A 57,671-nucleotide genomic window follows, 5' to 3' on the forward strand; every position below is an offset into this window, starting at 1 on the left:
AACATTACAAATGGAACGCAAGAAATTGGAATAATCAATGCGACAAGTTTACGAGTAAGAAGTGCAGCAAATACAAGTAGCGCAGTTCTAGGAAACTTAAAAAATGGCGAAAAAGTAACAGTGTTAGGAAAAGCAAACGGCTGGGCAAAAATCAGCTACCAAGGAAAAGAAGGTTATGTATCGCTAGAATTTGTGAAATTAGAGGCAGGAAAGCAAGAAGAAAAGCCAGCGGAAAATATTACAAATGGAACACAAGAAGTAGGAACAATAAACGCAACAAGTTTACGAGTAAGAAGTGCGGCAAATACAAGTAGCGCAGTTCTAGGAAACTTAAAAAATGGCGAAAAAGTAACAGTGTTAGGAAAAGCAAATGGCTGGGCGAAAATTAGTTATCAAGGAAAAGAAGGCTATGTATCGTTAGAATTTGTGAAATTAGAAGCAGGAAAACAAGAAGAAAAGCCAGCGGAAAACATTACAAATGGAACGCAAGAAGTAGGAATGATCAATGCAACAAGTTTACGAGTAAGAAGTGCGGCAAATACAAGTAGCGCAGTTCTAGGAAACTTGAAAAATGGCGAGAAAGTAACAGTGTTAGGAAAAGCAAACGGCTGGGCGAAAATCAATTATCAAGGAAAAGAAGGTTATGTGTCGTTAGAATTTGTAAAATTAGAAGCAGGAAAACAAGAAGAAAAGCCAGCGGAAAACATTACAAATGGAACACAAGAAGTAGGAACAATTAACGCGACAAGCCTCCGAGTAAGAAGTGCGGCAAATACAAGTAGCGCAGTTCTAGGAAATTTGAAAAATGGCGAGAAAGTAACAGTGTTAGGAAAAGCAAACGGCTGGGCAAAAATTAACTACCAAGGAAAAGAAGGCTATATATCGCTAGAATTTGTGAAATTAGAAGCAGGAAAACAAGAAGAAAAGCCAGCGGAAAACATTACAAACGGAACGCAAGAAATTGGAATGATCAATGCGACAAGTTTACGAGTAAGAAGTGCGGCAAATACAAGTAGCGCAGTTCTAGGAAACTTAAAAAATGGTGAAAAAGTAACAGTATTAGGAAAAGCGAACGGTTGGGCAAAAATCAATTATCAAGGAAAAGAAGGCTATGTATCATTAGAATTTGTAACACTCGGTAAAGATTCAACTGATCCAACGAATCCAGAGCAAGTAACAGAAGAACGAGCTGTTGTAAATGCTTCCCTATTAAATGTTCGTAAAGGCCCATCAACAGGTGCGGCAGCTGTCGGTCATTTAAAGAATGGAGAGACTGTTACAATTATAGGGAAAGAAAATGGTTGGGCAAAAGTCCATTTTAATGGTGGTGAAGGTTACGTTTCATTACAATTTTTAAAGGTTAAACAAGGTTCAACCTCTTATGAAATTGTTACTTCATCACAAAAGGTTCAAAAGCCAAATGAAGTAGAAGCAACGCAAATTATGCAAAATTTGAAAGAAGATGCGTATATTAAAAGCGACGGTAAAGTTGTAAATATGAAGCAAGGTTTCGTTCGTGCAAATGGTGTTATTAATATTTATGATATTGCGACAGGGAAGAAGCTCACATATGTAAAAGGTGGGGCCGACTTGAAATTTGTGAAAGCTGCTGGTGATCGTATTCATGTCCAAATTGATGGTATGACAGGTTACGTGAATATAAATGATGTTACATTACATCCGGCAATGACTGGTGAGAAAACATCGTATTATGCAACTAAAAATGGCAAGTTATATCATTATGTATACAACCCTGCAAATGGTAAATATGCAACGTATCAAATTGGTAATGCTCCGAAACATTTAAAAGAAGGAGAGCGTTACGAAGCTTTCGATAAGAAGCAAATCGGCGGACAAGATAGTTATCAATACTTTGAATATATGCCACTCCGTGCAACATCTACTTATACAGGAGATGAAATTGATAACTTCTTAAGCAAATCTAATGCAAATAGTCCACTTATTGGATTAGGAAAATATTTTGTAAGTGCAGCAGAGAAGTATAAGATGAATGCAGGATACTTAGTGTCACATGCAATTTTAGAATCTGGCTGGGGAACGAGCCGTATTGCACAAGATAAGAAAAATTTATTTGGTTTTAGAGCAGTAGACTCAGATCCATATAATGGTGCAACTGGATTTAAAACATGGGAAGAAGGCATTGATTTTTGTGCTGCATATATAGATAAACATTACTTAACACCGGATGGAAATACATACAATGGTGGAAACTTAGGTGATAAGGCAGAAGGAATGAACGTCATGTATGCAAGTGATGAAAACTGGGGTCAGCAAATCGCCTCACTTATGCATAGAATTGATTCCATGAATGGAAGTAAAGACTTAAATAAATATCGACTTGGAACGTTGAGAACAGGTTCCCCAGTATTCAAAAACTTAGCTGAAGGCCAAACTGGAACGACATCCCGGAACATTATGGTAGCTATTAAGAAAACAATTAACACACCACAAGGATTATATTATGAAATCGTTTCAGATAATAAAGAATACAACAGTGTCTACGTAAAAGCTGGGTCTGTAAATCTTGTAAATTCTTATTAAAGGAAAGCATCATCATTTCAATGCAGAAGAATGAAATTCATAATGTTAGAGGAAGTGGCAGTGTGAAAAAATATATCGCATTTGATATTGGTGGTACACAGATTAAATATGGGATTGTTTCAGAACTTGGGATATTATCAAATCATAAAACTATATTAACAGAGGCTCATTTAGGCGGAGAACAAATCGTTCAAAAGCTTATTAGTTTGGCGGAGCAATTAATGAATGAACATGTTGTTTCTGGAATTGGTATTAGTACAGCTGGAATTGTAGATATTCATAAAGGAATCATAACTGGCGGCGTGGATCATATTCCACGCTATGCTGGTATTCCTATTATTGATAGATTACAAACAGTATTAAAAGTTCCTATATCCATTGAAAATGACGTCAATTGTGCTTCATTTGGAGAGCAGTGGCAAGGTGTTGGAAGGGATGAAAGTAATTTCATTATGCTTACCCTTGGAACGGGAATAGGGGGCGCAATTGTTATTAATAAGAAACTGTACAGAGGTCATTCATTTAGTGCTGGTGAATGGGGAAATATGTTGATTGAAGGGAAGCCATTTGAAGAAGTTGCCTCGATTTCAGGATTAATTTATCTTGTGCGGAAGTATAAAGGTAGCGGTAATTGGAATGGTGAAACAATTTTTGAATTATATGATCAGAAGGATAAAGAAGTTATACACGCCGTTCAAATATTTTTTAAACATTTAGCAATTGGAATTAGTAATCTGGCTTATATCTTTAATCCACAAGCAATTATTATTGGTGGGGGGATTACTGATAGAGGCAATCGATTTTTAGAAGAAGTAAAGGCAGAGGTACGAAAATATTTGAATCCTGAAATTTATAGTAATTGCGAGATTAAACTCGCGCAAAATCGTAATCATGCAGGAATGATTGGTTCTATTTACCACTTCTTACATCATCATAAATAAATTATATGAATGTTTTCATATAACTGAGAATTTATCCTTTTTCTCACTAGATAAATAATGCTACAATATAAGAGAAGAATACAATATTTTCCGATTCGGAAAATGCTTTGTAGAAAGGAAGAAACTTCATGCCTATTATTTTAGAAAAAGGACAAAAGATCGATTTAACGAAAGGACAACCGAGAGTAGCAAAACTGCAGGTTGGCTTAGGCTGGGATCCAATTGGGCAATCAGGTGGGTTTCTGTCTTCTTTATTTGGAAGTAAACCAAATGTAGATTGTGATGCATCTGTTGTTATGTTAGAAGGGGATCGTTTTTTAAACAAAAATGATCTAGTTTACTTCGGCAACAAACTTTCTACTTGTGGTAGTATTATTCATTCAGGAGATAATTTAACAGGTGAAGGCGCTGGTGACGACGAAACAATTTTCGTAGAATTACATAAAGTTCCGAGCCGTATTAATCGTTTAGTATTCGTTGTAAATATCTATGACTGTGTAAATCGTCGTCAGGATTTTGGGATGATTCGCAATGCATATATTCGTATTCAAAACCCGCAAACAGGTGAAGAATTAGCACGTTATAACTTGTCAGATAATTATGCTGGTAAAACGACTTTAATTGCAGGGGAAATGTATCGAAACGGAAACGAATGGAAGTTTTCAGCAGTTGGAGAAGGAACACAAGATAAAAACTTAAGTGAGATTGTATCACGTTACCAATAAGATAAATCGAGGAGGAATAGTATATGGCATCTATTTCATTGAAAAAAGGACAGAAGGTAGATTTAACAAAAACAAATCCAGGCCTTTCGAAAGTTCTTGTAGGACTTGGTTGGGATACAAATCGTTATGACGGACAAAACGATTTCGACTTAGATGTTAGTATCTTCTTAGTAGGTGCTAACGGTAAAGTTTCAGGAGCAGAGGATTTCGTCTTCTATAATAATCCAAAAGGTGCGAATGGTGCTGTAGAGCATTTAGGAGATAATCGAACTGGTGAAGGTGAAGGCGATGATGAATCTATTAAAGTAGATTTAAAAAATGTCCCATCACATATTGAACGTATTTGCTTCACTATTACAATTTATGATGGAGAAGGCCGTAGCCAAAACTTTGGACAAGTTTCTAACTCTTTCGTACGTATTCTAGATGAAGAAAAGAATGCAGAATTAATTCGTTACGACTTAGGAGAAGATTTCTCTATTGAAACTGCTGTAGTAGTAGGAGAGTTATACCGTCATGCAGGTGAATGGAAATTCAATGCAATCGGAAGTGGATTCCAAGGTGGATTAGCGTCTCTATGTAATAACTTTGGTTTAGATGTAGAGTAATAGATTTATATATCCATCGGTGAAACACATGTTTACCGATGGATATATTTTAAAAGATTAAAATATAGAGGTGAATATACATGGTTATTCAGTTACAAAAAGGACAGAAGATTGATTTAGGTAAGACAAGCCCAGGTTTAACAAAAGCAGTAATTGGTCTTGGATGGGATATTAAGTCTTATGATGGCGGAGCTGATTTCGATTTAGATGCATCTGCCTTTTTATTAGATGCGAACGGAAAATGTACGAAGGAAACTGACTTTATTTTCTATAATAATTTACAGTCTCCTTGTGGATCTGTTTTACATACAGGAGATAACCGTACAGGTGAAGGTGAAGGCGATGATGAACAACTTGTTGTGGATCTGAAAAAAGTTCCAGCAGATGTGCATAAAATTGCTATTACAGTTACTATTTATGATGCGGAAGGCCGTAATCAAAACTTTGGACAGGTTGCAAATGCATTCGTTCGTCTAGCAAATGAAGAAACGAATGAAGAAGTTCTTCGTTTTGATTTAGGAGAAGATTTCTCCATCGAAACAGCAGTTGTCTTTTGTGAATTATATCGTCATAATGGACAGTGGAAGTTTAATGCAGTAGGAAGCGGATTCCAAGGTGGATTAGGTGCGCTTGTAAGAGCCTATGGCTTGGATGCATAGAAAGGAAACGAACTTCGTTTCCTTTTTTTGACCTTTCTATAAATCTAGCAAAGAATAGGGGATAAAGGTAAGATGAGTATTTTGCAAGGAATCCTTGATACGTATGCTCAGTTTTTCGACTTGGACATGTGGATTAAAGTGTTGCAAGATCCAGTATCTTGGGGATTAATTGGTACACTTGTTGTACTTGAAGGGTTGTTATCTGCTGATAACGCACTTGTGTTAGCAGTAATGGTAAAACACCTTCCGGAAGAAAAACGTAAAAAAGCATTATTCTATGGACTTATTGGAGCTTATGTGTTCCGCTTTATTGCAATTGGAATCGGAATGTTCTTAATTAAATTGGCATGGGTAAAAGTGCTAGGTGCGCTTTACTTAGCTTGGCTTTCAATTAAATATTTCATTGATAAAAGAAAAGGAACTTCAGAAGAAGAGGAAGCTCATGGTGTGAACCAAAATAGTATTCTCTTCAGAATGTTCGGTGTTTTCTGGGGAACGGTTGCAATGGTTGAATTAATGGATATCGCTTTCTCTGTAGATAGTGTACTTGCTGCATTTGGTGTATCGAATGAAGTTTGGATTTTACTATTAGGTGGAATGCTCGGTATTTTAATGATGCGTGGTATTGCTGGTGTATTCTTAAAATTGTTAGAGCGTATTCCAGAATTGGAAACGACAGCTTACATTTTAATCTTAATTATTGCAGCAAAAATGCTATTGTCTGTCATTCATATTGAAGTAAGTCATACAGTGTTCTTTATTGTTTTAGTTGTAGCGTTTGGAGTAACATTTATAATTCACTACATGAAGAATTCTGGACAAGCTAAAGAAGAAGTTGCAGCTACTAAAAATGAACATAAATAATTGAAATGGGTTTGCTCGTTATGCGAGCGCCCATTTTTTATAACTAAAAATAGTTTATAATAGAAGAAAGACTTTAGAAAAAACGTAAATGTTTTTGGAGGTGAACTGTTGTGTTTTCACGTTTTACACTTCAACCATGTGCATTAAAAGATGAATCAGATTTAAAACAATTTGAAACGCTTTTAGAAAAACGCCCACAATATGAACTGACAGAGAATGAGATGAAATTTAGTTATTTAGCAAGTCGTATTCTTGGTGTTCCCAATGATGTAGATGAATATTTCAATGAGCTATTTGATTATAGTGAGGTGAAAGGGATCGAGGTTTTGCATGAACAAAATTTAAATAAGGTGATTGATCCCGAAAAACTGCGCCATATTCAAGAAGTTTTTGCATTACATCAAGAAGCGCCAAATGGACTTACAGTAAATAGGCTTGTAGCCCATTTGTCTGGAAAACAACTATTACCGCAAGTAGACAATCCTGATTTGCAGCATTATATACATACGACATTTATTTCTGTATTGAAATTGTATGAAAAACAGCATAATCAATCATTAAAAACAGAAGGGTTCCGTCGTTTCTTAATCGATATTATTAAATTAAGCGAAAATTACGTAGCGAAGTGGTTCTCTACGATTAATTATAAGAAACAAATGCCGCGTATTGTTTGGTATGGTGATGCAACGGAGAGTCGTATATATTTCTTATACTTTCTTATTATGCTCGGTTGCGATGTACTTTATTATCACCCAGAAGGAAAAGATGGATTTGAAAGTGTAGATGAGGAGGGAAGGACCTTTGTCGTATCTCATCCGAGCCGTATTTCACTGGAGCCATTTCCTAATCGACGTCGTGAACGCGTCGCGACAGTAGCTTATCAAGCTTCAAAGGAAATTGAACAAGTACTTCATCATGATAATTCATTATTATACAAACCGTGGCAATTCCGCTCGTATACACCAGTAGCGCGTACTCTCAAAACGACGTACGATGAACTCTTTTTAATTACGAAAGAAAAGGCATTTGTACGCCCAACATTCTTTGTTGAAAATAAGCATATTTATATTCCTTCTTTATTTGCAAAAATATCAGGTGTTTCAAAGAATGATAAAGAATATTTTCAACGATTAAAGGCTGTTACATCATTTGATAATAGTTTATTAATTAATACATTTCCGTTTACGAAAGAACAAAAAGCAAATTTCCAATATCATTATCGAGATGCATTAGATCGCGCAGGGAAGTTACATCCTGATTTAATTATGAACAGCCATTGGTGGCCACATAAACGTTTACCTGAAGGTTTACAACATGGTATTGCAGAGGCAATTATCCATACGTGTGAAAGTGAAATATGTAAACCAATCGCGAAAGAGACGAAACAAGATGTAGCACTGTATGTTTTCGCGCAACTCTCTCAAATACCACCGAACATTTTAGAGCAGCTTGAGAAATTTGATTATTCGCAAGAAGTGCCGAAAATTGTTATATTTAATAATGAGAAGAGCGGAGAATTAAGTCGTTCGGATGCTGTTTTATTACTATTTTTAAATCAAATTGGAGTAGATGTATTCCACTTTAATCCAACGGGGAGAAACGATATTGAACCGTATATTGAAGCAGGAGCATTTGATTCACATTGGCTTGAAGAAGTTAATTTCGATCTTGAGTTTCATGGTTCATCAGCCTATAAAAATTTATCACAAACAATAAAAGGACTATTTCGTCCGTTTTTATAAGGAAAGGGAGAATGTCATATGAATAACCCAGTTGTATTAGATTCGAAAACAGAATTGAATGAGCAAACGGCACAAGATGTTCGCTTGCAACTTAGACAAGATGCGGAAGTACAACGTATTTATAACGCAGTAGATATTAAAGACCAATTAGAATTAATCGAGCTTGGAAAAGAGCCTTCTATGGAAATTTCACGTTTCGCGGATCAAATTTTACATACAATGTCTTTATCGAAAATAGAAGACTCTGGTGAATTATTAAAACAGCTTGGTAAAATTATGGACAGATTTGATAGTAAAGACTTTGCGGAAGAGAAAAGTGGTTTCTTCTCACGCATGTTCAAAAAAGCGGATAAAATGATTGAACAAATCTTTAGTAAGTATCAAACGATGGGCCGCGAAATTGATAAAGTTTATGTGGAGATTACGAAGTATCAAGATGAAATGAAAAAATCAATTGGTACGTTAGATGGTTTATATGAGCAAAACTTAAAATATTATTTAGATTTAGAGAAATATGTAGTAGCGGGAGAAATGTTATTAGATCGTTTAAATACAGAGTTAGTTCCGATGTATGAGGAGCGCGTACGCAATAATGATCAATTAGCAGGTATTGAATTAGAATCGCTTAAAAACTCTGTTGAAATTTTAGAGCAGCGTATTGATGATTTAGAAAAGGCACGTATGGTGGCGCTATTAACAGCGCCACAAATTCGTATGATTCAACGTGGTAACAATAAATTAATTGGTAAGATCAATACAGCATTTATTACAACGATTCCTATCTTTAAAAATGGTATCATTCAAGCGGTAAATGCGAAGCGTCAAAAGCTTGTTGCAGACTCTATGGCTGAACTTGATCGCCGTACAAACGAATTACTTAAGAAGAATGCACAAAATATCGCGACTCAAAGTGTGGAAGTAGCGAGATTATCAGGTTCTTCTAGTATTAAGATGGAAACACTTGAGGAGACTTGGAATATTATTTCAAGAGGTATGCAAGAAACACAACAAATTGAAGAACAAAATAAACGTGAACGTGAAGAAAGCCGTAAGCGTATGGCTGCATTAACGGAGAACATCAAAAAAGAATTACAAGGATAAATAAAAAGGCAATGAGGAATATTCCTCATTGCCTTTTTTGTTTCGTTATTTGAAGGCAGTAAGAACCCCATCTTAAGATCGGCTGTAAAGCAAAGAAGTTAGGCGGGAATCGGACTTTTAATCAGTGGAGGAAGGAACAAAATCCCCCCGCTGATTCAAGTTTCACTTTATTTTCTCTTAAATAATTTAATGATTTCATTCACAACAAGCGGAATGATACTTAATAAGAGAACAAATCCCCAATCTTGTATTGTTAATGCGTGTACACCAAATATATTTGCAAGAGGAGGGATGGAGATAATACAAACTTGCATAAGAACACCGATAAGAAGTGAGAAAACTAAATATTTATTTGTAAATATCCCGATTGAAAAAATTGATTTCGTTCTTGAACGTAAGTTGAATGAATGAACGAGTTGAGAAAAACTAAGGACGACAAATGCCATCGTTTGAGCATGTAATAGAGCGTCTTCATCAATTTGATCTGGGAAGAGAGGAAATAAATTAGTATCTCCTGCATAGAGCTTTGCCCCAACGATAAAGGCTGTTAATGTGAGAAGTCCAATTACAACGCCATTGAAAATAAGAAAAGGAACGCTACCGCTAAATAAGCTTTCTTTTGCATGACGTGGTTTTTCCTTCATTACATCAGGATCTTCGGGATCAACACCGAGTGATAATGCAGGTAGTGTATCTGTAATTAAATTTACCCACAGAATGTGAATAGGGCGTAGTGGTGTTGCCCAGCCGAGTAAAATAGCTAAAAATAAAGTGATAATTTCTCCAAAGTTACAAGAAAGTAGGAAGAGAATAGACTTTTTAATATTACGGTAAATATTTCTACCTTCTTCAACAGCTTTCACGATAGATGAGAAGTTATCATCTGTTAAAACTACATCAGCTGCGCCTTTTGCGACATCTGTTCCTGTGATTCCCATTGCTACCCCGACATCTGCTTGCTTTAAAGATGGAGCATCATTTACACCATCACCAGTCATGGAAACGATATTTCCTTTAGCGCGTAATGCTTTTACAATCTTCACTTTATGTTCTGGAGAGACTCTAGCAAAGACATTTAAATGATTAATTTTACTTGCTAGTTCTGTATCTGAAATGTTATCTAATTCAGTTCCAATCATAATTTCAGATTTTTCTTCAGTAATACCAAGTTCTTTGGCGATTGCAAAAGCGGTATCTTTATGATCGCCAGTAATCATGACAGTGCGAATACCAGCTTTTTTACATTCTGTAATAGAATCTTTTACTTCTGTGCGTGGAGGATCAATCATACCGACAAGACCGATAAATATAAGGTTTTCTTCGAGATGATCTATATCCACATGGTCCGTCTCATATTGTTTAAATGCGAATGAAAGTACTCTTAAAGCTTCTTGTGACATCGTTTGTGCAGCTTCTAATATTTGTGTTTTATGAGAATCTGTTAGGACCTCAACTTTGTTATTTATAAAGATATGGGTACAGTGAGGTAAGAGTTTATCAATGGCACCTTTAGTCATGCTACAGTAGCTTTCGTCATATGTATGTACTGTTGACATCATTTTACGATCAGAATCGAAAGGCAGTTCGTTAACACGTTCATGTTTATTTTCTAAATTATCTTTTTGAATGTTAAAAGAGCTTCCGGCAACAAGAAGGGCAATTTCTGTAGGATCCCCTGTTTGTGATTCGTTACTATAAGAGGCATCGTTGCATAAAACCATATTTTCTAATAATAGACGGTGTACATCGTTATTTACGTTCAAATTTTCTAGCTGATTGTATGTTTGATCACTATAAAAATGAGTAACGGTCATTTTATTTTGAGTTAATGTTCCTGTCTTATCTGAGCAAATAATTGTAACGGAACCAAGAGCTTCAACAGCTGGTAGTTTACGAATGATAACGTTTTGTTTAATCATACGTTGAACGCCGATGGCAAGAACGATAGAAACGATAGCTGGTAAGCCTTCTGGAATGGCTGCAACAGCTAAACTAATAGCAGTCATAAACATTTCTAAAGTATCTCGTCCTTGTAAAAAACCGATGAGAAACATAATGATACAAATAGCTACAGCGACAAATCCTAAATATTTTCCTACTTGCGCTAAGCTTTTTTGAAGTGGTGTCATATCATCTTCAGCTTCATGCAAAAGAGTTGCGATTTTCCCAATTTGTGATTTCATTCCAGTTTCAACAGCAACACCGACGCCGCGCCCGTATGTTACTAGCGTTGACATAAAGGCCATGTTTTTTTGATCGCCTAGTGGTACTTGCTCATCACTTTGCATGGAAGGGTGATAGATTGCATCTTTATCGACAGGGACAGATTCACCAGTTAGAGCAGATTCTTCAACTTTTAAGTTCGCAGTTTCAATAAGTCGTAAATCACATGGTATATATCGTCCGGCATCGAGCATAACGATATCACCTGGAACGACGTGCTCAGATGGGATCTCTTTTAGTTCACCATCTCGTTTTACGATAGCTTTTGGCGTGGCCATCTTTTTTAATGCTTCTAAAGCTTGTTCTGCTTTAGATTCTTGGATTACACCGATAGCAGCGTTTAAAATCACCACGAGCACGATAATACTTGCATCGGCCCATTCACCTACAAAGGCGGAAATAAGGGCAGCTATGATAAGGACATATACGAGGACGTCATTAATTTGGGCGAAAACTCGCTGCCATAAAGTACGTTTTTGTTTTGTAGCTAATTTATTAGGACCATATTGCTTTAAACGTTCATTTACGATTTCATCGGTTAAACCGTATTGTTCATTTGTTCCTAAATCGATTAATGTTTGATCTTTCGTCTTACTGTACCAATTGCTCATAAGTAAGCACCCCCAGTAAAAACAGTTAGCAATGGTAGTGTGGCAATTTTTTTAGAGTAGTATGTATGGAGAAATAATCTAAGGTGAGGTTCTACTTTCATTGTACAGTATTTTAGAATGGGATGAGGAAAAGGGAAGAGTTGTCATGAATTTGTTGAAATTAAAAAGAGCCTCTCTTATGAGGCTCTTTGCTATTTTTTAATTAATGTACCTAATTCCTCTGTAATAGCTTGCATTTCACTAATGCTGAATGTTTCACGCTTCATAACATGCTCATAAATGTCACGTAAGTCTTCGTACATTTCTTCATTAAAGCTAGCAGCTCTCATTGCTCCAGCATTAACCATACGTAATTTTTCTTTAATAGCTTCTACCATATATTCAACGTTTTCTTCTGATTTTACGGATAAATCCACCGAAGTGTCCCCCTTTAAAATAACATAAGGATATCTTAACATTTTTTATCATTTTCGTTAATGAAACTTTTCAATCCTATTAAATTAGTAGGGATTTCCTTTATAATTAATAATTGGTTGTTTATACTATAAGTATATATTAAGAAATGCACCAAGAAGGGAAGAAACAAAAATATGGTTCAAGTATTGTTTGTTTGTCTTGGGAACATTTGTCGTTCTCCAATGGCAGAAGCAATTTTTCGAGAACTTGTCGTAAAAGAGGGACTCGAAGAGAAAATTGTCATTGATTCTGCCGGAACTGGAGATTGGCATATTGGTCATCCACCACATAAAGGAACACAAAAAATTTTAAAAGAAAATGAAGTCTCTTTTGAAGGAATTAAAGCACGTCAAGTAGAAAAAGAAGACTTAACAAAGTTTGATTATATTATTGCCATGGACAACAAGAATATAGCGGATTTAAAAAGTTTAGGTAAAACTGGAGGCTATATTGGTAGGCTGTCCGATTTTGTTCCAGGCGGTGGCTGGACAGACGTTCCTGACCCTTACTTTACAGGGAACTTCCAAGAAGTGTATGACCTTGTAACAGAAGGGTGTGAAAAGCTATTAGCTTTCATTCGAAATGAACAAGGAATATGAGGAAGCTTAGAAAGAAATACTTTCTAACATAAGAAATGAAAGGGTGAAGGAATATGGCAAAGAAAAATAATATTGCTCGAAACATTGCGATTGGTGTAGCTGCAGGTGTAGCTGTATCCATGTTAAAGAAAGAAAATCGCGAAAAAGTAAAAAATACAGCAGAAAAAGCAAAAACAAAGATGATTGAAATTGGTGAAAATGCGAAGATAAAAGAAAAAGTGCAAACTGTTACAGATAAAGGACGCGAACTTGCTGATTTCAATGTAGTAAAAGCGAAAGTAGCAGAAATTAAAAAATTGACGCCGTCTGTTGTAGAAACGTTAAAAGAAACGAAAGAAATTTTTAGTAAGAAAAAAGTTGAGCGAGAAGAAAAGCCCGAAACGATTGAAATTCAAGCTGTGTCTCCAAAGGTAGATGAGCTTAAAGCTGAAGAAGAGCCAGTGGTAGCTGAAGATGGCGGTATGAAAGAGGCACGTGAATTATTTATGAAGGACTCAAATGCAGAGGGAAAAAAAACTGAAGCATATATTGAGCTAAAGCAAGATAAAGAAGAGAAGAAAAGCGTTTAAAAATATATGAGAAAATTTTTAGAAAAAGCAAAAAGAAATCGCACTTTTTCGTTTGGGAAAGACTTATATGATCGAACGATGCGCGATGATGTAGCGGGCTTAGCAGCACAGCTCGCTTATTTCTTCTTGCTTGCGATTTTTCCTGGGCTTGTTTTCTTAATTACGCTTCTTGGATTTATTGACCTTCAAACAGAAAGTGTGCTCAACCTATTAGAACCGTACGTACCGGAAGATGCGATGAACTTAATTGAAGTAAACGTAGATAAAGTTGTAAATGAGCAAAACGGTGGTTTACTATCATTTGGTTTACTATCGATGCTATGGTTTGCTTCAAATGGAGTGAATGCGGTTATGAATGCTTTTAACCGTGCTTATGATGTAGCAGAAACCCGTTCCTTTATTAAAACAAGAGCTTTATCGATTGTGTTTACACTAGCGATAATTTTTATGATTGTGTTTGCACTGATTGTCCCGGTGTTTGGGCAAGTAATTGGGGCGGCTGTGTTTAAAGCAATTGGTTTATCGGATAGTTTTTCTTACGTTTGGAGTATTACGCGTTTAGTAGCGAGTTTCTTTGTTTTGTTCGCTTTATTTAGTTTCTTATATACGTTTGCACCTGATCGGAAATTAAAAAGAAGAGAAGTTATTTCAGGAGCAGTATTTGCTACTGTAGGATGGATTGTGGTATCGTACTCATTTGCCTATTATGTAGATAAATTTGCAAATTACGCTAATACATATGGTGGTCTTGGTGGTATCATTATTTTAATGTTATGGTTTTATTTGACCGCGTGGGTAATTTTACTTGGCGGAGAAATTAACGGTTTACTTCATCACTATAGAACGAGTGACAATAATTCCCGTAATGAAAAATAAACTTCTGTTCCATAATAAAAGGGAACAGGGGGGATATTTCATGAGCAATAATAAAAAGAACCACAATAATAAAAATAACACTAAGAAAAAGAGCAGTTCGCATCCAAAGCATAAAACAAGCAGCAGTGCGAACGGTCATAATAGCTACCATTAAAAAAATGGGTCCCTTATCAGGGACCCGTTATTTGTTTCCTTTTAATAATCGTAAGCCATTCAAAATTACAAGAATGGTACTTCCTTCATGCCCAATCACACCGAATGGAAGAGCTAAAAACTGTAGAAAGTTTGAACAAATTAGCATTGCAATGACAGCTAAAGAGAAGACAACGTTTTGCTTAACAATGCGATTCATTCGCTTTGATAGACGAATTGCTTGAGAAAGACGAGATAATTCGTTTTTCATAAGAACAACGTCTGCAGTTTCTAAAGCTACGTCTGTTCCTTCCCCCATCGCAACACCTATACTAGCGGTAGCGAGTGCGGGTGCATCGTTTATACCATCTCCAACCATTGCGACTGTGCCGTATTTTTCTTTTAATTGTTTTATCGTTTCAACTTTCGTTTCTGGTAGACATGATGCGTAATATTCTTTTATATTACTTTCAGCAGCAATTGCTTTTGCAGTTTCTTCATTATCACCAGTAATCATGATTGCTTCTACACCAATACTTTGTAAATCGCGAATAGCAGCTATTGTTTCTTCGCGAAGGGTATCTTTTAAAGCAATAAGCCCAAGAATACCATCTTCATCACTAATATAAACGACAGTTTTCCCCTCTTTTTCAAGTGAGGCAGAAATGCCATTATGAAATGTTTTTGTTTCTTCACCGATAAAATCAGCTTTCCCGATTTTATAAGCTTTGTTTTCTAATACTCCTTTTAGTCCAAAACCAGTTACATCTTCAACATTTTCTGGTTTTTTTAGCGTAATATCATAAGCGTGTCTTGCATATTTAACAATTGCTTCTGCTAAAGGATGTGTAGAGTGACTTTCAATCGTTGCTGTAATAGAAAGTACTTCACTTTCTGCTATGCCTTCTCGAACGTATACATCTGTTACAGTAGGTTTTCCCTGTGTTAATGTTCCAGTTTTATCAAAGGCAATCGCTTTAACTGAAGCTAGACGTTCTAAATGAATACCACCTTTAAAGAGAATCCCGTTTCTTGCTCCGTTAGAAATTGCTGATAAAGTCGCTGGTGTAATGGCAGCAACTAGTGCGCAAGGAGAAGCGACTACAAGCAAGATCATAGCGCGATAAAATGTTTCATTCCAACTCCAGTCAAGTAAGAAATGAGGAATGAACATCATAAGTGTGACAACGATTAATACACCTTTTACATATGTTCCTTCAAACTTTTCGATAAATAGTTGTGATGGTGATTTTTCACTTTGTGCACTTTGAACGAGACGAATAATCTTTTGGAATAATGTTTGATCGCTCGGCTTTGTAATTTTAACTTCAATAGCACCACGTAAATTTACGGTGCCGGCAAAAACTTCATCACCAAACTTTTTCTCATTTGGAATAGGTTCCCCTGTAATAGCTGCTTCATCAATATTTGTTTCACCATTATGAATTGTGCCATCAGCAGGAACACGCTCACCTGGCTTAATTAAGATAATATCGTTAATTTGTAATTGTCCGACTGGAATGCGTTCTTCTATGCCATTAGAAATACGCAATGCTTCTTCGGGTTGTAAGTCAAGAAGGGCTGAAATTTCTTTTTGGCTTTTGCTTAGTGTATAAGATTCCATTGCCCCACTTAATGCAAAGATGAAGATTAAAATCGCACCTTCTGCCCAGTAGCCAATAATTGCAGCACCGATAGCTGCAAAGAGCATGAGCATTTCAACATTTAGCTCTTTCTCTTCAATTGTGTCTTCGATACCTTCTTTCGCTTTTGCAAATCCCCCAATTATATAAGCAAGGATATAGAAAGTAATACCTGCATTTATTGCCTCATTTTTTGTGAATAACCAACCAGCTAAAATGAAAATACCAGATGCGATTGCAAATATAAGTTCATAATGTTTCTTTAATGTGTCCCATAAAGAGGGATGAGAAATATCTTTTTTTGCTTGTAATGTTTTTACTTCTGAGTTCATTAATACTCGCTCCTTTCGAATTCTTATTGAGAAAAAGAATCAAAATCGAAACCCCTATAAAACGACGAAAGCTGCCATCCATAATGGATAGCAGCATTTCTGTTGAATCTGATTTTAATAGTTATTATATTGTAATTATTCTATAGTATAGCATATGTTTTTATTAGATGATATGTTTTTGTTTCTATTATAAACTGAAAACTTGTGTTTTTGCACCTCCTTTGGTATATATGGATATTGTTCATAAAAAGATCGGAAAGGAAGACAGTAAGTTGAAGACAGAGAAATTTTTTACCCATCCGATTGGCGTATTTATTGCTGCAATAGTGGCAACATTTTTATGGGGAAGCGCATTTCCCTTTATTAAATTAAGTTATGCTGAACTTGGAATTCAGCCACATGAAGTCGGAGAGCAAATATTATTTGCTGGTTATCGATTTTTCTTATCAGGTGTAATGCTCTTATTCTTTTTTAAAGCGTTAGGAAAAGATATGCATTTCAAAAAAGGAACAGGGAAGCAGTTAGTACAAATCGGCTTGTTCCAAACTTTTCTTCAGTATATATGTTTTTATATTGGAATGAGTTATAGCTCAGGAATTGAAGGGGCGATTATTTCAGGAACATCATCCTTCTTTCAAATTCTAATCGCACATTTTTTATATAAAGATGATGCTCTAAATATGAGAAAAGTAATTGGAGTATCTATCGGTTTTTGTGGTGTGATTTTAGTGAATGTACCGAGTGATGGAAGTTTGTCATTCCATTTTGGAATCGGTAGTTTATTACTTCTTGGCGCAGCAATGATGTATTCATATGGAAATATATTAGCGAAAGAAGGTAGTAAAGCGTTAGATATTGGGTATATGACAGCATACCAAATGATTTTTGGATCAATTGGGTTACTATGTATAGGTGCATTTCAAGTTGGAGTGATGCCATTTACATTTAACCTACATGCAATACTTATGCTTATATATTTATCTTTCTTATCGGCAGCGGGTTTCTGTATATGGAATACAATTATGAAGTATAACAAAGTAGGCAAAGTATCGATGTATATGTTCTTCATACCAGTGTTCGGTGTGTTATTATCAAGTATGATTTTAGGAGAAGCTATTCATTCGTTTGTACTATTTGGTTTAGCATGTGTCGCAGCGGGAATTATTGTGGTAAATCGTACTCCGGCTAAACAGAAAATTGAGCGAGAAAAACAGGTAGCATAGAGAACAGAAAATCTATTAAAATGGAAGAACAGTACTGTTCTTCTTTTTTTACGTAGAAAAAGGAGAACTGACTATATATAACGAAAAAAGATACAAATAAAGCATTTATTGAGGAGAAAATGTTATGAATGTACTTTACATTGTGTTAATCGGGCAAATAATTATTTTTTTAACAGGAGCAATTTATGCAATAGGACAGACAAAAAGAACAAGAGAAAATATGCCGTTACCTTTAGCAGTGCGTCTAATTCTTAGTTTTTCTTTAACAGGTAGTGCAATTTGGATATGGTTACAAGATCCATCGGTAGAGTACAGTACGTGGGTTGCACTCGGTATGACTTTATCCACTGTAGGGGATTTATTTATGGCAGGATTGATTCCGATTGGCCATCGATTAATTGGAGGAATGGTTACTTTCGCTCTTGCACATTGTTTCTATGTGAAAGCATTTTTGCAAACAGGTATTTCATGGAGTGGTTTTTGGATCGGCCTACTTGTATACGGACTCTTTCTAATTATAGGATGGTTTTTCTTTATTAGAAATGAAAAGCAAGACAAACTCTTTACAATAGGGGCTCTAATTTACGGTTTGTGGGTTGGAGGAATGGCATGTTTTGCATTCGCCTTATATTACGAGAATACAGGAATATGGTGGGTACCAGCATTTGGTGGTTTATTGTTTGTGATTTCTGATTTTATAATCGGTGTTACAGATATCGGAGGGCGCAAATTGAAGTATGAACCACTTTGGATTTGGTTTACATATGTCGCTGCGCAGATGTGTATTGTATATGTAGGATTATAAAAAAGATACTCTCAAAAATAGTTGATGGACTATTTTGAGAGTATCTTTTTTCATTTCTATGCTACGATATTTTTTTGTTGCAGAGCAGAAAGGCTATAGTCATCAGCTGCTTTATAACCTTGAGCTAATAAATCATTGATGTAGAGCTTGTTGTAAATAAAGCAGAATACTAGGTTAGAGAACCCGAATGTAAACATGCTAGCGAGTAAGATAATTAAAAACCATTTCCAATCTCCGCGGAATATAGCAGGGAAAAAACCAAAGAAAAATACAGTCCAACTAAAACCGATTTTTGCTTGTTTAATTTGACCTGTATTATCATTTTTTAACATGACTTTCATAAAAAAGAAATCCTCCTAATGAATATGAATATTTGTATAAATAAAGACAAATATAGTATATCAAAATAATGTATATACGGATATTATTTTTTGTGCATATGTAATATTTTTTATTTTTTTGTTTCTATATTCGGAATTTTATAGAAAAATCATCTGGGAAGTATTTATAATAAATGTAAAAAGAAAATGAGATGGTGGGATAATGCAAAAGAAAAGCCGGTTGCGTGAGTTCTTTGAAGTATTTGCGATTGCATGTTTAATAGTTTTTTTTGCGAAAATTTTCGTGTTTTTTCCTACAACTGTAAAAGGGGCATCCATGAGGCCGACGTTACAAGATGGAGATAAAGTAATCATTAATAAACTTGCAAAACGATTTGAAAGTTATGAGAGATCGGACATTATTGTCGTGAAGACGGATAACTTCTATGTGAAGAGAATTATTGGATTACCAGGAGATGTAATTGAGATGAAAAATGATCAATTATATGTTAATCATCAAGTGAAAAATGAAGAGTATTTAAATAATAATAAAAAACAGGCAGAAAAATTACTTATCAATTTAACCGAAGACTTTGGACCGATTACAATTCCTAAAAATAAAATTTTTGTGATGGGAGATAATCGTTTAGTAAGCAGGGATAGTAGGAATGGATTAGGCCTCATTGACAGAACAGAAGTATTAGGAAAACTAACGGCAGTGTATTATCCATTTGAACATGTGAAAATTGTAAATTAGAGATAAGAAAAACCAAGCAAATTAAGTTGCTTGGTTTTTCTTGTTTAAACAGTTGGTGTTTTACTTTATTACTTCTTGTGAAGCAATGTTTTCATTGTTGCGGTCAATATTTAACATGAACTTTCGTTGCAACAATTGCAATTTAAACAGTGTTAAAGGATCATGATAAGTTTCTGGATTTGTTCTTAGCTTTGTTAATGTTTGCTCGTCTTCTTGTATTTCAAGTTGGGACGCTTCTACATTTTGCTTCAATATGCTAAGAGGGTCTTTAAAGAACATCATGATATCACGTTCTAGCGCACCTTCAAATACTTCAAATTGAAGGAAGAATTGCTTCGAAATTGCATGAGCAACTTCTGTATAATCTTCTGTTTCAATATATTGTTTATATTTATTTGATAGCATAGATTGATTCTTTTGCATATTACCGAATAATTTCCCTGCACTTTTCAAGAAAAATTGTGTTGGTGTAAAGCGTAATAAAATATTGATGTTAGCCACTGTAATTCTATTTGTCATTCTTACAACATCTCTATTCCAGTCATCTAGTAATTTGAAATCACAAGGAAGTTTAATACGCTCTTCTTCATAGAGTTTATTAAAGGTATCGCCCATTTCATCTAAGTAAGCTTGCGCTTGAATGAATTCATTATGTGCAGTTTCAATCCATTCTTGAATGGATTGAGTAAATTTAGGAAGAAGCACTTGCTGTACATGTTTTTGAATTCTTTCATTCATTGCTACATTTAGTTCTTCATGGACTAATTTGAAATCACTATCCTCTTGAACGAGATCTGAGCAACTCTGTAACAATTCAGGAATTTGAGAATGTATATCCTGTGTAATTTCTTCTTTCGTTAAGAGATAAGATTCTGTAATAGAACGAACTTTATCTTTTTGAATGGCTGTAAGATTATTAATAAAACCATCAAGTTTAACTAAAATATGTTTGTTCCAACGGACTGATTTTACTAATATATTTTCTAACTCCACACGTTCATTTAAAAGGTAGGCAATCGTCTTTTGGATAAACCATAACAATTTTTCAATACGTTCTTTTTCCATGCTGCGCTGAGCAAGATTAGAGATAATAGAGTCTGTTACGTTGCCTAGTTGCTCACTACTCTCTTGTGAAGGAGAGTAAGGGAAAAAGTGTGCATTTGGGAAATGTACAAGTATTTTCTTTTTAATATTGTTCGTGATGTTTTCACTAGCATTTGTATCAATTGTTTGTAAGACGAATTGAATTTGTAAATTTGGTACTTGCTCACGAATAGATAATAATGTATCAAGCTCTTCATCATGTAATGGCGAAGCTGAATTTAGTACATAGATAAGACTATCTGCTGCCTGTAAGTATTCGAAATGAGAGCTGTTTTTGTTAAGTTGTCCATGCACAGTAGGTGTGACAAGGAATGAAAACTTATTTTTTCTTAAAAATCTACTCGGTAATTTAATTTCAATACATTTTTTCTCTAGTTCTGACTGAGAAGGTACAGCTAGTATGTTATGAAGTTCAGCAAAGTTTGGTATATTTCGTATATCTAACTCTGTAAACTCAGTTATTTCCGTTTGACTATTATCTTTAAATGTAATAGAAGTTGTTAGAGTTTCAGTTAATATATTTTCTCCTAATATAGAGTTGATAAAGGCTGATTTATCATAATCACTAGTTCCTGCTACTAGAAGTTGTGTAACAGTTAAATCGTATAGCTCACGAACGAGTAGTGTGAATTGATGACCTAAATCTACATCATTCTTCTCAGCCCATACAGCAATCGTTTCAAATAATGCTGATACATCTGCCATATCAACATTTGCATAAGCTGATGAATTTGAAAGTAAGGCACCTGCGCTTTTTACGAGTAATGATTCTAGAGTTGTAGGTGAAACCTCGTTCCATGCTAATACTGCTGCAGAGACAAGTAAAGAATCTTCCGCTTTCGTTAAACTAAACCAATTCGTTAATAAATCTGGAACAAGTCCTTGTAATTCATGCATGAAATGTTGCCCAGTAATTAATTCAAAATACGTCTCTTGATAGCGGACAGAAATTTCATTCCAATCGTCATTAGCGTCTACTTCAATATGTAAGAATAAGTGATTTATTGTTTGAATCCAAGGTAGATGTAATGATTCATTTTCATAGCTGTTCCAAAGTGAAATAACAAGCTCTTTAAATTGAACTTGATCAATTGTATATAAGGCTTTTAAAGATTCATAGAAATACTCAGGTTTAATTTTATTAGTAAAGCCTCTGTTCACATAATTTATTAACGTATCGAACCAATGTAATGATTTTGTTCGAATCCCTTCTTGAACCGCTAGTTCAATAGCATTATTCCAATCTTCTTGTTTCTCATAAAAGGATCGAGCGATTGCAGTAATATTCGGATAGTCTGGTTGGAATGAAACAGCTTCACTAATTGTTTTAAAAGCAAGACCTAAGCGGTTTTGATCGATGTAAAGAGAAAGAAGTTGTAGGGAAACTTCCATAGTAAGAGTCGTATCTTCTGATTGAATAGATTTATAAATTTCCTCTGCTTTTGGCAAGAAACCTAATTCGAAGTAAGCATCTGCAATATTCTTCATGGCCCAGAGAGCAAGTTCATTATTTACTTTCTCCCATTTAAATATAGCTGCTTCAAAGTCTTTGTTTTGAAAGTAAACTTCACCTTGTGCGAAGCGAATATTAGATATATTGGAGAATTCATTTTTTGATTCATTTATATATGCTTCACCGAGTACTTCCGTTACCGGAATGGAAGTATCTTCTGTTAAAAATGTTTTATAGTAAACCTTTTGGATAAATTGTTTTTCAATGGTCATGTTCGTTCCCCCTGTATAATTTAGAAAAATGATGTTGTATGTAAAAGGGTACCTGTTACTCTAATAGGTAGAAGTTGCATTATATAGACCAAACTATGTTTTTGCTAGATATATCATTTTTCCTGAGAGTTAAACCGTTGCGAAAAGTAACTTTCCTTTATTGTAACAAAAAAACAAGCCTATGAATTTTTATTTTTTAATCCCGCTATTTGCGGGCAGTAAGACTCCCACCTCAAAATTTGGCGAATGCGAGGAAGTTAGGTGGGAGTCAGGCTACCCGTAAAAGCCCGATTGGTGTGGGCTAATAATCAGTGGGGATGGGCAAAACCCTCACTGATTAAAGTTTCACTTTATCTCTGTTAAAGGAATGAATAGAAGTAGAGTTCAATATAAAAACAATGTATATTGAATATGTATACCATGTTTGTCTTAAAGATAGAACGGGCACAATATGGAATAACGATCGTGCATAGGATGTGTCTTCCGAATGGAACAACATATTGGCGAGTTAATCTCACATTATGGGTATTTTGGAATTATTATAGCTTTAGCTGGTGGGATAGTCGGATTACCGATACCAGATGAGTTTTTATTGACTTTTATTGGTTATAATATTTCAAAAGGAGTTATGTCAGGAGCAGCTGCTTTTTTAAGTGGAATGGCAGGTGCGATGATTGGCATTACGTTAAGTTATATATTAGGTTTAAAACTTGGACTCCCTGTTTTAAAAAAATATGGTCCGAAAATTAGAATTAAAGAACATCATATTGAAAAAACACATATTTTATTTGAAAAATACGGCCCGTTTCTTTTAATGATTGGCTACTTTATACCAGGAGTACGTCACTTAACAGCATATTTTGCTGGGGTTTCGAATTTAACATGGTGGCGTTTTTGTCTGTATGCTTACGGTGGTGCGCTAATTTGGATAAGTGTTTTTATTGGCCTAGGTTGGAAACTAGGAGAGAAGTGGCGCTTTGTTGAGTATAGTTTACATCATTATGGAATATGGATTTTATTTATTTCGGCAATTGTAACATTGATTGTGTGGATTTACATAAGGAAAAGAAAAAACCGCTAATAATAGCGGTTTTTTAGCTGAAAGCAATAAATAATACACCAGCTGTAATAAAGACTACACCAATACCAGTCATAAAGTTTAACTTTTCACCCAATATAATCATCGCGAGAATAATGGAAAATACTACACTTAATTTATCGATAGGTGCTACTTGTGAGACCTTTCCTGTTTTTAGTGCAAGAAAATAAAATAGCCATGACGAAGCACCAGCGATTCCACTTAATGTGATAAATAGCAGTGCTTTTTTATTTAGGAGGACATCACCGATATTTTGAAATTTACCTTGAATAATAATAACTCCTACCATAAATAATGCCATAATAATAGAGCGAATAGTTGTTGCAACATTGGCATCGATTCCATCTAAGCCAATCTTTCCAAAAATAGATACGAGGGCGGCAGCAATTGCTGATAATAGTGCGAATAATAGCCATGAACTCATAGTGAAATTCCTCCAATCTTACATTATTATACATGAAAATCATTCTCATGTATAAATGACGAAATAAACCCCCACCTTATATTTTTAATAAGGTGGGGGTTTATTATGCTACTCTGCGATTTCTTCATATAAAAAGTACGTTACATTATAAATATGTTCTACTTCATCGTCTGTCATAAATAATAATTCGTCACGTTCAATCCCTTTTTTCTTTTCAATAAACTCAATCATGTTTTTTCGTTCTTCTCTTTTCATCAATTTTATTTCTCTCCTCATCTGTTTTAATACAGTTTATTTAAGTTACTGCTATTATATAACAGAATCTTTAGAAAGTTCCACCTATTTTATTGTTTTTTTCAAAAGAACTTTTCGACAAAACAAGCCCACTTAAAAGGCTTGTTTTCGTTTTAAAGTCGTAAAAACTCAGGCTCGGTCGTACCGGCACTATCGATGTAATAAATTGTGTCGGGATTGATTTTAATTAGTACATAATTAGGATCTTCCGCACCAAGTAACCAGCGTTTTAAGCTATTAGTCCAAAATTTATTTTTTAGCGTTTGATCTTCTTCGATGGAAGCTATACCTTCAACTTCAATGTAAGCTTCATCTAATTTCTTTCCTTCTCGCCCAAGTAGTACATGTACATTTGGATTCTTTTCGATATCTGTTATCTTTTTTGAATTTCGATCTGTTGCAACATATAGTACAAAATCTTCGTGGAAAAACATCATAAAGGCGCCATGTGGCTTATCGTTACGTACAGTAGATAATACACCTGTTCGTTGACCTTGAATAATAGTTGCGATTTTTTCTTTTAAGTGCATGCTTTTAACCTCTTTTCAAATTTTTAATTCTTTCTGTCTAAACAAGACAATTTAAATATCTTTCATACTGTTTTCCTCAATCCGATTTTTTAAACGTAATTGTGATGAAATCGGACAAGTTAGGAGAAGAATAATAATAATATCGAGGAGAAATACATACGATGGAAGGGTGGAAAGCATGTTTAATAAAATATTTCTTATAGTAGCGCTTATAGGTGTACCACTTTCTGTACTCGGAAAAACACTTCATTGGCCTCAAACAATTATGTTTGCTGTATATTGCATTACTATTATCGCATTAGCGGGTTTTATGGGGAGAGCAACAGAAAGTTTAGCAATCGTTTCTGGGCCCCGGATAGGTGGCTTATTGAATGCAACTTTTGGTAATGCTGTTGAACTTATCATTTCAATTTTCGCACTTCAGGCAGGGTTAATTGAAGTAGTGTTAGCATCTTTAACTGGTTCTGTACTTGGAAACTTACTATTAGTAGGAGGGCTATCCTTTTTTATAGGAGGCCTTAAATATAAAAGACAAAGCTTTAATGTTTACGATGCAAGGCATAATTCAGCCTTATTAATATTTGCTGTTGTCGTAGCCTTTGTTATTCCAGAGATTTTTTCAATGAGTATGGATGCTGGAAAGACGTATCAATTAAGTATTGGTGTTTCTATTATCATGATCATTATGTATCTTGCTGCATTGCTATTTAAGTTAGTTACGCACCGCGGTGTATATCAACATAAAAGTGATGAAGTGGCGCACGAGGAAGAGCCTGAGTGGTCAAAAGGTAAAGCGCTACTCATTTTAGCGATAGCAACAATTGCGGTAGCGTATGTTTCAGAGGCACTCGTACATACTTTTGAAACGGTCGCAAAGTCATTTGGCTGGTCAGAGTTATTTATAGGGGTTATCATCGTTGCGATTGTTGGTAATGCAGCAGAACATGCATCTGCAATTATTATGGCGTATAAAAATAAAGTGAATATCGCAGTTGAAATTGCAGTAGGTTCTACATTACAAATCGCCATGTTTGTTGCTCCTGTATTAGTACTTCTCTCGATGTTTTCTGCACAAAAGATGCCGTTAGTATTTACAATACCAGAACTTGTTTCCATGATTACAGCTGTTTTCTTAACCATTGCTATTTCAAATGATGGGGATACAAACTGGTTTGAAGGAGGCACTTTATTAGCTGCGTATGTCATCATGGGAATTGGTTTTTATTTATTATGAAAAATAGGGATAACAATGAGTTTGAGGGAAAACAATAAATACAGTAATTTATATACCTTTACGTAGGAAGGAGCCAGACAGGTGAAACGAGTGTACAGCATATGTCTTTCAACTATGGTCTCGTTTATTTTATTATTTCCTAACAGTAGTTTTGCAAAGACGACAGTAGAAGTAAAAATGCCTTCATCTGTTTTAAATATTTCAAAAGACAATACATTTCCAAATGACGCACAAGATTTGCCGCGTTTACAGCCAAGTAAGTTTGCTCAAGAACTATTGAAAACAGCAAATATCAGAATTGAAAACCCAGATTTAATTCGTATGTTTAATGAAACGACGATTTCGAATGCACCACTTGCAGTAGGGTACCGCGCGAAAATTTATTTGGGGCAATGGGCATTAAATTATGAATCAATAGATACATCAATTAATTGGGAATATAAGCAAGTAAATCGAAATATATACGATAATCGCGGAGGGGATCGATTATATCCACTTCGCTACAAGCAAGAAACTCAAAAGACAATCGAAGGCGATTTAACAGCGGATATGAAAGATGCCTCAGATGTGAAAAAAATGATGCTTTTAAAAGCGCTTGAAAAAGTGCAATTGCCACTTTCATTTAAAACAACTATTGGTTATGGTACTGGGCATGAGCGCGTGTATAATATTAGTCCAAGTCAACTTGGATATTTATATGCGTATACACCGGCGGTAAATGAAAAAGGAAAAGTGACATTTGGGGAAGTATACCTCGTGTTAAAAGGAAATCAAAAAAGGCTTGTCGTGAAAAATATTACATCTCAAGGGATTGGAGCAGCTATTCCAATTCATGATCATTTATTTTTTAAATTTGTTTCTTCATCGCATTCACAATGAAATGAAAAACGTCAGCGCACAGGCTGACGTTTTTTATTTATAACATAATGTTTGATGTTTTTGATAAGAAATCTTCTTTCGGATAGTAGCTATTTTTTACAAGAACATTTGGTCCAAGACATTTCACAGCAGGACAATGACAACTTAATGATTTTGCTGTTTTTGAGTCACACCATTTGTCATAAGCTTCTTGTAGTGTATTTGTTTGTACATTACCTAGAAGAGGAACGTCACCGAAATCGGTCACGATAATATTTCCGTCGAAAATATTTACGTTTAAACGGGAACGGCCATCTGGATCGTTACGGACAGTTACATTTTTACTCTCATGTAATTTCTTTAGTGTAACTAAATCGCGTTCATCATCACTGCATGCATAGAAAGGTAATGTACCGAATAACATCCAGACATTTTCATCACGAATTTCCAGTAAATGTTCAATCGCATTTCGGATTTCGTCTTTTGTTAAAATTTCAAGTGTGCTAGCGAAGTCACTCGGATACATTGGATGCACTTCATGACGTTTACAGCCCATTTCTTCAACGATTTGACGATGAATATGTTCAATGTGTGGTAGGGTTCGTTTGTTCAGCATAGTTTCGGCTGATACGAGTACACCTGCATCTGATAGAGCTTTACTATTTGTAATCATTCTTTCGAATAATTTTGCGCGTTGTTCATAAGTAGGTTTACGCTCCATCATTGCAAATCCGCCTTCAACGAAGTCATCAATTGTTCCCCAGTTATGTGAAATATGCAATACATCTAAGTAGGGAATAATTTGTTCGTAACGTGCTAAATCTATAGTTAAGTTTGAGTTGATTTGAGTGCGAACGCCGCGTTCATGGGCATATTTTAAGAGTGGTGTTACATAGTTGTCGACGGATTTTTTTGAAAGCATAGGTTCTCCGCCTGTAATACTTAAAGAACGCAAATAAGGAATCTCATCTAATCGTTTTAATAAAAGCTCCATCGGAAGCGGATTTGGATCTTTCGGCTGTAATGTGTAACCAACAGCGCAATGCTCGCAACGCATATTGCATAACGTCGTCGTTGTAAACTCAACGTTTGTTAATAGTAGTTTGCCGTACTCTTCAAGGTCCATATACGCTTCCCATGGATCGTAAGAAGGAGTAATCGGCTTCATTGTTTGTGATATCGTCATATGAAATACTCCTTTGACTATTGAAATAACAATTTGTCCATTCTCTATAATAGAAGAATATGTGCTTTTTATAAAGTGAAACTTTTTTGTGAAAAAAGAGAGAAGGCTTACATTATAATAAATTACTGTGACAAGATTGATGAAATTTCATGCCCATAGCAATCATTTTTGCGGTATAATAAAAGCAACTCGAATTAAAAGGAGAGTGCCTTCATGGGAAAAGCAATTCAAGATAAAGATTCACAATTAGTATATTTGAAAGAACGTTTAAATATGTTCATTGAAGTAATTGATACGATTGAACCCGAAGAGGTAGAATTAGAAGATGTAGATCGTCTTCTTGCAATGTTAGATGAACTAGAATTGAAATGTGAGCAATTTAAAAAAGACGAATAATATATTGAAACGGTTGCCAATGTGAAGTTGGCAGCCGTTTTTTTGTAAGGAACTTGTTTGATTAAATAGAAGGAATATAGAAAAAAAGGTATAATCAAGTTGTGAAAAATTTCATTAAACCTTTAATGGCGTGAAATAAATAAAAAGCTGAAGAGTATAACAATGGAATTTTCATTTCATAACGTTTTGGTAGCGTTCACAATTGAGGGGGAAGTAACAATGGAAAAGCTTCAAGAAAGCATGTATCAACTAATTGTTGAAACGTCAACGAACTTACCGAAAGATGTTCGTCGCGCAATTCAACAGGCGAAAGAACGAGAAAATGCAGGAACTCGCTCTGCAATGGCACTTGGCACAATTACAAATAACATCAAAATGGCAGATGATAATATCTCGCCAATTTGCCAAGATACAGGGATGCCAACGTTTAAAATTTATACACCGGTTGGTGTGAATCAATTAAAGCTGAAGGAAGCTATCTATAGTGCGCTTGAGCGGGCAACAAAAGATGGTAAACTTCGTCCGAACTCTGTTGATTCTCTTTTTGGAGACAATAGTGGAAACAATTTAGGACCAGGTACACCTGTTATTAAGTTTGAACAATGGGAAAAAGATTACATTGATGCGCGTTTAATTTTAAAAGGTGGCGGCTGTGAGAATAAAAATATTCAATATAGTTTGCCTTGCGAAATAGAAGGACTTGGACGAGCTGGACGTGATTTAGAAGGAATTCGTAAATGCCTTCTTCATGCGGTATATCAAGCGCAAGGCCAAGGGTGTAGCGCAGGGGTAATCGGCGTCGGTATCGGGGGAGACCGCACATCAGGTTACGAATTAGCAAAAAATCAACTATTCCGTACATTAGATGATGTAAATCCAGTTCCAGAATTACAAAAGCTTGAAGAGTACGTATTGGAGAATGCGAATAAGCTTGGTATTGGTACGATGGGATTTGGCGGAGAAACAACTTTACTAGGTTGTAAAATCGGAGTGTATAATCGTTTGCCAGCTAGTTTCTACGTATCTGTTGCGTATAATTGTTGGGCATATCGTCGTCTTGGCGTAACAATTCATCCTGAGACAGGTGAAATTATGGATTGGTTATACCAAGAAGGTGAAGATACACTTCAGCAAGACGCTGCGCAAGAACAAACAGAGCAACGTGAAATCGTATTACAAGCTCCAATTACAGAAGAGCAAATTCGTGAACTTCGTGTTGGGGATGTTGTTACAATTAACGGTATGATGTATACAGGACGTGACGCAATTCATAAACACTTAATGGATAATGATTGCCCAGTAGATTTAAATGGACAAATTATTTACCACTGTGGTCCAGTTGTAGTGAAAGATGAAAACGACAATTGGAAAATTAAAGCGGCAGGTCCAACGACAAGTATTCGTGAAGAGCCATATCAAGGTGATATTATGAAAAAGTTCGGTATCCGTGCTGTAATTGGTAAAGGCGGTATGGGTGCGAAAACATTAGCGGCATTAGAAGAACACGGTGGTGTGTACTTAAATGCAATTGGTGGTGCGGCACAATATTATGCTGAATGTATTAAAGAAGTGAAAGATGTTGATTTCTTACAATTCGGTATCCCAGAGGCAATGTGGCATTTACGTATCGATGGTTTTAAAGCAGTTGTAACGATGGATTCTCACGGTAACAGTCTACATGCTGATGTTGATAAAACATCACTTGAAAAATTAGCGAGCTTTAAAGAACCTGTATTCAAGTAAGTAGAAATGCATCTCGAATTATTCGAGGTGCATTTTTTGGTATATATAGAAAAACATGTTCAGCATGAAAGAAAGAGCAATAACAGAAACTACAGGTACGATTATATATGGAAAGGAGACTATTTATGAAATATAAATGGTTATATATAGGTCTCATTTTTTCAATTATGATGGCACTTGTTCCAGTTTCAGCATTTGCTTATACGAATACACCACATAACTGGGGAATCCCACGCCCTAAAAATGAAACGGTGCCAGATGCAGGGAAATTATATACAGAATTACTACAAAAAAATGGTGGTTTTTACTTAGGGGATACAAAGAAAAAAGACATATATTTAACGTTTGATAATGGGTATGAAAATGGATATACAGGAAAGATTTTAGATGTACTAAAGGAGAAAAAAGTACCAGCAACTTTCTTTGTGACGGGACATTATATAAAAACACAAAAAGATTTACTATTAAGAATGAAAAATGAAGGACATATTATTGGTAATCATTCTTGGAGTCATCCTGATTTTACAGCTGTAAATGATGCAAAACTTCGTGAAGAATTGACTAGTGTAACGGAAGAAATAAAAAAAGTAACAGGACAAAAAGAAGTGAAATATGTACGTCCTCCGCGAGGCGTGTTTAGTGAAAGAACGCTAGCTCTTACGAAAGAAATGGGATATTATAACGTGTTTTGGTCGCTTGCATTTCTTGATTGGAAAGTAGATCAGCAAAGAGGATGGCAATATGCTCATAATAATGTAATGACTATGATTCATCCAGGGTCTGTTTTGTTACTTCATGCGATATCGAAAGATAATGCAGAGGCACTAGCGAAAATCATTGATGATTTGCGCGAGAAAGGGTATCATTTTAAAAGCCTAGATGATTTAGTAAAAAGCAATCAACCGTAAGCATGTATGCTTGCGGTTTTCTCATGCTATAATGATGTGTAAAAAGGATGGGGAAACGTATGTGGAGCGAACATGTTACGTTAGAATATCCGTACCACTTTGAAGAAGTGCTAAAGCGTTTATCTTTCGACCCGTTAAACGTCATTCAGTTAGACGAGAAAGTAATTTATATTCCGCTTTCTATAGACGAAGAACAGATTGTTGTTCGGTTGCAGGGGATTGGTACTGTTCAAAATCCACAGTTTTGGCTCTCTAGTCAGACAGGAGATCAAGAGAAAGTAATGAGACGAATGAGGTCCATTTTTCACTGGAATGACCCGTTTCAAAATATACAAAATCATTTTTTAAACACATCATTACGTCCACTATTTGAAACATATGCTTATACTCCAATTATTTTAGAATTTGATTATTTCGCTTGTCTTCTTCGTTGTATTATTCATCAACAAATAAATTTGAAATTTGCTACTGTGCTAACAGAGCAATTTGTAAAACGATATGGGACAGAAAAAAACGGCGTTTTATTTTTCCCAACACCAGAAAGAGTAGCGAATATTCCAATAGAGGAATTGAGAGAGCAGAAGTTTAGTCAGCGAAAAGCTGAATATATGGTAGGATTAGCAAAGCATATTGTCGACGGTAAATTAGATTTAGCAAGGATAGAAAACGAAACAGAAGAAGAAGTATCGGCACAATTGTTACCAATAAGGGGTATTGGAGCATGGACAGTACAAAACTTTTTAATGTTTGGGCTTGGACGGAAAAATATGTTTCCGAAAGCAGACATAGGGATTCAGCGTGCACTTCAAGGTGTATTCCAATTAGAGAATAAGCCTGATGATGCATTTTTAGAAAAAGTGAAACAAGAGTGTGAACCATATTGCAGTTATGCAGCGTTATATTTATGGAAAAGTATAGAGTAGAGGTGTAATAATGATACAAAAGCAACAAGAGAGTAAGTTGGAAGTTGGTCAAACGTTTCCTGTGACAATTAAACGTCTTGGGATTAACGGAGAAGGCGTTGGTTATTTTAAGAGACAAGTTGTTTTCATTCCAGGGGCATTACCAGGAGAAGAAGTTGTTGCTGAAGCAACGAAAATTCAGCGTGGCTTCGCTGAAGCGAAAGTGAAAAAAGTTCGTAAATCATCACCACATCGTGTGAAAGCACCATGTTCAGTATATGAGGAGTGTGGTGGCTGTCAGCTACAACATTTAGATTATAAAGAACAATTAAATCAAAAGCGTGATATCGTTGTACAAGCATTCGAGAAGTACATGAAGAATAGTATGGAAGAGAAAATTCGTCCGACACTTGGTATGGAAAATCCATGGCATTATCGTAATAAGAGTCAATTACAAGTGGGACGTAAAGATGAAAAGGTTATTACAGGATTATATAAACAAAACTCACATCAGTTAATTGATATTTCTCATTGTATGATTCAACATAAAGCAACGAATGAAGCGACAAAGGTTGTAAGACGTATATTAGAAAAATTAAATGTCTCTATTTACAATGAGAAGAAGCAAAAAGGTTTAGTACGTACAATTGTGACACGTACTGCAGTTCAAACAGGGGAAGTACAAGTCACACTTGTTACAACAAAAGAAGAATTACCGAATAAAGAGCAATTTATCGCAGAAGTACAAAAACAGATGCCAACTGTTAAATCAATTATGCAAAACGTAAACTGGCGTAAAACATCTGTTATTTTCGGTGATAAAACATTTAAATTAGCAGGAAAAGAAGTAATTCAAGAAACACTTGGCGATTTATCATTTGAACTATCAGCTCGTGCTTTCTTCCAACTAAATCCAGAACAAACAGTTGTTTTATACGATGAAGCAAAAAAAGCAGCCGCTTTAACTGGAAGCGAGAAGATTGTGGATGCATATTGTGGTGTTGGTACAATCGGCCTTTGGCTTGCGAATGATGCAGCGGAAGTACGTGGTATGGATGTAATTCCAGAAGCAATTGAAGATGCAAAGAAAAATGCAAAACGCCACGGATTCACAAATACAAAGTATGAAGCTGGTAAAGCGGAACAATGGTTACCGAAATGGGTGAAAGAAGGCTGGCGCCCAGATGTAATTGTTGTTGATCCACCGCGTACAGGTTGCGATGATAAATTACTTGAAACGATTTTAAAAGTAAGACCGAAACAAGTTGTTTACGTATCTTGTAACCCGTCATCGTTAGCACGTGATGTGAATGCATTAATGAAGAGCTATGAAGTGGAATATGTACAACCTGTTGATATGTTCCCGCATACAGCTCATGTGGAGAATGTGGTTAGATTAAAGTTGAAATAAGAAAGATTAAAAATGTTGATGTAGTTAACTACATCAACATTTTTTGTTATGTTAGCAGTTAAATCACGTTACATAATCAATATACATATCTTCTGTAGAGAGTATATGAATTTCTTTTCTGCATTCGAAATGAATTTGTAAAAATATACAGTATTAAGATTGTATAGACCACTTTGTATTAATAAATTACAATATGGATGTAATATAGCGATTTTGCTATAGAAAATAAGCTAAAAGGAAGAAGATTTATGAAAAAATGGTTGGCGTTATTTATTTTTGGATTGGTTTCTTTATTTGCAACTTCTGCATACGCGGAATCATATGAAACAACAAAAACATTAAAAGTGTATGAAAGCCGCAGTTTTAATTCACCTGTGAAAAAAGAACTTCAGCCAGGAGAAATGGTTTATGTTACAAATCGACATCCTAATGGATGGTGGAAGATTAGTGGCGGATTTATTGCGCCTGAGGGTGCTCAAGTAGAAATTAATCGGACTTTTGAAGCTTTTGATTGGATTAATATGGACAGTGCGAAGTACGTATTTGGTCCTCAAACGGTTATTTCACGTGATGGTACACTGAGAGGTGAAATTTTAATTGATACATATTTGGGGCAGAAGTGGACAAGTGTAAATGGAATGCCGCAAATAATGAAGCAGAATTTCGCTGCATACAGTAGCCCTGAAGCTAAAAATCCAGATGCTTGGTTCGCTCCACAAACGGTTAATATTTTGCAGACAAAAGAAAACGGTTGGTCTTTAATTAATACGTATTTAGGACCAAAGTGGATTGTTCGTTATCCACACGAGGAACATATTAATCGTGATTTTTATGCATACAATGAACCGAAGTACATGCATCAAGGTGTGAAATTTTCAGCTCAATCTGTAAGAGTACTTCAACAAGGAGAAAATGGTTGGAAGAAAATTAAGGCTGATGTTGGAGAAAAATGGATTGCGCCACAAGGCTCTTATTACCATGTACCAAATGCATTTACAGCATTTGATCAACCTTCAGGTAGAGCAATCGGCAGTTTTGCACCACAAACGGTATTTGTAGTTCAAGAATCTACATCATCATTTGGTTGGTTAAAAATTAGAACTTATTTAGGCGATTCTTGGATTCGAACGAATCATAATTAATAAATAGATTACTTTATTCCTTTTAGAATGAAGTAACAATATGTTATAGTTCCCTCATATGGCAAAGCTGTATGAGGGATTATATTTTTAGCCCATTAAGACAAGGAGAATACGATGAACAATTATAAATTAACGATTCAGTATGACGGTGCGCGGTATAAAGGGTGGCAACGTCTTGGTAATAACGATAATACGATTCAAGGGAAAATCGAAAGTGTAATATCTGAAATGGTCGGGAAAGAAATTGAGATTGTCGGCTGTAGTAGAACGGATGCTGGTGTACATGCTTTGAATCAAGTAGCTAACTTTAAGAGTGATGAGAAGTTAGTGGGACATAAAGTGAAAAAGTATTTAAATCAATATTTACCAAACGATATTAGTATTACGAATGTAGAAGAAGTGTCAGATCGTTTCCATGCTCGTTACAATTCTAAAGCAAAAACATATCTTTATAAAATTTGGAATGAAGAGCATACGAACCCATTTATGCGTAAATACAGCATGCACGTTAATAAGAAATTAAATGTGAAAAGCATGAAAGAAGCTGCGAAACATTTAGTTGGTTCACATGACTTTACTGCTTTTTCAAATGCGAAATCAAAGAAAAAGTCTATGGTTCGAGAAGTATATTCACTTGATGTGATGGAAGAGGCTGGATTTGTACAAATTAGAATAAGTGGTAACGGCTTCCTTCATAATATGGTACGAAAAATTGTTGGGGCATTAATTGAAGTTGGATTAGGACAATTAGATGCTGAAGCAATTCCACACATTTTAGAGGCGAAACAACGTAATCAAATTAATTGTCTTGCTGAGGCAAGTGGGTTGTATTTGGAGAAGGTTGAGTTTTAATATTAAACAAAAAAATCGAGCTGAGTGAGCAGGCTCGATTTTTTATTTTAAAACATTTTTAGATTAAGAAGATTTCTCTCTCTTCATACGCAACTTCAAATTCCAAAAAGCAGCAAGCATAATAGCTGCAAACGAGCCGCTAATTGTTCCTAATAGCTTTGCATAAGGAAAGCTGCTCATATCAGTATTAATGAATAACATCATACATAGAACGGCAGGGAGAAGGTATAAGTATTGTAATAACTTTAACTTTTTATCATTACTCATATATATCGCCTCTTTCTAGCATGTTATATGTTTATTATAACATATTTTACCAAATGTTAGTTTGCACTTGGAGAAAGGTTCATTTCATATGTGTAAATGCAGTTTTTTAATTCGATATTGTAAATTTTGTCTACTCAATCCTAAAAATTTTGCGGCTTGTGAGATATTACCATTATTCTCTTTAAGAATTTGATTGATGTAGTTCTTCTCCATTTCTTCTATTGTGTGCTTTAAAGTTTTAGGTGCATCAGTATTGTGACTAGTTAGGGAAGCTTGCATATTGAATTCTTTTTTTATTAGTTCGCGAAAGCGAGTTGGTATATGAAAAGCTGTAATGATATGTTCATCTTCTATTAAGTTCATTGAACCTTCAATTATATGTTCCAATTCTCGTACGTTTCCAGGCCAATCGTATGCATAAAAAAATTCTTTTACAGTTACATCTACATCCGTTACGCCGAGCCCAAATTGAATGTTATACTTTTCGATAAAGTGCTGAACAAGAGCTAAAATATCTTCTTTTCGTTCCCGTAAAGGTGGAAGGCATAAAGTAACGACACTTAATCGGTAATATAAGTCTTCCCTTAATCGATTGTGTGTAATAGCTTCAAGAGGGTCTTCATTAATAGTTGCTATAATGCGAACATCAATTTCTTTTTCTTGTGTGCCCCCAATTCTTCGTATTGTTTTTTCTTGTATAGCTCGTAGTAATTTAGCTTGAAGCGCTGGGCTTAATGAGTTGATTTCATCTAATAACAAAGTTCCTCCATTTGCTTCTTCAAATAAACCAGGTTTATCTATTGCCCCTGTAAAAGCACCTCGGTTCGTACCAAATAATAAGCTTTCCATTAGGGTATCAGGTATAGCTGCACAGTTTTGTGAAATAAACGGTTTGGTTGAACGTTGACTTTCATTATGGATGCTTTGTGCAAATAGCTCTTTGCCAGTTCCTGTTTCTCCTACGAGAAGTATGGATGAGGGAGTACGAATTACTCTCTTTGCTTCTGCAATGACCGATTGAATAGCTCTAGAATCACCGATTATGTGATTAAAGGTAAACTTAGTATTTTTTTTTCGAGAAAGGTTCGTTTTCATTGTTTGTTTTAAGTGACTAATCTCTTTTGAGATTTCAATAGCGCCTTTAATTTTTCCATTTTCTATTATAGGGAAAGTATTGTTAATCGTCGTAATTTCTTGTCCTTTATTGTTAAAGTATGTTTGTTTTATATTTTTGTTTGTTTTTCCGAATTTTAATGCCTCTATAAGAGTACTATTTTTATTTTCTTCAAATGCAAATACTTCTAAAGGATTTTTATATAGCACATCTGAGCGGTCCATTGATTCAATTTCCATCATTTTGCGGTTATAAATAATCGTTTTACTTTCCTCATTAATAATATGAATCCCGATATCGAGTTCATTGAGTAAAGTTTCATATAGCATATTCATTTCAATAATTTGTTTAAAATTAATTTCTTCTGTATGCATGTATCATCTTCTCCTCGTTTCACCCTATGAAGACTGACTTTTTATAATTTTATTAAAATTCTTATAAAATCGCAAAAATTTTTTGCTATTTTTCTCTTAAAACTTTTCAAACGATAGAAAAATTTTGCGGTTAGGCAGATTTTTTTGAGCCAAACTCTCATTTTATATACGAATTGGAGGTTGGTACGTATTTTGCATAAATAATAGTCGAAATCTCTAGAGGAGGGAATATGAATCTTTATAGGATATGCAACGTTCCAGTGCCAATTAATAAGAAGGAGGAGTTTATAAAGTGAAGACGGTTATAGAAGGCGTGTATAGTCCTTGTTACGGGAAAGTAGAGAAGTTATTTGTTACTGAAAGTTCTTACGTATACGAGTGGGAGAAATTAGCGTTAATTGAAACAATAGATAAACAGAAAGTAGAAATTAAGGTAGGAATCAGTGGTTATATCGAATCATTAGAAGTAGTAGAAGGACAAGCTATCGCTGATCAAAAATTATTAATAACAGTCAGGGATGACCTTTTAATAACAGGTAGTGATTAATATAAGTGATATGTATTTTTGCTCTTTTAAATATTTTTTTTCCTATGAAGGATTTTAAAAACGCTTACATTAAATGGGTTTGCAAAGTGAAAAGGGGGGATTTATATGATGGATCAAAACCAAGGATTAAAAAAAGAATTAAAAAGTCGGCACATATTTATGATTGCACTCGGAGGAGTTATTGGTACCGGACTATTTTTAGGATCCGGTTATACAATTCATGAAGCTGGGCCTGGAGGAGCAATTGTAGCGTATCTTGTTGGTGGATTTGTTATGTATTTAACGATGCTTTGTCTTGGGGAGTTAGCAGTTGCGATGCCCGATGCAGGATCTTATCAAACGTATGCTACAAAACACATTTCTCCCGCAGCGGGTTTTGTAGTGGGATGGATGTCTTGGTTAAACTGGTCTGCTACGATAGCCATTGAATTAATTGCAGTTAGTATTTTAATGAAACGTTGGTTTCCAGATGTACCTTCGTGGATTTGGTGCGTAGTGTTTGCAGTGCTGCTCTTTGCTATTAATGCACTATCTTCAAGAAGTTTTGCGGAAGTGGAATTTTGGTTTGCAAGCATTAAAGTAATTACAATTATAGCATTTATTATTTTGGGCGGGGCAGCGATGTTTGGTTTTTTAGATATGAAAGGAAATGAACCAGCACCGATGCTTTCTAGTTTTACTGATTATGGTGGATTGTTTCCAAATGGATTAACAGCTATTTTAGTTACGATGATTGCGGTTAACTTCTCCTTCCAAGGAACAGAGCTAGTTGGTATTGCAGCGGGAGAGAGTGAAAATCCAGAGAAAACTATCCCGAAGGCAATTAATAATACAGTTTGGCGCATACTTGTTTTCTTTGTACTATCTATTTTTATCCTTGCGGGATTATTTCCGTGGCAGCAAGCGGGAGTGATAGAAAGTCCATTCGTAGTTGTATTTGATAAAATTGGTATTCCTTATGCGGCAGATATTATAAATTTTGTTATTATTACAGCGGTACTATCAGTTGCGAATTCAGGGCTATATGCAACTTCTCGTATGCTATGGTCTATGTCTAATCAAGGAATGATTAGCCCGATTTTTAGTAAGTTATCTAAAAATGGTGTTCCTATTTATGCATTGATTGTAAGTACAATTGTAAGTTGTCTCTCATTACTATCAGGTATTTATGCGGAAGATACAGTTTATTTATGGCTTCTTTCTATTGCTGGGTTCGGAGCGATATTAGTTTGGGCATCTATTGCTCTATCTAACTTATTAGCTAGAAGATCATACATTAAGCAAGGTGGAGATGTTAAGGACTTGAAATTTAAAACACCATTGTATCCATTTGTACCACTTCTTGCATTAACATTAAATTTAACAGTAATAGTTGCTATGGCTTTTATCCCAGAACAAAGAATGGCATTATATTGTGGCATTCCATTTATGATAGTTTGTTTACTGTTTTACCGTGCTACAAGAAGTAAGAAAGTTAAAATAGAACGTATTGAAAAGACGAATACAACAGAATTAGAAAGTTTGTAGTGGTGAATTATGTAGAGACTGTAAAATTGTAAACAGTCTCTTTTTTTGTGAAAATAAAGCTGGAAACATACTATGTATGCAAAGGGGAATTAGCGATGAATCAAGAAGTTTCACAGCTGCTAAAACAGATAGATTTAAGAAAAGAAGAGTTAATAGAACTTACAAAAGCATTAATACGTTTTGAGACACCAGCACCACCAGCGAGAAATACAAATGAGGCGCAAGAATTTGTTGCGGAGTTTCTAAGAAAACGAAATTTTAGTATTGATAAATGGGATGTATATCCGAATGATCCGAATGTTGTTGGAGTCAAAAAAGGAGTAGAAAGTGAGTCGTACAAAAGTTTAATTATTAATGGGCATATGGATGTAGCTGAAATATCGACAGATGAGGTGTGGGAAACAAATCCTTTTGATCCATTTATTAAAGACGGTTGGTTAGTTGGACGAGGTGCGGCAGATATGAAAGGTGGACTAGCTGGAGCTTTATTTGCTATTCAGCTTTTACAAGAAGCTGGCATTGAACTACCAGGAGATTTGATCTTTCAATCAGTAATTGGAGAAGAGGTTGGAGAAGCAGGGACACTTCAATGTTGCAAAAGAGGTTACGATGCTGATTTTGCAGTCGTAGTGGACACAAGCGATTTACATATGCAAGGACAGGGCGGCGTAATTACTGGATGGATTACTGTGAAAAGTCCGCAAACGTTTCATGATGCAACAAGGAGACAAATGATTCATGCTGGTGGTCGTTTGTTTGGCGCGAGTGCAATTGAAAAAATGATGAAAATCATCCAAAGTTTACAGGAGCTAGAACGTCATTGGGCGGTAATGAAAACATATGAAGGATATCCATCAGGAACGACGACAATTAACCCAGCGGTTATTGAAGGTGGGCGTCATGCAGCATTTATTGCGGATGAGTGTCGATTATGGATTACAGTTCATTTTTATCCAAATGAAACGCATGAACAAATAATTGAAGAAATAGAAGAGTATATAGGAAAAGTGGCAGCGGCGGATCCATGGTTAAGTGAGAACCCACCACAATTTAAGTGGGGCGGAGAATCAATGATTGTTGATCGAGGTGAGATTTTTCCTTCTTTAGAAGTAGATAGTAATCATCCAGCCATTCAGAAGCTAAGTTCTGCGCATGAAGCTATATTGAATAAAGTCGCAACTTTAGATATGTCTGCTACAGTAACTGATGGGGGATGGTTTAGTGAGTTTAACATTCCAGCTGTTATTTACGGACCAGGTACATTAGAAGAAGCTCATTCTATAAATGAGAAAGTTGAAGTTGAGCAGTTAGTTGAGTTTACAAAAGTAATTATTGCTTTCATATATGAATGGTGTCATACGAAAAAATAAGAGAATAATACATTTTTTGATTGAACTATTCCAGAGGTAAATGTACACAACATCTGAAATAGTTCTTTATGCTTTCCTATGTTTTTCGTTGGACTTTAGTCAATTTTTCTTTAGCTAATTCAACAGCAATCGCATCATCTAAGTAGCCAATTGGAAAAAGATAATCGGGGATAATGTCTGTTGATAAAATGAAATATAGTAAGGCACCGCCAAGAATTGCCCGTTCTTCTTCTGAGATGTTTTCCTTGCAAAACTGTTGATACATATCTGTTAATTGTTCAATGAAAGGACCAGCGCTATCAATTTGTTCTAGTTTACTTGCGAAACTTTCATGAATACGTTTTTCACCTTCGGTTGTTTTTGCGTAGCGTTCGTAATTTTCAAGCTCTTGCTTTACGCGAGTCGTTGTGTAATCGAAGTCAAATAAGTTAGAGGACTGTAATGTTTGTTGAATTGTATCAAGAGATGTGTACATATCTGTTTTTTCTTTGTTTATGTGCGGAGAATCAGGATACATTTCATCAAATAACAATTGGGGCGGAACTTGCAGGCATTCTGCAAATTTCTGTAGGTGTTTCTGTTTCGGTTGTTGTTTTCCATTAATAATTCTTGAAATTGTCGCAGGATCAATATTTGTAAGTGTTCCTAATTGTCTCATAGATAAGGCGCGTTCTTTTAATAATTTTTTTATTAATGTACCAAGTCGATCATTTGGATTTTCATTAGACATAGTATAGGCACTCCTTTTTCGAATTTTATTATTGAAAAAATGTTGAGTGTTTATTACAAGTATATGAAACGGACAGGCACAGTTGCTCAACATTTTCATAATATGCATGGAAAAGTGAGAAAAGAGGTGACTGTGCAATGAATACAGCAGGTTTATTGTCAATTTTATTAATCGGAATTGCTTCTAATTTAGATAATGCGGGTGTAGGGATTGCTTACGGTATTCGTAAAATCCGGATTTCATGGTTTAATAACTTTGTCATTGCATTTTTTGGATTTTTATTTACTTTATTAGCTGGATTTTTTGGGAATTGGATTTCATTATTTATTTCAGATTTTACGGCAAATCTTATCGGGGCAGCTGTGCTAGGAATAATTGGAGTGTTTATTTTATGTCAGCCATTTTTCAGTAAAAAAGAAACAGTAGAAAATAAAGATGATGGTGTACTTATGGGGATTTTACGTAATCCAGAAAAAGCGGATTTTGATGGTTCTAAAACAATTAGTTTTTCAGAGGCACTTGTATTAGGAGTTGCATTGTCAATTAATAATATTGCAGGTGGATTTGATGCAGGGGTAACAAATTTAAATCTTTGGCTTACAGCAATTATTTCTGGGATATTTAGTTTCATTTGCATTAGTGGGTTTGCGTATGTTGGGAAAAGATTTTTAGCGGAATATTTAGGGAAATGGGCAACAGTTATTGCAGGGGTGTTATTAATTCTTATTGGAATAGATCAAATATTATAAGAAAAGTAAAAAGCAATATTCGAGTATTTCCTTGGAAATACATCAAAGGGCTGCATATATCGACAGTAGTTTTTGCATACTAATTATTGAACGCTTTAATGAAAGGGGAATCTATATGGGACGTGGAAAATCATTTGATCATAAGAAAAAAGGTGATCATAAGCCTCCTAAAGGTGCTTTCATTCATAAAGATGTAAATGAACATACTTTAGAAGAAGAAGAGCTACCTGTTAATATTGAAACGTATAAAAATAGTTTGAAAAAACATTAAAAGCACCTACATAGGTGCTTTTTAGCGTATATCTTCAATTAGTTGTTCAGATTCTTCGTGCATGCTGTATTCACTTAAAACTTGAATACAAAGCCATTTTAGCTCTTCAATACTATGCTCAAGTTCTTCAGGCAGCACATGGTGAATATCTTCAAGTCCCATTCCGAAATGAATCAGTTCTAATACTTGATCATCGATGTTCCGATCCATTAATAGTTCAAGCACTTCTAAATTGAATATGTATCGGTGTGCTTCATCGAGTGAAACAACTTTTAGCTTCAAACTTTCTACAATACTCAATATAAAAAGAAGAATTGTTTTTTCAAGAACAGGTTGTTTCGCCATTTGAAATATAAGTTTCATCTTTTACACCTCCACATATAGCGCTAGGTTGTACTATATTATTCAGGAGGGGGGAGCAAATATGCATAATAAAGAGAAACTTTCCTTAATGTTTTTGGGCAGCATAGTAATGCCTAGTGGAACTGAAATTTTCATGAAATAAAAAATCCTGCTAGTATAGCAGGATAACTTCCGAATTAAAATATGCTCCAACTTTCTTGAGCAGAAAGGAGTTCAAGAATTTTAAAACCAGCGATACTATTTCCATTTGCATCTAAAGCTGGTCCGAAGATCCCGATTCCCATTTCACCTTTTACGCAACCGAAAATACCACCGGCTACACCACTTTTCGCAGGGATTCCAACACGTATTGCAAATTCACCAGATTCGTTATACATTCCGCAAGTAACCATAAATGTTTTACAAATCTTTGTAATATGTTTTGGGATAATTTGTTTCTTCTTATATGGATCATATCCGTCCATTGCAAAAATTAAACCAATACGTGCTAAATCGATACAGTTAACCTCAATTGCACATTGACGTGTATATAAATCCATAAGTTCTTCAATATCGCTATCAATAATACCGTTTTGTTTCATATAGTAACAAAGTGAACGGTTTAAGTAAGCTGTCTCTAATTCAGAAGTGGCAACTTTAGAAGAATAATTAATAGTAGGATTATCTGTTATATCACGTACAAATCGAAGAATGCGTTCCATCTTTTCTTCGTTATTATTACCAGCAAGCATACTTGTAATAGCTAATGCACCTGCATTAATCATTGGATTAAGAGGTTTGGAAGGGCTTGTTGTTTCTAGTTTAATAATAGAATTAAATGGATCACCAGTTGGTTCCATTCCGACTTTAGAAAATACATATTCTTCACCACAATCTAAAAGGGCAAGGGCAAGTGTAATTACTTTGGAAATACTTTGAAGAGTAAATAATGTTTGTGAGTTACCAGCATGAATATATTCTGTCTCTTTATGGAAAATGGCAATACCTAAATCATCTGGATTTGCATTTCCTAGTTCGGGGATATAAGTAGCAAGTTTTCCTTTTTTCGTATATGGTTTTACTTGTTCTAACAACTGTTGTAAGTTGTTTGTTTCAATGCACTGCATAGTACCAACGCTCCTATTTCGAATTGACTAAGTTTACTATTCCCGATATGCTCGGAAATAAATAATAACATGAAAAAGTGGAATGATAAAACGAAAGTTATCTGTGCTATAATAAGTTTTTTTTGCCTGTATATTTTGTAGTTAGTAAGGAGAATTTTCCTTTTATATAACAGTTTGGAAATAGAAAACTTATCCATAAAAAGTTCGAAAATAAAAACTACACATCTATACAACTATATGTTATTATGGTTATGTAATAGAAAGCGTTTTCTAAAGCGTAATTATAATGATAACGATTTCATAAATTTGATAGGGGGAATTAAAATGTTGCAGTTTTTACAACGTATTGGTAAAGCGTTAATGCTTCCAATCGCCGTACTACCAGCAGCAGGATTATTGCTTCGTTTAGGGCAACCAGATGTATTTGATATTCCTGTTATGGCACAGGCCGGTGCAGCTGTTTTTGATAATTTAGCACTTATTTTTGCAATCGGTATTGCAATCGGTCTTTCAGTTGATGGTAGTGGTGCCGCAGGTCTTGCAGGTGCAATTGGTTATTTGGTTATGAAAAACAGTATTGATGCCCTTAGTAAGGGATATTCTACTGCAGAATTACAAGATAAATTAGGTAAAGTTCAAGATTTAATAGGTAATAGCGCAAATGTAGATCCATCTAAGCTTGCAGATACAATGACACAAGTATCTAAGGCAGCCGAATTATCGACTAAAGTGGATATGAAAGTTTTAGGTGGTATTATTGTCGGTGTTATAGCAGGATTCCTTTATAATAAATTCCATAAAATTAAACTTCCAGAATGGTTAGGTTTCTTTGCTGGAAAACGTTTCGTTCCGATTGTTACATCGGTTGTGATGCTAATATTAGGAATTCTATTCGCACAAATTTGGCCAGCAATTCAAAATGGAATCGATGCATTAGCTCATGGAATTGTTAATTTAGGTGCAATTGGTTCAGGTCTGTTCGGTCTATTAAACCGTCTATTAATCCCAATTGGTTTACACCACGTAATGAACACATACTTCTGGTTCGTGTTTGGTGACTTTACAAATGCAGCAGGTAATGTTGTAAATGGTGATATCGCTCGTTTCCTTGCAGGGGATAAAACAGCAGGTATGTTTATGACTGGTTTCTTCCCAGTTATGATGTTCGGTTTACCAGCAGCATGTTTCGCAATGATTGCAGCTGCTAAACCAGAAAAACGTAAAATGGTTACAGGTATGTTAGGTGGTCTAGCATTAACTTCATTCTTAACTGGTATTACAGAACCAATCGAATTCTCATTCATGTTCTTATCACCAGTATTATATGGTATTCATGCAGTATTAACAGGTCTTTCTTTATTCATTACAACAACACTTGGCATTCACGATGGTTTCACATTTAGTGCCGGTGCAATTGATTACTTCTTAAACTTTGGTATTGCAACAAAACCAGTGTTACTAGCGGGAATCGGTTTAATTTACGCAGCAATTTACTTTGTAGTATTCTACTTCTTAATTAAGAAGTTCGACTTAAAAACTCCTGGTCGTGAAGATGACGATGAGTTAGTTGAAGATGGTGATGCACCAGTTGCTGGTTCAATTGGTGAAACTTATGTAACTGCTTTAGGTGGAAAAGACAATTTAACAGTTATTGATAACTGTGCAACGCGTCTACGCCTACAAGTGAAAGATGCAGGTTTAGTAAATGAACCAGCATTAAAACGCGCAGGTGCAAAAGGTGTTATGAAATTAAGTAACACAAGTGTACAAGTTATCGTAGGTACAAACGTTGAGTCTGTTGCTGATGATATGAAAAAGCACGTATAAATAATTAGATAAGAGGATATCCCGAAAGATTGATAATAACGGTCTTTTAGAGGATATCCTCTTTTTTTATGTTAAAAAAATAACGTGAATCTTACTTTTGTAAATTTTCTTTTTCTTTTTTGTACATATAGGTTGGTAATATGTTCGGTGCGTGATAAAGTAGGGATGACATAGAATGGAGTGTCTTTAATCTACAGAAATGATGTGGAAAAAGTCTTGTGTAGATGAATTAAATTATCGGTAAATAAGGGGAAAAAGGTAATCATGGATCAGGAAAAAAATACTGTTAATGGGAAAGCAAATCGGTCGATTGTATACATAAAAAGAACAATTATTCTAGCCCTACTATTTTCACTTGTATATTTCATGTATACAAAAATTGTTGCGCATAATAAAAAAGAGGAAACTTTAAAAGCAGCAGCAGAAATGAAGAAACAAGAAGAGATAAAAAAGAAAGAAGAAATGAAAAGGCAAGAGGCTCAAAAACAAAAAGAACTGAAAGAACAGGAAGAACTAGCAAAGCAAGCACAAGTAATTGAGAAGCAGGCAGAAGGACCACCTCAAGAAATTAATGAAAACGCTCAATTGGATCAATATTTGCAGGGCACAGGTTTTAGTGGAACAGCTGTTATTGTGAAGAATGGAAAAGTCCTTTTGAATAAAGGATACGGTATGGCGAATAAAGAGAAACAAATACCGAATAATTCGGAAACGGCTTTTTATATTGGCTCTATCTCAAAGGCGTTTGTAGCAACGGCTATTATGCAGCTGAAAGATCAAAATAAATTACAAGTAGAGGATACAGTTGCAAAGTATATTCCGGATTTTCCTCAAGGTAATGGTATTCAGTTAAAACATTTATTAACACATACATCAGGAATTCCTGAATATGAGCAGGGAAAAGATGATATTTCTCATGAGGAATTGATAAAGCGAATAGGAAACCAAAAGCGTATTGGGGCTCCAGGAGAGAAATGGAAGTATTCAGATTCGAATTACTCCATACTTGCCTACATTGTTGAAAAAGTAAGTGGGCAACCATTAGAAGAATATATTAAACAGCACATCTTTGCTACTGCTGGTATGAAGCATTCTGGTTTTGGTAAAGCGTTAGAACAAACAAGATTCCCATCAACTGGTTATAAAATAGTAAATAATAATATGACAACACCTAATATTCCGAGCATGTCACAACTATATGGTTGCGGTGATATATATACAAGCGCGCATGATTTATATTTATTTAATGAAGCGTTATTCTCTGGAAAATTAATTTCAAAAGAGAGTTACAATCAAATGTTTACAGCTGTGAAAAAGGATTATGGATTTGGATGGTATGTAGATCCGGGAAGTTATTCGAATCACGGTGTAATGCCAGGTTGGAATTGTTTAAATGGATTTAGTAAAAATGGAAGTGTGTATGTTGTTTTATTATCTAACATTCAAAATAACATTAAATCCTTTGGTAAAGTGAATAATGACATTTACACGATGTTACGAAAAATAGAAGTGTAAAAGACTGTCCTTTTTGGATAGTCTTTTTTTTCAAAGAAGCGCTTGGAAATAGAAATAGAGGAGTTATATAGCGGTTCTGGAGGAGTGCTGGACTTAAAAGCCCACACTGATTAAAGCTTCACTTTATCTTATTGTGAAAAGAAGTGTACCTAATAGGTACACTTCTTTTCAGTCTGCTATAAAAAACTATAACAGATTAGGAGATAAGAGTATTACAGCTCTACAATGGGTATCGTTCTTATATTACAAAATAGGACTCGTATATAAGGGTACCCAAAAAATACAATTAAAGAAAGGGTTAATTACAAAGGATTTAAAATGAAGTTTACACTATGTATATAGTAGTTTGCTCAACATTTCACAAACATGTCACAACTATTTCGTCCACTTCCGAAAAAAAGTAGTATTCTAAGTGTGTAAGCTGTTATATAAAAAATCTTAGTCCTGTACTAATCAAAAATGGAGGAGATTAGGATGACTCAAGTATTAGAAAACGTAAAAAACGCGTGGGAAAACTTTAAAGGTGAAAAGTGGAAAGCAGAGATTGATGTTCGCGATTTCATTTTAAATAATGTAAACGTTTACGAAGGGGAGGACTCTTTCTTAGCGGGAGCAACTGAAGCAACGAAAAAACTTTGGGATCAAGTAATGGATTTAACAACAAAGGAACGTGAAAACGGTGGCGTTCTTGATATGGATACAAAAATTGTTTCTTCTATTACATCACATGAACCAGGATATTTAAATAAAGATATTGAAACGGTAGTCGGTTTCCAAACTGATAAACCATTTAAACGTTCTTTACAACCATATGGTGGTATTCGTATGGCAGAACAAGCTTGTGAAGCTTATGGATATGAAATGGACAAAGAACTTAGTAGTATTTTCAGAGACTGGCGCAAAACTCATAACCAAGGTGTATTTGATGCATATACACCAGAAATGAAAGCAGCTCGTAAATCAGGCGTTATTACTGGTCTTCCAGATGCATATGGACGTGGACGTATTATCGGTGATTATCGTCGCGTAGCGTTATATGGTATAGACCATTTAATTGAAGCGAAAAAAGCTGATTTTAATTTAACTGGTGGTGTAATGAGCGAAGAGACAATGCGTTTACGCGAAGAATTATCTGAGCAAATGCGTGCACTTCAAGAATTAAAACAAATGGCCGCTTCTCATGGCTTCGATATTTCTAAGCCAGCAACAAATGCACAAGAAGCATTCCAATGGTTATACTTCGCTTATCTTGCAGCAATTAAAGAACAAAATGGGGCAGCAATGAGCCTTGGACGTACTTCTACATTCTTAGATATTTATATTGAAAGAGATTTAGCAAATGGTACTTTAACAGAAGAAGCAGCACAAGAAATTGTTGACCATTTCATTATGAAATTACGTCTTGTGAAATTTGCAAGAACACCTGATTATAATGAACTATTCTCTGGAGATCCAACTTGGGTAACTGAATCTATCGGTGGTATTGCACTAGACGGTCGTCCATTAGTAACAAAGAACTCATTCCGCTTCTTGCATACATTAGATAATTTAGGGCCAGCACCAGAACCAAACTTAACAGTTCTTTGGTCTAAACAATTACCACAAAACTTTAAAAACTACTGTGCGAAAATGTCTATTAAAACATCAGCAATTCAATACGAAAATGATGACATTATGCGTCCAGAATATGGTGATGACTACGGTATTGCTTGTTGTGTATCTGCAATGAGAATTGGTAAACAAATGCAGTTCTTTGGAGCACGTGCAAACTTAGCAAAAGCATTATTATATGCGATTAACGGTGGTAAAGATGAAAAATCAAAAGCTCAAGTTGGTCCTGAGTACGCACCAATTACTTCTGAAGTATTAGATTATGAAGAAGTTATGCATAAGTTTGATATGACAATGGAATGGTTAGCGGGTCTATATTTAAACACATTAAATGTTATCCACTACATGCACGATAAATATAGCTATGAACGTATTGAAATGGCACTTCATGATACAAACGTTCTTCGTACGATGGCAACAGGTATCGCGGGTCTATCTGTAGTAGCAGACTCTTTAAGTGCAATTAAATATGCAAAAGTAAAACCACTTCGTGATGAAAATGGTATTGCAGTTGATTTCGAAATCGAGGGAGATTTCCCTAAATACGGTAACAATGATGATCGTGTAGATGAAATCGCAGTAAATCTTGTGAAAACATTTATGAATAAGCTTCGCAAACATAAAACATATCGCAATTCTGTTCATACAATGTCAATCTTAACAATCACATCTAACGTTGTATACGGTAAGAAAACTGGTAACACTCCAGATGGACGTCGTACTGGAGAACCATTTGCACCAGGTGCAAACCCAATGCATGGCCGTGATACAAAAGGTGCATTAGCGTCATTATTATCTGTAGCTAAATTACCATATGAAGATGCACAAGATGGTATTTCTAATACATTCTCTATTATTCCAAAAGCGCTTGGTAAAGAAGATGATGTACAAGTACGTAACTTAGTATCTATGCTTGATGGATACGCAATAAAAGAAGGACATCACTTAAATATTAACGTATTTAATCGTGAAACATTAATGGACGCAATGGAGCATCCTGAAAAATATCCACAATTAACAATTCGTGTATCTGGTTACGCTGTTAACTTTATTAAATTAACTCGTGAACAGCAAATTGATGTAATTAACCGTACAATGCATGAAAGCATGTAAGTGAAAAAAGTGCCCCTCTGCTTTTAATATATGGTGGAGGGGGGCTGTTTCAATAAAGGAGGAAGTAACATGGTAAAAGGAAGAATACATTCTGTAGAGTCTTGTGGTACTGTTGATGGCCCAGGGATTCGTTATGTCATATTTACACAAGGGTGTTTATTACGTTGTCAATATTGTCATAATGCTGATACGTGGGAGATTGGTAAGGGAAAAGAAATAACAGTTGAAGAAGTGATGCAGGATGTGACATGTTACCTTCCATTTATTGAAGCTTCTGGAGGCGGTATAACGGTTAGCGGTGGAGAGCCACTACTACAGTTAGACTTCTTAATTGAGTTGTTTAAAAAGTGCAAAGAAGCTGGTATCCATACAACAATCGATTCTTCTGGCGGTTGTTATTCTGAAGAACCAGAATTCCAAAGCAAGCTAAATATTTTAATGGATTATACAGATTTAGTTTTATTGGATTTGAAGCATATTGATTCAAAGAAACATCGTAAATTAACAGGGAAACCCAATGAACATATTTTACAATTTGCTCGTTATTTATCAGACAGAAAGAAACCAATTTGGGTAAGACATGTATTGGTTCCTGGTGTTACTGATGGTGAAGAAGATCTGCAAAAATTATCAAGCTTTATTCAAAGCTTATCTAATGTTAAGAAAGTGGAAGTGTTGCCATATCATAAGCTTGGCGTCTATAAATGGGAGGCACTTGGACATAAGTATCCACTTGCGGATGTGAATCCACCGACAGAAGAAAATGTTGAACATGCGAAACATATTTTAAAAGCAGTCTAATCCATATATTGGATTAGGCTTTTTGTTTCTTCATAAGAAAATATAGAGTATATATTTAGAAAGGAGTATACTGAAAATAGAATATCCATATTTTTGTAAAGAATAAGCGGAGAAATTTACATAATTGTAAAGGGAAATCAAAATAGTAAAAAGAATTAAGAAGTAAAAGAATGAGTATCATGGAATATAGAACGTTTGTAAGTTATTGCGAAAGCTCTTATAGGAAAGTATAATGTAAAGATATGAGCACAGATAGGATTAAGGGGTCAATCTTATATGCTTTGCATATCCACGACAGGTACATAGCTAACAGGAGAGTATTGGAATCCGAGTATGTAATTTTTAAGGAAAATGTTTTTCCTATTGTCGTATATGCAATATGGAGAAACAAAAAGCTAGGAGTGGATTTGTTTGATAAAAAACCCCAAGGTTTTAATATTAACTGCACATTACGGTAACGGTCATGTGCAAGTAGCAAAAACATTAGAACAAACATTTCGCCAAAAAGGAATCAAAGATGTAATCGTATGCGACTTGTTTGGAGAATCACATCCGGTTATAACCGATATTACAAAATATTTGTATTTAAAAAGTTATACGATAGGAAAAGAATTATATCGTTTGTTTTATTACGGTGTAGAAAAAATTTATGATAAGAAAATAGCATCTTGGTATGCGAATTTTGGGAGAAAACGTTTGAAGTCGCTCTTACAGGCGGAGAAACCGGATATTGTTATCAATACCTTTCCAATCATCGCTGTACCAGAATTGAAAAAACAAATAGGTATTTCTATTCCTGTTTATAACGTATTAACGGATTTTTGCGTGCATAAAATATGGATTCATCGAGAAGTAGATCGTTATTTTGTAGCAACTGATCATGTGAAAAAGGTGATGGTTGATATTGGTGTGCCTTCAGAGCAAATTGTTGAAACAGGGATTCCGATTCGTAGCAGTTTTGAGCTAAAGATAAATCCAGAAATTATATATAATAAATATCAGTTATGTAAGGATAAAAAGATTTTACTAATTGTAGCAGGTGCTCATGGTGTGCTTGGGAGTGTAAAAGAACTATGCCAGTCATTTATGTCAGTACCAAATTTACAAGTAGTTGTCGTTTGTGGGAAAAACGAAGCTTTAAAGCAGGATTTATTGGGACTACAGGAGAAAAGTTCTGATGCTTTAAAAGTATTTGGTTATGTTGAAAATATTGATGAGTTATTCCGTGTTACTTCTTGTATGATTACGAAGCCAGGTGGTATTACATTAAGCGAAGCAGCAGCATTACAAGTACCTGTCATTTTATATAAGCCTGTCCCGGGACAAGAAAATGAAAATGCGTTGTATTTTGAAAGAAAAGGGGCTGCAGTTGTAATCCGTGATGACAGTGAGGTTTTTGCAAAAACAGAGGCGTTATTACAAGATGATATGAAGCTTCTCCAAATGAAAGAAGCCATGAAGAGTATTTATCGTCCTGAACCGGCAGGTCATATCGTGGATACAATTTTGGCAGAAAATCATGCAGAGCCGAATCATATACCTATTAAATCACCAGCTCTTGCCGAATCTTTTACTTAATATGAAACCCCTCTTTTAAACTTTTAAAGAGGGTTTTTTATTATTTTAACAAAAATAAACGTGCATTATTAACTTATCCACAAAGGATTGCGTTTTTATTAGACAGTAAAGTCGGAATATTAACAACTATATCCACATAGTCCACAATTTTTAGAAAAATATCCACAATTCTTACATTTGGTATTCGTTTAAATAAATGAATTTGTAAAATGTTTTTTGAATTTATGCACAATTGTACAGGTGTTGTGGATAAAGTTGTCCACAGAAAAAGGTTCCTTATTTATAAGGAACCTTTTTCAATTCTATCCTATCACTTAGAAAAACTTATGTAATGAAAATGAATAATTAGGGGGAAATCTTCTAATTATTCATTTTCACTTTAAATACCTTTTGAGCGATAACCCGCTGCACGATCTGCTTTTCGGAATTCTCGTTGATAGAGAACTTCTTGTGTACTAGATAATGTGTTTTTTGCTTTATCACGTTTCTTTTTATCCATTACAAATCACCTCGTGTCCTAAAGTCACTATCTATCGTTTCCAAAGACATGGGGTGATATACATATATGTTAAACTAGTATTGATTAATTATCATTTCTGAAATTTTAGATTATGCTTCTTTTAATTGGTGTGCTTCTTGGAAGGCTGTATCTCGCATTGTTGCAAGTGTATATTGATCTTTTGGAATTTCATATAAGTTATATACTTCTTCATGCGCGTTAATTTCATCATAAACGGCTTTTCTTGTTTCGTTTGCTAGATTTACATATTGTAGTTTTTCGGCAGCTTTAATAGAACGGATATTTATTTTACGAATACGCATAAAGATCGTTTCAATATCTAATTCATAGAAAAGTTCGCTAAAAAATGAATCTTTTGCCAATTTATTATATCCTTTACCATGATATGGTTTGCCAAGCCATGTCCCGAGGAATCCGGCTTTTTCTTGCACATCAAATAAAGTAATCGTGCCGATGGGGTTACCCCATTCATCTAAAATTGTGCGTGAGATCAATTCTCCACGCTCTTCGGCTTCAATTGTTTGTTTCGTTAAAAATAAATATTCTTCATAAGAATAAGCCTTTTGACGCACAAAAGGGAAGACAGCTGGATCCACCATTAACTCGTATAGAACGTGGCTGTCGTGTAAGTCGCGTTTTTTCAACATACTAACTCCTCCTCACACGAGGGTAGCATGACGAAAAAACACCCCACCCTCGAAATTTTTATATCAATCTTTAAAAAATTTCGGGGTGGGAATCGAACCCACTAGAACCAGTTTATAACGCTGGTGGCGCACCATTTGCCTTCCCCATTCATCAATTTGAAAATGATAATCACGACACAAATTGATTATGGTTTCATTCAGTTTATAATCGTATAATACTTTATCTAGTCAAAAAAATAAACTAGTTTTTTTTATTTTTTTTGTAAATTATTTTTCCGTCAATCATCGTGAGTACAGGCTTGGCTAAATAATGGAAAGGATGGTGAGTCCACAACACGAGATCAGCATCTTTTCCAACTTCAATGCTTCCAATTCTATCCTCTAAACGTAAATTTCGAGCTGGAAAAATAGTGATTCCTTCCAACGCTGTTTTTTCATCTAATCCTTCTCTTACTGCAATGGCAGCGCAAACATTTAAATATTGAATAGGTGTATAAGGGTGATCTGTTGTAATAGAGACTTCTATTCCACTTTTCGATAATATATGGTAAGTATCCCATGTTTTGTTTTTAAGTTCGATTTTTGAACGTCTTGTAAGAGTAGGGCCAACTGAAATCTTTAAATTGTGTTTCGAAAGTTCCTCAACAATAAAGTGTCCTTCAGTACAATGTTCAATACGTAAATCAAGATTGAATTCTGTCGCAAAGCGTAAAGCCGAATTAATATCATCTGCACGGTGAGCGTGGATACGTACCGGTATTTCCCGGCGGAGTGCTTTTAAAATAGGAAGCATTCGAAAATCAGCTTCATGTCCGTAGTGTTGTGCTTCGTAGAAGGATTCTCGAAGCAAGCCCATAATTCCCATACGTGTAATTGATTCTTTTGTTCCGTTGCTATGGACCTTTTTAGGGTTTTCTCCAAAGGCAATTTTTAAACCAGCAGGTTCTTGAATAATCATATGATCAATACAAGTTCCAGCGGTTTTTATGACACAAGTAGTACCCCCTATAATGTTTTGGCTTCCAGGCATAACGTGAACAGTTGTAATTCCATTTTGTACAGCATCTTGAAATGCAATATCAAAAGGATGGATTCCGTCTAAAGAACGGATATGTGGTGTTAAAACTTCAGATGTTTCATTCGCATCATTGCCAGCCCAACCGGTACCTTCATCGTAGAGGCCAAGGTGAGTATGGACATCAATAAATCCAGGTAGGAGATGAAGAGCTCGTGCATCTATAACGGTCATATCTTGAGTAGGATCAATATAAGGTTTAACCGCGGTGATTCGTTCTCCTGTAACGAGTACATCTCCTTGAAACTTTTGGGATGTAATAGGATATACAATGGCTTGTTTGAGCAGTATTTTCATAGATACCTCATTTCCGTCACCTTGTAATGTGTGTAGTATAAGTTTAGACAAAGCAACTGAAAGGTTTTTCGTGTAGTAATGCTCCGGAGTCTAGAAAATGAAAGTTTTGGAGGGGATAAAGTAAAGGGGATTCATCCCCCACTGATTATTAGCCCTCACAATCGGGCTTTTACGGACAGCCGGCCCCCACCTAACTTCTTTGCTTTACAGTCGAATTTTGAGGTGAGAGTCTTATCGTCTGCAAATAGCGGGATAAGTTCCCTTTAAAATTTTATTTTAGAAGTACTATATTGTATGCAAGAGTATATTTTGTAATGCATGGTTTACTGTTGGAAATGTGTATTGATATCCATATTCAATAGCTTTATTAGGTAATACATGTTGTCCTTCTAATACGAGTATACTCATCTCACCGAGTAAAGCGCGAAGTACAAATGGAGGAACAGGTAACCAATGAGGTCGTTCGGTTATAGTGGCAATGGTTTTACCGAATTCTTTCATCCTTATCGGTGTTGGCGCTGTAATATTAAGAGGCCCGGCAATGTCTTTTTTGTGTATGATGAAATCAATCATGCGAACGACATCATCTAAATGAATCCATGATAACCATTGGTTTCCAGATCCAATTGTACCTCCGATATATAATTGATAGGGGAGTAACATTTTTGGAAAAGCGCCTCCATCTGCCCCTAATACGACTCCAAATCTTGCATAGATAGTTCTTATTCCAAGGGAGCGGGCTTTAGATGCTTCTTGCTCCCATAAATATACTGTATTTGCTAAAAAGTCATTCCCGGGAGTCTCTTGTTGTTCTGTAAAAGATTCGGTTTCAGATGTTCCATAGTATCCAATAGCACTTGCGTTAATAAATGTGTGTGGTTTTGTTTTGAGTGCTTGCAATTGTTTAATGAGCCCTGTTGTTGTTTGAATCCTACTATTTAAAATTGTTTCCTTTTGTTTCTTTGTCCATCTACTATTAATAGACTCCCCCGCTAGATTAATAATTACATCGATAGAAGAGAGGGGAAAAGTGTGCAAGTCAGGTGTCCATTGTACGTATTGAAGGTTAGGATCTGAAGTTTCATCTACCTTTTTTCGAGTAAGAATATAGACGGTATATCCCTTTTGAATAAAAAAACTAGAAAGGTATTTGCCTATAAAGCCAGAGCCACCAGAAATTGCGATTTTCACAAGAATTTCCTCCTCATTATATATATTCTTGAAAAGCAAAAATGTTTCTTGACTATGTTAAAATAATAGAGAGGTGAGAGTATGGCTGTCATTACAAAAATAGAAGTACAAAAACGATCGAAAGAACGATTTAATATTTATATTGATAAAGGTCAAGGTGAAGAGTACGGATTTAGTGTAAATCAAGTAATCTTAATGAAACATGGATTACAAAAAGGTTTAGAAATTGATGAAGTAGAGTTAGGAAATATTTTGTACAATGAAGAGGTACAAAAAGCATATTTACAAGCCATTTCCTATTTATCATATCAGATGAGAACAAAACAAGAAGTAGAAGATTTTTTACAAAAAAAAGAAGTGGGGCAGGCCATCATCTCTGAAGTCATTTCGAAATTATTACATGATCGATATATTAATGATAAAGAGTACGCCACTTTGTATGTACGAACGCAAAGTAATGTAAATCAAAAAGGCCCAACTGTTATTAGAAGAGCGCTGATAAGTAAAGGTGTTCAGGACCTAATCATTACACATAGTTTACAAGAGTATCCAAAGGAGAAGCAAATTGAAAATGCTTTAGTTCTTATAGAAAAGAAGAAAAAATCTTATCAAAAGCATTCATTTTTACAAATGAAACAAAAGTTAGAAGAAATGCTTGTTCGTAAAGGCTATTCTAGAGATGTGATTCAAATTTGTCTTGAAGAATTGAAAGACGAAAAAGATGACGAAAAGCAGCAAGAAGCGTTACACTATCATGGGAATAAATATTATGAGAAATATAAGAAGTATGATGGATGGACATTCGAAAATAAGATGAAACAAGCGTTATATCGAAAAGGATTCTCTATTGATGAGATAGAGATATTTTTGCAAATGAAACGAGAAGAAGGATGAGGGAATAAGATGAATATACCAAAACGCTACAGTGAAATGACACCACATGAGCTTCGAGAAGAAATTGGGGTTTTGAAGGAGCAAGCTGTAAAGGCTGAGCAACTTGGAATTGTAAATGAATTCGATGTATTAATGAGAAAGATGGCTATGGCTCGTGCTTATATGACTGATATAAACAAATTCCGTATTGGTGAGACATATGAATTAGTAGAAGAACCTGGTATATTATTTAAAATTACGTATTTCAATGGGGTATTTGCTTGGGGATATAAGCAAAATGATAATGAAGAGATTGGAATACCAATTTCCTTGCTGCAGGAAAAATAAAAACCAGAGAGTGAATATCTCTCTGGTTTTCATCTTTGGTAGGCGTTAAAGGAGATAGGAGATTCTAAAATTGGCGTTTTTTAGATTCATTTGCCAATATAATGAGAGACTGGGTTTGTTGCGTCTGTCCGTTAACTTGCGCTTTCGCATGTTTCGGACGAGTCCACGTATGGTTAAATAATTCAGAACGACTATCTAAATGGTCACGGTAGCTCATCTTTATCACCTCGTGTAGGAAGTTAATTTAGTTTAGTTTAGTTTGTACTACTCTTCCTGCTGATTTGCAGCACGCATACGTTCT

At 35.1% G+C, this 57,671-nt stretch carries 57 protein-coding genes (1 of these 57 running past the window's edge); 37 read left to right on the forward strand and 20 right to left on the reverse strand.

The window, feature by feature from the left end; all coding sequences use genetic code 11:
* From VK90_RS23470 to VK90_RS23505, 8 genes are all read left to right on the forward strand, one after another.
* On the forward strand, positions 1–2,562 hold a 2,562-nt coding region (locus VK90_RS23470; RefSeq protein WP_048375619.1), incomplete at its 5' end, for an SH3 domain-containing protein.
* A 62-nt stretch (positions 2,563–2,624) separates the two neighbouring features.
* On the forward strand, positions 2,625–3,503 hold the full coding sequence (locus VK90_RS23475; protein ID WP_048375620.1) for an ROK family protein: 879 nt from the start codon (positions 2,625–2,627) through the stop codon (positions 3,501–3,503).
* A 128-nt stretch (positions 3,504–3,631) separates the two neighbouring features.
* The gene (locus VK90_RS23480; RefSeq protein WP_002174699.1) at positions 3,632–4,228 is read left to right on the forward strand and encodes a TerD family protein; all 597 of its coding nucleotides are present in this window, start codon (positions 3,632–3,634) and stop codon (positions 4,226–4,228) included.
* Between the two features lie 23 nt (positions 4,229–4,251).
* Positions 4,252–4,836 (forward strand): TerD family protein, encoded by a 585-nt coding sequence (locus VK90_RS23485; RefSeq protein WP_002174700.1) that lies wholly within the window; start codon positions 4,252–4,254, stop codon positions 4,834–4,836.
* A gap of 80 nt (positions 4,837–4,916) precedes the next feature.
* Complete coding sequence (locus VK90_RS23490; protein ID WP_002174701.1) at positions 4,917–5,495, forward strand: TerD family protein; 579 nt, start codon at positions 4,917–4,919, stop codon at positions 5,493–5,495.
* Between the two features lie 72 nt (positions 5,496–5,567).
* Complete coding sequence (locus tag VK90_RS23495) at positions 5,568–6,359, forward strand: TerC family protein (RefSeq protein ID WP_048375622.1); 792 nt, start codon at positions 5,568–5,570, stop codon at positions 6,357–6,359.
* Positions 6,360–6,469: 110 nt separating this feature from the next.
* The gene (locus VK90_RS23500) at positions 6,470–8,101 is read left to right on the forward strand and encodes a YceG family protein (RefSeq protein ID WP_048375624.1); all 1,632 of its coding nucleotides are present in this window, start codon (positions 6,470–6,472) and stop codon (positions 8,099–8,101) included.
* 18 nt (positions 8,102–8,119) lie between these two features.
* Positions 8,120–9,202 (forward strand): toxic anion resistance protein, encoded by a 1,083-nt coding sequence (locus VK90_RS23505; RefSeq protein WP_002174704.1) that lies wholly within the window; start codon positions 8,120–8,122, stop codon positions 9,200–9,202.
* 167 nt (positions 9,203–9,369) lie between these two features.
* Here the strand turns inward: VK90_RS23505 and VK90_RS23510 are convergent, their stop codons facing one another.
* Positions 9,370–12,036, reverse strand: coding sequence for a cation-translocating P-type ATPase (locus tag VK90_RS23510; protein WP_048375626.1), 2,667 nt, complete (start codon positions 12,034–12,036; stop codon positions 9,370–9,372).
* 191 nt (positions 12,037–12,227) lie between these two features.
* Positions 12,228–12,452: a DUF1128 domain-containing protein gene (locus VK90_RS23515; RefSeq protein WP_000366197.1), complete on the reverse strand. Its 225-nt coding sequence runs from the start codon at positions 12,450–12,452 to the stop codon at positions 12,228–12,230.
* A 174-nt stretch (positions 12,453–12,626) separates the two neighbouring features.
* Here VK90_RS23515 and VK90_RS23520 point away from each other — a divergent pair, with 174 nt between their 5' ends.
* From VK90_RS23520 to VK90_RS23530, 3 genes are read left to right on the forward strand one after another with little or no spacing between them, the layout of a single operon-like run.
* Complete coding sequence (locus VK90_RS23520) at positions 12,627–13,091, forward strand: low molecular weight protein-tyrosine-phosphatase (protein WP_002174706.1); 465 nt, start codon at positions 12,627–12,629, stop codon at positions 13,089–13,091.
* 53 nt (positions 13,092–13,144) lie between these two features.
* Positions 13,145–13,660: a DUF4075 domain-containing protein gene (locus VK90_RS23525; protein ID WP_002174707.1), complete on the forward strand. Its 516-nt coding sequence runs from the start codon at positions 13,145–13,147 to the stop codon at positions 13,658–13,660.
* A gap of 6 nt (positions 13,661–13,666) precedes the next feature.
* Positions 13,667–14,536: a YihY/virulence factor BrkB family protein gene (locus VK90_RS23530; RefSeq protein ID WP_048375628.1), complete on the forward strand. Its 870-nt coding sequence runs from the start codon at positions 13,667–13,669 to the stop codon at positions 14,534–14,536.
* 181 nt (positions 14,537–14,717) lie between these two features.
* Here the strand turns inward: VK90_RS23530 and VK90_RS23535 are convergent, their stop codons facing one another.
* Complete coding sequence (locus VK90_RS23535; protein WP_048375630.1) at positions 14,718–16,643, reverse strand: heavy metal translocating P-type ATPase; 1,926 nt, start codon at positions 16,641–16,643, stop codon at positions 14,718–14,720.
* A gap of 272 nt (positions 16,644–16,915) precedes the next feature.
* Between VK90_RS23535 and VK90_RS23540 the strand changes: the two genes are divergently transcribed.
* Both VK90_RS23540 and VK90_RS23545 read left to right on the forward strand, forming a co-directional pair.
* Positions 16,916–17,866, forward strand: a complete 951-nt coding sequence (locus tag VK90_RS23540) for a DMT family transporter (protein WP_048375631.1) — start codon at positions 16,916–16,918, stop codon at positions 17,864–17,866.
* A gap of 124 nt (positions 17,867–17,990) precedes the next feature.
* The gene (locus VK90_RS23545) at positions 17,991–18,671 is read left to right on the forward strand and encodes a lysoplasmalogenase (RefSeq protein ID WP_025148713.1); all 681 of its coding nucleotides are present in this window, start codon (positions 17,991–17,993) and stop codon (positions 18,669–18,671) included.
* 56 nt (positions 18,672–18,727) lie between these two features.
* Here the strand turns inward: VK90_RS23545 and VK90_RS23550 are convergent, their stop codons facing one another.
* A complete protein-coding gene (locus VK90_RS23550; RefSeq protein WP_048375633.1) occupies positions 18,728–19,012 on the reverse strand; it encodes a hypothetical protein in 285 nt (94 codons plus the stop codon).
* A 199-nt stretch (positions 19,013–19,211) separates the two neighbouring features.
* Between VK90_RS23550 and lepB the strand changes: the two genes are divergently transcribed.
* On the forward strand, positions 19,212–19,748 hold the full coding sequence (gene lepB, locus VK90_RS23555; RefSeq protein WP_033719749.1) for a signal peptidase I: 537 nt from the start codon (positions 19,212–19,214) through the stop codon (positions 19,746–19,748).
* Between the two features lie 60 nt (positions 19,749–19,808).
* Here the strand turns inward: lepB and VK90_RS23560 are convergent, their stop codons facing one another.
* Entirely contained in the window at positions 19,809–22,577 is a 2,769-nt protein-coding gene (locus VK90_RS23560) for a tetratricopeptide repeat protein (protein WP_048375635.1), read from the reverse strand.
* Positions 22,578–23,064: 487 nt separating this feature from the next.
* Between VK90_RS23560 and VK90_RS23565 the strand changes: the two genes are divergently transcribed.
* On the forward strand, positions 23,065–23,658 hold the full coding sequence (locus tag VK90_RS23565) for a DedA family protein (protein ID WP_025148709.1): 594 nt from the start codon (positions 23,065–23,067) through the stop codon (positions 23,656–23,658).
* Positions 23,659–23,671: 13 nt separating this feature from the next.
* Here the strand turns inward: VK90_RS23565 and VK90_RS23570 are convergent, their stop codons facing one another.
* From VK90_RS23570 to VK90_RS23580, 3 genes are all read right to left on the reverse strand, one after another.
* Complete coding sequence (locus VK90_RS23570) at positions 23,672–24,100, reverse strand: EamA family transporter (protein WP_002115869.1); 429 nt, start codon at positions 24,098–24,100, stop codon at positions 23,672–23,674.
* Between the two features lie 108 nt (positions 24,101–24,208).
* Positions 24,209–24,355 (reverse strand): BH0509 family protein, encoded by a 147-nt coding sequence (locus VK90_RS23575; RefSeq protein ID WP_000817786.1) that lies wholly within the window; start codon positions 24,353–24,355, stop codon positions 24,209–24,211.
* 152 nt (positions 24,356–24,507) lie between these two features.
* Entirely contained in the window at positions 24,508–24,924 is a 417-nt protein-coding gene (locus VK90_RS23580; protein ID WP_048375638.1) for a pyridoxamine 5'-phosphate oxidase family protein, read from the reverse strand.
* A gap of 178 nt (positions 24,925–25,102) precedes the next feature.
* Here VK90_RS23580 and cax point away from each other — a divergent pair, with 178 nt between their 5' ends.
* Positions 25,103–26,158, forward strand: coding sequence for a calcium/proton exchanger (gene cax, locus VK90_RS23585; RefSeq protein ID WP_048375640.1), 1,056 nt, complete (start codon positions 25,103–25,105; stop codon positions 26,156–26,158).
* Between the two features lie 81 nt (positions 26,159–26,239).
* Positions 26,240–27,037 carry a YfkD famly protein gene (locus VK90_RS23590; protein ID WP_025148707.1) on the forward strand — a complete coding sequence of 266 codons (798 nt, stop codon included), beginning with the start codon at positions 26,240–26,242 and terminating at the stop codon, positions 27,035–27,037.
* Positions 27,038–27,074: 37 nt separating this feature from the next.
* Here VK90_RS23590 and yfkAB read toward each other — a convergent pair whose 3' ends face one another.
* Entirely contained in the window at positions 27,075–28,202 is a 1,128-nt protein-coding gene (gene yfkAB / locus VK90_RS23595) for a radical SAM/CxCxxxxC motif protein YfkAB (RefSeq protein ID WP_048375643.1), read from the reverse strand.
* Positions 28,203–28,415: 213 nt separating this feature from the next.
* Here yfkAB and VK90_RS23600 point away from each other — a divergent pair, with 213 nt between their 5' ends.
* The 7 genes from VK90_RS23600 to truA all read left to right on the forward strand — a co-directional run bounded on the left by VK90_RS23600 (position 28,416) and on the right by truA (position 35,556).
* The gene (locus VK90_RS23600) at positions 28,416–28,598 is read left to right on the forward strand and encodes an SE1561 family protein (protein WP_002174720.1); all 183 of its coding nucleotides are present in this window, start codon (positions 28,416–28,418) and stop codon (positions 28,596–28,598) included.
* Positions 28,599–28,817: 219 nt separating this feature from the next.
* Positions 28,818–30,341 (forward strand): class I fumarate hydratase, encoded by a 1,524-nt coding sequence (fumA, locus tag VK90_RS23605; protein ID WP_082148039.1) that lies wholly within the window; start codon positions 28,818–28,820, stop codon positions 30,339–30,341.
* 125 nt (positions 30,342–30,466) lie between these two features.
* The gene (gene pdaA, locus VK90_RS23610; RefSeq protein WP_002174722.1) at positions 30,467–31,249 is read left to right on the forward strand and encodes a delta-lactam-biosynthetic de-N-acetylase; all 783 of its coding nucleotides are present in this window, start codon (positions 30,467–30,469) and stop codon (positions 31,247–31,249) included.
* Between the two features lie 59 nt (positions 31,250–31,308).
* Positions 31,309–32,172, forward strand: coding sequence for a DNA-3-methyladenine glycosylase family protein (locus tag VK90_RS23615; protein WP_048375646.1), 864 nt, complete (start codon positions 31,309–31,311; stop codon positions 32,170–32,172).
* A 10-nt stretch (positions 32,173–32,182) separates the two neighbouring features.
* Positions 32,183–33,562: a 23S rRNA (uracil(1939)-C(5))-methyltransferase RlmD gene (rlmD, locus tag VK90_RS23620; protein ID WP_048375648.1), complete on the forward strand. Its 1,380-nt coding sequence runs from the start codon at positions 32,183–32,185 to the stop codon at positions 33,560–33,562.
* Positions 33,563–33,810: 248 nt separating this feature from the next.
* A complete protein-coding gene (locus tag VK90_RS23625) occupies positions 33,811–34,704 on the forward strand; it encodes an S-layer protein (RefSeq protein ID WP_048375649.1) in 894 nt (297 codons plus the stop codon).
* Positions 34,705–34,818: 114 nt separating this feature from the next.
* On the forward strand, positions 34,819–35,556 hold the full coding sequence (truA, locus tag VK90_RS23630; protein ID WP_048375651.1) for a tRNA pseudouridine(38-40) synthase TruA: 738 nt from the start codon (positions 34,819–34,821) through the stop codon (positions 35,554–35,556).
* Between the two features lie 63 nt (positions 35,557–35,619).
* On the opposite strand, the gene VK90_RS23635 is transcribed toward truA, so the two are convergent.
* Both VK90_RS23635 and VK90_RS23640 read right to left on the reverse strand, forming a co-directional pair.
* Positions 35,620–35,823: a hypothetical protein gene (locus VK90_RS23635; protein ID WP_002174726.1), complete on the reverse strand. Its 204-nt coding sequence runs from the start codon at positions 35,821–35,823 to the stop codon at positions 35,620–35,622.
* 84 nt (positions 35,824–35,907) lie between these two features.
* On the reverse strand, positions 35,908–37,311 hold the full coding sequence (locus VK90_RS23640; protein ID WP_048375653.1) for a sigma-54 interaction domain-containing protein: 1,404 nt from the start codon (positions 37,309–37,311) through the stop codon (positions 35,908–35,910).
* Between the two features lie 292 nt (positions 37,312–37,603).
* On the opposite strand from VK90_RS23640, the gene VK90_RS23645 reads away from it, so the two are divergent.
* From VK90_RS23645 to VK90_RS23655, 3 genes are all read left to right on the forward strand, one after another.
* Positions 37,604–37,858 (forward strand): biotin/lipoyl-containing protein, encoded by a 255-nt coding sequence (locus VK90_RS23645; protein WP_000859494.1) that lies wholly within the window; start codon positions 37,604–37,606, stop codon positions 37,856–37,858.
* A 105-nt stretch (positions 37,859–37,963) separates the two neighbouring features.
* A complete protein-coding gene (locus tag VK90_RS23650; protein WP_025148700.1) occupies positions 37,964–39,385 on the forward strand; it encodes an amino acid permease in 1,422 nt (473 codons plus the stop codon).
* A gap of 95 nt (positions 39,386–39,480) precedes the next feature.
* Positions 39,481–40,755 carry an acetylornithine deacetylase gene (locus VK90_RS23655; RefSeq protein WP_048375655.1) on the forward strand — a complete coding sequence of 425 codons (1,275 nt, stop codon included), beginning with the start codon at positions 39,481–39,483 and terminating at the stop codon, positions 40,753–40,755.
* 76 nt (positions 40,756–40,831) lie between these two features.
* On the opposite strand, the gene VK90_RS23660 is transcribed toward VK90_RS23655, so the two are convergent.
* Complete coding sequence (locus VK90_RS23660) at positions 40,832–41,485, reverse strand: helix-turn-helix domain-containing protein (RefSeq protein WP_048375657.1); 654 nt, start codon at positions 41,483–41,485, stop codon at positions 40,832–40,834.
* A gap of 137 nt (positions 41,486–41,622) precedes the next feature.
* On the opposite strand from VK90_RS23660, the gene ytaF reads away from it, so the two are divergent.
* Together ytaF and VK90_RS30340 are read left to right on the forward strand one after the other, a co-directional pair.
* Positions 41,623–42,234: a sporulation membrane protein YtaF gene (gene ytaF, locus VK90_RS23665; protein WP_048375660.1), complete on the forward strand. Its 612-nt coding sequence runs from the start codon at positions 41,623–41,625 to the stop codon at positions 42,232–42,234.
* 115 nt (positions 42,235–42,349) lie between these two features.
* Positions 42,350–42,505, forward strand: coding sequence for a hypothetical protein (locus VK90_RS30340; protein ID WP_000532412.1), 156 nt, complete (start codon positions 42,350–42,352; stop codon positions 42,503–42,505).
* A 21-nt stretch (positions 42,506–42,526) separates the two neighbouring features.
* Here the strand turns inward: VK90_RS30340 and VK90_RS23670 are convergent, their stop codons facing one another.
* Both VK90_RS23670 and glsA read right to left on the reverse strand, forming a co-directional pair.
* Positions 42,527–42,868: a DUF3969 family protein gene (locus VK90_RS23670; RefSeq protein WP_002174732.1), complete on the reverse strand. Its 342-nt coding sequence runs from the start codon at positions 42,866–42,868 to the stop codon at positions 42,527–42,529.
* Positions 42,869–43,044: 176 nt separating this feature from the next.
* The gene (glsA, locus tag VK90_RS23675; protein WP_002174733.1) at positions 43,045–43,974 is read right to left on the reverse strand and encodes a glutaminase A; all 930 of its coding nucleotides are present in this window, start codon (positions 43,972–43,974) and stop codon (positions 43,045–43,047) included.
* Positions 43,975–44,298: 324 nt separating this feature from the next.
* On the opposite strand from glsA, the gene nagE reads away from it, so the two are divergent.
* The 6 genes from nagE to VK90_RS23700 all read left to right on the forward strand — a co-directional run bounded on the left by nagE (position 44,299) and on the right by VK90_RS23700 (position 52,419).
* The gene (gene nagE / locus VK90_RS23680) at positions 44,299–45,801 is read left to right on the forward strand and encodes an N-acetylglucosamine-specific PTS transporter subunit IIBC (RefSeq protein ID WP_048375662.1); all 1,503 of its coding nucleotides are present in this window, start codon (positions 44,299–44,301) and stop codon (positions 45,799–45,801) included.
* 264 nt (positions 45,802–46,065) lie between these two features.
* A complete protein-coding gene (locus VK90_RS23685; RefSeq protein ID WP_048375664.1) occupies positions 46,066–47,316 on the forward strand; it encodes a serine hydrolase domain-containing protein in 1,251 nt (416 codons plus the stop codon).
* A 106-nt stretch (positions 47,317–47,422) separates the two neighbouring features.
* Entirely contained in the window at positions 47,423–47,638 is a 216-nt protein-coding gene (locus tag VK90_RS29270; RefSeq protein WP_082148040.1) for a hypothetical protein, read from the forward strand.
* A 152-nt stretch (positions 47,639–47,790) separates the two neighbouring features.
* Positions 47,791–50,040: a formate C-acetyltransferase gene (gene pflB / locus VK90_RS23690; RefSeq protein WP_048375666.1), complete on the forward strand. Its 2,250-nt coding sequence runs from the start codon at positions 47,791–47,793 to the stop codon at positions 50,038–50,040.
* 69 nt (positions 50,041–50,109) lie between these two features.
* Complete coding sequence (pflA, locus tag VK90_RS23695) at positions 50,110–50,841, forward strand: pyruvate formate-lyase-activating protein (RefSeq protein WP_002174737.1); 732 nt, start codon at positions 50,110–50,112, stop codon at positions 50,839–50,841.
* Between the two features lie 411 nt (positions 50,842–51,252).
* A complete protein-coding gene (locus VK90_RS23700; protein ID WP_048375668.1) occupies positions 51,253–52,419 on the forward strand; it encodes a diglucosyl diacylglycerol synthase in 1,167 nt (388 codons plus the stop codon).
* A gap of 379 nt (positions 52,420–52,798) precedes the next feature.
* On the opposite strand, the gene VK90_RS27735 is transcribed toward VK90_RS23700, so the two are convergent.
* The 4 genes from VK90_RS27735 to VK90_RS23715 form a co-directional block, all read right to left on the reverse strand.
* Complete coding sequence (locus VK90_RS27735) at positions 52,799–52,918, reverse strand: YfhE family protein (RefSeq protein WP_002174739.1); 120 nt, start codon at positions 52,916–52,918, stop codon at positions 52,799–52,801.
* Positions 52,919–53,028: 110 nt separating this feature from the next.
* On the reverse strand, positions 53,029–53,586 hold the full coding sequence (locus VK90_RS23705) for a GNAT family N-acetyltransferase (protein ID WP_048375670.1): 558 nt from the start codon (positions 53,584–53,586) through the stop codon (positions 53,029–53,031).
* 241 nt (positions 53,587–53,827) lie between these two features.
* Complete coding sequence (locus VK90_RS23710) at positions 53,828–54,958, reverse strand: amidohydrolase (protein ID WP_048375671.1); 1,131 nt, start codon at positions 54,956–54,958, stop codon at positions 53,828–53,830.
* 285 nt (positions 54,959–55,243) lie between these two features.
* Entirely contained in the window at positions 55,244–56,149 is a 906-nt protein-coding gene (locus VK90_RS23715; RefSeq protein WP_048375673.1) for a TIGR01777 family oxidoreductase, read from the reverse strand.
* An 81-nt stretch (positions 56,150–56,230) separates the two neighbouring features.
* Between VK90_RS23715 and recX the strand changes: the two genes are divergently transcribed.
* Both recX and VK90_RS23725 read left to right on the forward strand, forming a co-directional pair.
* Complete coding sequence (gene recX / locus VK90_RS23720; RefSeq protein ID WP_025148689.1) at positions 56,231–57,043, forward strand: recombination regulator RecX; 813 nt, start codon at positions 56,231–56,233, stop codon at positions 57,041–57,043.
* A 9-nt stretch (positions 57,044–57,052) separates the two neighbouring features.
* The gene (locus VK90_RS23725) at positions 57,053–57,370 is read left to right on the forward strand and encodes a YfhH family protein (RefSeq protein ID WP_048375675.1); all 318 of its coding nucleotides are present in this window, start codon (positions 57,053–57,055) and stop codon (positions 57,368–57,370) included.
* A 64-nt stretch (positions 57,371–57,434) separates the two neighbouring features.
* Here VK90_RS23725 and VK90_RS27740 read toward each other — a convergent pair whose 3' ends face one another.
* Both VK90_RS27740 and VK90_RS23730 read right to left on the reverse strand, forming a co-directional pair.
* Positions 57,435–57,587, reverse strand: a complete 153-nt coding sequence (locus VK90_RS27740) for a YpzG family protein (protein ID WP_033795415.1) — start codon at positions 57,585–57,587, stop codon at positions 57,435–57,437.
* Between the two features lie 47 nt (positions 57,588–57,634).
* Positions 57,635–57,671, reverse strand: the final stretch of a protein-coding gene (locus VK90_RS23730) for a small, acid-soluble spore protein K (protein ID WP_002113845.1). 122 nt of this gene lie beyond the right edge of the window; the window shows 37 of its 159 coding nt (coding positions 123–159); its start codon lies off the right edge, out of view — the gene reads right to left on this strand; it ends in the stop codon at positions 57,635–57,637.

This window comes from Bacillus sp. LK2 (genome assembly GCF_001043575.1).
Classification (GTDB): Bacteria; Bacillota; Bacilli; order Bacillales; family Bacillaceae_G; genus Bacillus_A; species Bacillus_A paramycoides.

Coding starts and splice junctions, on each gene's coding strand:
- VK90_RS23480 (WP_002174699.1), top strand. CDS start 3,632: ATGCCTATTATTTTAGAAAAAGGACAAAAGATCGATTTAACGAAAGGA.
- VK90_RS23485 (WP_002174700.1), top strand. CDS start 4,252: ATGGCATCTATTTCATTGAAAAAAGGACAGAAGGTAGATTTAACAAAA.
- VK90_RS23490 (WP_002174701.1), top strand. CDS start 4,917: ATGGTTATTCAGTTACAAAAAGGACAGAAGATTGATTTAGGTAAGACA.
- VK90_RS23495 (WP_048375622.1), top strand. CDS start 5,568: ATGAGTATTTTGCAAGGAATCCTTGATACGTATGCTCAGTTTTTCGAC.
- VK90_RS23505 (WP_002174704.1), top strand. CDS start 8,120: ATGAATAACCCAGTTGTATTAGATTCGAAAACAGAATTGAATGAGCAA.
- VK90_RS23510 (WP_048375626.1), bottom strand. CDS start 12,036: ATGAGCAATTGGTACAGTAAGACGAAAGATCAAACATTAATCGATTTA.
- VK90_RS23520 (WP_002174706.1), top strand. CDS start 12,627: ATGGTTCAAGTATTGTTTGTTTGTCTTGGGAACATTTGTCGTTCTCCA.
- VK90_RS23525 (WP_002174707.1), top strand. CDS start 13,145: ATGGCAAAGAAAAATAATATTGCTCGAAACATTGCGATTGGTGTAGCT.
- VK90_RS23530 (WP_048375628.1), top strand. CDS start 13,667: ATGAGAAAATTTTTAGAAAAAGCAAAAAGAAATCGCACTTTTTCGTTT.
- VK90_RS23535 (WP_048375630.1), bottom strand. CDS start 16,643: ATGAACTCAGAAGTAAAAACATTACAAGCAAAAAAAGATATTTCTCAT.
- VK90_RS23545 (WP_025148713.1), top strand. CDS start 17,991: ATGAATGTACTTTACATTGTGTTAATCGGGCAAATAATTATTTTTTTA.
- VK90_RS23550 (WP_048375633.1), bottom strand. CDS start 19,012: ATGAAAGTCATGTTAAAAAATGATAATACAGGTCAAATTAAACAAGCA.
- VK90_RS23560 (WP_048375635.1), bottom strand. CDS start 22,577: ATGACCATTGAAAAACAATTTATCCAAAAGGTTTACTATAAAACATTT.
- VK90_RS23565 (WP_025148709.1), top strand. CDS start 23,065: ATGGAACAACATATTGGCGAGTTAATCTCACATTATGGGTATTTTGGA.
- VK90_RS23570 (WP_002115869.1), bottom strand. CDS start 24,100: ATGAGTTCATGGCTATTATTCGCACTATTATCAGCAATTGCTGCCGCC.
- VK90_RS23575 (WP_000817786.1), bottom strand. CDS start 24,355: ATGAAAAGAGAAGAACGAAAAAACATGATTGAGTTTATTGAAAAGAAA.
- VK90_RS23580 (WP_048375638.1), bottom strand. CDS start 24,924: ATGCACTTAAAAGAAAAAATCGCAACTATTATTCAAGGTCAACGAACA.
- cax (WP_048375640.1), top strand. CDS start 25,103: ATGTTTAATAAAATATTTCTTATAGTAGCGCTTATAGGTGTACCACTT.
- yfkAB (WP_048375643.1), bottom strand. CDS start 28,202: ATGACGATATCACAAACAATGAAGCCGATTACTCCTTCTTACGATCCA.
- VK90_RS23600 (WP_002174720.1), top strand. CDS start 28,416: ATGGGAAAAGCAATTCAAGATAAAGATTCACAATTAGTATATTTGAAA.
- fumA (WP_082148039.1), top strand. CDS start 28,818: ATGGAAAAGCTTCAAGAAAGCATGTATCAACTAATTGTTGAAACGTCA.
- pdaA (WP_002174722.1), top strand. CDS start 30,467: ATGAAATATAAATGGTTATATATAGGTCTCATTTTTTCAATTATGATG.
- VK90_RS23615 (WP_048375646.1), top strand. CDS start 31,309: ATGTGGAGCGAACATGTTACGTTAGAATATCCGTACCACTTTGAAGAA.
- rlmD (WP_048375648.1), top strand. CDS start 32,183: ATGATACAAAAGCAACAAGAGAGTAAGTTGGAAGTTGGTCAAACGTTT.
- VK90_RS23625 (WP_048375649.1), top strand. CDS start 33,811: ATGAAAAAATGGTTGGCGTTATTTATTTTTGGATTGGTTTCTTTATTT.
- truA (WP_048375651.1), top strand. CDS start 34,819: ATGAACAATTATAAATTAACGATTCAGTATGACGGTGCGCGGTATAAA.
- VK90_RS23635 (WP_002174726.1), bottom strand. CDS start 35,823: ATGAGTAATGATAAAAAGTTAAAGTTATTACAATACTTATACCTTCTC.
- VK90_RS23640 (WP_048375653.1), bottom strand. CDS start 37,311: ATGCATACAGAAGAAATTAATTTTAAACAAATTATTGAAATGAATATG.
- VK90_RS23650 (WP_025148700.1), top strand. CDS start 37,964: ATGATGGATCAAAACCAAGGATTAAAAAAAGAATTAAAAAGTCGGCAC.
- VK90_RS23655 (WP_048375655.1), top strand. CDS start 39,481: ATGAATCAAGAAGTTTCACAGCTGCTAAAACAGATAGATTTAAGAAAA.
- VK90_RS23660 (WP_048375657.1), bottom strand. CDS start 41,485: ATGTCTAATGAAAATCCAAATGATCGACTTGGTACATTAATAAAAAAA.
- ytaF (WP_048375660.1), top strand. CDS start 41,623: ATGAATACAGCAGGTTTATTGTCAATTTTATTAATCGGAATTGCTTCT.
- VK90_RS30340 (WP_000532412.1), top strand. CDS start 42,350: ATGGGACGTGGAAAATCATTTGATCATAAGAAAAAAGGTGATCATAAG.
- VK90_RS23670 (WP_002174732.1), bottom strand. CDS start 42,868: ATGAAACTTATATTTCAAATGGCGAAACAACCTGTTCTTGAAAAAACA.
- glsA (WP_002174733.1), bottom strand. CDS start 43,974: ATGCAGTGCATTGAAACAAACAACTTACAACAGTTGTTAGAACAAGTA.
- nagE (WP_048375662.1), top strand. CDS start 44,299: ATGTTGCAGTTTTTACAACGTATTGGTAAAGCGTTAATGCTTCCAATC.
- VK90_RS23685 (WP_048375664.1), top strand. CDS start 46,066: ATGGATCAGGAAAAAAATACTGTTAATGGGAAAGCAAATCGGTCGATT.
- pflB (WP_048375666.1), top strand. CDS start 47,791: ATGACTCAAGTATTAGAAAACGTAAAAAACGCGTGGGAAAACTTTAAA.
- pflA (WP_002174737.1), top strand. CDS start 50,110: ATGGTAAAAGGAAGAATACATTCTGTAGAGTCTTGTGGTACTGTTGAT.
- VK90_RS27735 (WP_002174739.1), bottom strand. CDS start 52,918: ATGGATAAAAAGAAACGTGATAAAGCAAAAAACACATTATCTAGTACA.
- VK90_RS23705 (WP_048375670.1), bottom strand. CDS start 53,586: ATGTTGAAAAAACGCGACTTACACGACAGCCACGTTCTATACGAGTTA.
- VK90_RS23710 (WP_048375671.1), bottom strand. CDS start 54,958: ATGAAAATACTGCTCAAACAAGCCATTGTATATCCTATTACATCCCAA.
- recX (WP_025148689.1), top strand. CDS start 56,231: ATGGCTGTCATTACAAAAATAGAAGTACAAAAACGATCGAAAGAACGA.
- VK90_RS23725 (WP_048375675.1), top strand. CDS start 57,053: ATGAATATACCAAAACGCTACAGTGAAATGACACCACATGAGCTTCGA.
- VK90_RS27740 (WP_033795415.1), bottom strand. CDS start 57,587: ATGAGCTACCGTGACCATTTAGATAGTCGTTCTGAATTATTTAACCAT.